General features: G+C 42.8%; 46 protein-coding genes, 1 tRNA gene and 6 pseudogenes (1 of these 53 running past the window's edge). 19 read left to right on the forward strand and 34 right to left on the reverse strand.

What is annotated here, in order from left to right; genetic code table 11:
• Positions 1 to 3,629 (reverse strand): annotated as a pseudogene (locus tag DXA15_RS01415) (translocation/assembly module TamB domain-containing protein) (it extends 974 nt beyond the left edge of the window).
• A 130-nt stretch (positions 3,630 to 3,759) separates the two neighbouring features.
• Positions 3,760 to 4,062: pseudogene (gene rhuM / locus DXA15_RS25765) on the reverse strand (RhuM family protein); the annotation flags it as partial.
• Positions 4,063 to 4,335: 273 nt separating this feature from the next.
• On the opposite strand from rhuM, the gene DXA15_RS01425 reads away from it, so the two are divergent.
• From DXA15_RS01425 to DXA15_RS01450, 7 genes are all read left to right on the forward strand, one after another.
• Positions 4,336 to 4,764 (forward strand): endonuclease domain-containing protein, encoded by a 429-nt coding sequence (locus tag DXA15_RS01425; RefSeq protein ID WP_233566657.1) that lies wholly within the window; start codon positions 4,336 to 4,338, stop codon positions 4,762 to 4,764.
• 17 nt (positions 4,765 to 4,781) lie between these two features.
• Positions 4,782 to 5,033: a DUF4373 domain-containing protein gene (locus tag DXA15_RS25770; RefSeq protein ID WP_233566659.1), complete on the forward strand. Its 252-nt coding sequence runs from the start codon at positions 4,782 to 4,784 to the stop codon at positions 5,031 to 5,033.
• A gap of 132 nt (positions 5,034 to 5,165) precedes the next feature.
• Positions 5,166 to 5,693: a hypothetical protein gene (locus DXA15_RS25775; RefSeq protein WP_233566661.1), complete on the forward strand. Its 528-nt coding sequence runs from the start codon at positions 5,166 to 5,168 to the stop codon at positions 5,691 to 5,693.
• Positions 5,690 to 6,388, forward strand: a complete 699-nt coding sequence (locus tag DXA15_RS01435) for a hypothetical protein (RefSeq protein ID WP_128132895.1) — start codon at positions 5,690 to 5,692, stop codon at positions 6,386 to 6,388. The genes DXA15_RS25775 and DXA15_RS01435 overlap by 4 nt, the downstream gene beginning before the upstream one ends.
• A gap of 205 nt (positions 6,389 to 6,593) precedes the next feature.
• The gene (locus DXA15_RS01440) at positions 6,594 to 7,874 is read left to right on the forward strand and encodes an ATP-binding protein (protein WP_128132896.1); all 1,281 of its coding nucleotides are present in this window, start codon (positions 6,594 to 6,596) and stop codon (positions 7,872 to 7,874) included.
• Positions 7,875 to 7,892: 18 nt separating this feature from the next.
• Positions 7,893 to 9,665, forward strand: a complete 1,773-nt coding sequence (locus DXA15_RS01445) for an AAA family ATPase (RefSeq protein ID WP_128132897.1) — start codon at positions 7,893 to 7,895, stop codon at positions 9,663 to 9,665.
• Between the two features lie 31 nt (positions 9,666 to 9,696).
• Positions 9,697 to 10,530: an HNH endonuclease gene (locus tag DXA15_RS01450; protein WP_128132898.1), complete on the forward strand. Its 834-nt coding sequence runs from the start codon at positions 9,697 to 9,699 to the stop codon at positions 10,528 to 10,530.
• Between the two features lie 807 nt (positions 10,531 to 11,337).
• Here the strand turns inward: DXA15_RS01450 and DXA15_RS01455 are convergent.
• Both DXA15_RS01455 and DXA15_RS01460 read right to left on the reverse strand, forming a co-directional pair.
• Positions 11,338 to 12,126: a nucleotidyl transferase AbiEii/AbiGii toxin family protein gene (locus DXA15_RS01455; RefSeq protein WP_005862063.1), complete on the reverse strand. Its 789-nt coding sequence runs from the start codon at positions 12,124 to 12,126 to the stop codon at positions 11,338 to 11,340.
• A complete protein-coding gene (locus DXA15_RS01460; protein ID WP_028728131.1) occupies positions 12,123 to 12,740 on the reverse strand; it encodes a hypothetical protein in 618 nt (205 codons plus the stop codon). Before DXA15_RS01460 ends, DXA15_RS01455 begins: the two co-directional genes overlap by 4 nt.
• A 372-nt stretch (positions 12,741 to 13,112) precedes the next feature.
• Between DXA15_RS01460 and DXA15_RS01465 the strand changes: the two genes are divergently transcribed.
• The 8 genes from DXA15_RS01465 to DXA15_RS01500 are packed head-to-tail and all read left to right on the forward strand — an operon-like array spanning position 13,113 to position 22,713.
• Positions 13,113 to 13,463, forward strand: coding sequence for a hypothetical protein (locus DXA15_RS01465; RefSeq protein ID WP_005862061.1), 351 nt, complete (start codon positions 13,113 to 13,115; stop codon positions 13,461 to 13,463).
• Positions 13,460 to 14,509: a DUF4917 family protein gene (locus DXA15_RS01470; protein WP_028728132.1), complete on the forward strand. Its 1,050-nt coding sequence runs from the start codon at positions 13,460 to 13,462 to the stop codon at positions 14,507 to 14,509. The genes DXA15_RS01465 and DXA15_RS01470 overlap by 4 nt, the downstream gene beginning before the upstream one ends.
• A gap of 27 nt (positions 14,510 to 14,536) precedes the next feature.
• Positions 14,537 to 15,847 carry a hypothetical protein gene (locus DXA15_RS01475; RefSeq protein WP_005862059.1) on the forward strand — a complete coding sequence of 437 codons (1,311 nt, stop codon included), beginning with the start codon at positions 14,537 to 14,539 and terminating at the stop codon, positions 15,845 to 15,847.
• The gene (locus DXA15_RS01480) at positions 15,817 to 16,482 is read left to right on the forward strand and encodes a hypothetical protein (RefSeq protein ID WP_005862058.1); all 666 of its coding nucleotides are present in this window, start codon (positions 15,817 to 15,819) and stop codon (positions 16,480 to 16,482) included. The genes DXA15_RS01475 and DXA15_RS01480 overlap by 31 nt, the downstream gene beginning before the upstream one ends.
• Positions 16,475 to 19,771, forward strand: coding sequence for a hypothetical protein (locus DXA15_RS01485; protein WP_025866445.1), 3,297 nt, complete (start codon positions 16,475 to 16,477; stop codon positions 19,769 to 19,771). The genes DXA15_RS01480 and DXA15_RS01485 overlap by 8 nt, the downstream gene beginning before the upstream one ends.
• On the forward strand, positions 19,768 to 20,754 hold the full coding sequence (locus tag DXA15_RS01490) for a hypothetical protein (protein WP_008778330.1): 987 nt from the start codon (positions 19,768 to 19,770) through the stop codon (positions 20,752 to 20,754). Before DXA15_RS01485 ends, DXA15_RS01490 begins: the two co-directional genes overlap by 4 nt.
• Before the next feature lie 19 nt (positions 20,755 to 20,773).
• Complete coding sequence (locus DXA15_RS01495; RefSeq protein ID WP_005868436.1) at positions 20,774 to 22,267, forward strand: LA2681 family HEPN domain-containing protein; 1,494 nt, start codon at positions 20,774 to 20,776, stop codon at positions 22,265 to 22,267.
• 8 nt (positions 22,268 to 22,275) lie between these two features.
• Positions 22,276 to 22,713 carry a hypothetical protein gene (locus DXA15_RS01500; protein ID WP_223382230.1) on the forward strand — a complete coding sequence of 146 codons (438 nt, stop codon included), beginning with the start codon at positions 22,276 to 22,278 and terminating at the stop codon, positions 22,711 to 22,713.
• Between the two features lie 185 nt (positions 22,714 to 22,898).
• Here the strand turns inward: DXA15_RS01500 and DXA15_RS01505 are convergent, their stop codons facing one another.
• The 18 genes and pseudogenes from DXA15_RS01505 to DXA15_RS01585 all read right to left on the reverse strand — a co-directional run bounded on the left by DXA15_RS01505 (position 22,899) and on the right by DXA15_RS01585 (position 37,291).
• A complete protein-coding gene (locus DXA15_RS01505) occupies positions 22,899 to 23,834 on the reverse strand; it encodes a DUF5712 family protein (protein ID WP_005868432.1) in 936 nt (311 codons plus the stop codon).
• Between the two features lie 6 nt (positions 23,835 to 23,840).
• Positions 23,841 to 24,425: a BfmA/BtgA family mobilization protein gene (locus DXA15_RS01510; RefSeq protein WP_028728133.1), complete on the reverse strand. Its 585-nt coding sequence runs from the start codon at positions 24,423 to 24,425 to the stop codon at positions 23,841 to 23,843.
• Positions 24,426 to 24,680: 255 nt separating this feature from the next.
• Positions 24,681 to 25,031 (reverse strand): helix-turn-helix domain-containing protein, encoded by a 351-nt coding sequence (locus DXA15_RS01515; protein WP_005868427.1) that lies wholly within the window; start codon positions 25,029 to 25,031, stop codon positions 24,681 to 24,683.
• 128 nt (positions 25,032 to 25,159) lie between these two features.
• Positions 25,160 to 25,543 carry an RteC domain-containing protein gene (locus tag DXA15_RS01520; protein WP_008778329.1) on the reverse strand — a complete coding sequence of 128 codons (384 nt, stop codon included), beginning with the start codon at positions 25,541 to 25,543 and terminating at the stop codon, positions 25,160 to 25,162.
• On the reverse strand, positions 25,533 to 25,772 hold the full coding sequence (locus tag DXA15_RS01525; RefSeq protein WP_002560578.1) for a hypothetical protein: 240 nt from the start codon (positions 25,770 to 25,772) through the stop codon (positions 25,533 to 25,535). The genes DXA15_RS01520 and DXA15_RS01525 overlap by 11 nt, the downstream gene beginning before the upstream one ends.
• Positions 25,773 to 25,890: 118 nt before the next feature.
• On the reverse strand, positions 25,891 to 26,646 hold the full coding sequence (locus DXA15_RS25780) for an ABC transporter ATP-binding protein (RefSeq protein WP_233566663.1): 756 nt from the start codon (positions 26,644 to 26,646) through the stop codon (positions 25,891 to 25,893).
• Positions 26,562 to 27,689 (reverse strand): ABC transporter ATP-binding protein, encoded by a 1,128-nt coding sequence (locus tag DXA15_RS25785; RefSeq protein ID WP_233566665.1) that lies wholly within the window; start codon positions 27,687 to 27,689, stop codon positions 26,562 to 26,564. Before DXA15_RS25785 ends, DXA15_RS25780 begins: the two co-directional genes overlap by 85 nt.
• Before the next feature lie 4 nt (positions 27,690 to 27,693).
• Entirely contained in the window at positions 27,694 to 29,526 is a 1,833-nt protein-coding gene (locus tag DXA15_RS01535) for an ABC transporter ATP-binding protein (protein ID WP_310591974.1), read from the reverse strand.
• Complete coding sequence (locus tag DXA15_RS01540; protein WP_005868419.1) at positions 29,468 to 30,031, reverse strand: isoprenylcysteine carboxylmethyltransferase family protein; 564 nt, start codon at positions 30,029 to 30,031, stop codon at positions 29,468 to 29,470. Before DXA15_RS01540 ends, DXA15_RS01535 begins: the two co-directional genes overlap by 59 nt.
• A 158-nt stretch (positions 30,032 to 30,189) precedes the next feature.
• A complete protein-coding gene (locus DXA15_RS01545; RefSeq protein ID WP_013611617.1) occupies positions 30,190 to 31,431 on the reverse strand; it encodes a hypothetical protein in 1,242 nt (413 codons plus the stop codon).
• 48 nt (positions 31,432 to 31,479) lie between these two features.
• A complete protein-coding gene (locus tag DXA15_RS01550) occupies positions 31,480 to 33,819 on the reverse strand; it encodes a TonB-dependent receptor (protein WP_005868415.1) in 2,340 nt (779 codons plus the stop codon).
• Positions 33,820 to 33,848: 29 nt separating this feature from the next.
• Complete coding sequence (locus tag DXA15_RS01555) at positions 33,849 to 34,124, reverse strand: hypothetical protein (protein ID WP_005868413.1); 276 nt, start codon at positions 34,122 to 34,124, stop codon at positions 33,849 to 33,851.
• A 48-nt stretch (positions 34,125 to 34,172) separates the two neighbouring features.
• The gene (locus DXA15_RS01560; protein WP_005868411.1) at positions 34,173 to 34,412 is read right to left on the reverse strand and encodes a DUF1858 domain-containing protein; all 240 of its coding nucleotides are present in this window, start codon (positions 34,410 to 34,412) and stop codon (positions 34,173 to 34,175) included.
• A complete protein-coding gene (locus DXA15_RS01565) occupies positions 34,409 to 35,062 on the reverse strand; it encodes a class I SAM-dependent methyltransferase (protein WP_005868409.1) in 654 nt (217 codons plus the stop codon). Before DXA15_RS01565 ends, DXA15_RS01560 begins: the two co-directional genes overlap by 4 nt.
• A 190-nt stretch (positions 35,063 to 35,252) precedes the next feature.
• Positions 35,253 to 36,067 (reverse strand): annotated as a pseudogene (zupT, locus tag DXA15_RS01570) (zinc transporter ZupT).
• 143 nt (positions 36,068 to 36,210) lie between these two features.
• Complete coding sequence (locus tag DXA15_RS01575) at positions 36,211 to 36,414, reverse strand: hypothetical protein (RefSeq protein WP_005868403.1); 204 nt, start codon at positions 36,412 to 36,414, stop codon at positions 36,211 to 36,213.
• Positions 36,411 to 36,668 carry a hypothetical protein gene (locus DXA15_RS01580; protein WP_005868401.1) on the reverse strand — a complete coding sequence of 86 codons (258 nt, stop codon included), beginning with the start codon at positions 36,666 to 36,668 and terminating at the stop codon, positions 36,411 to 36,413. Before DXA15_RS01580 ends, DXA15_RS01575 begins: the two co-directional genes overlap by 4 nt.
• The gene (locus tag DXA15_RS01585) at positions 36,665 to 37,291 is read right to left on the reverse strand and encodes a TetR/AcrR family transcriptional regulator (RefSeq protein WP_002560569.1); all 627 of its coding nucleotides are present in this window, start codon (positions 37,289 to 37,291) and stop codon (positions 36,665 to 36,667) included. The genes DXA15_RS01580 and DXA15_RS01585 overlap by 4 nt, the downstream gene beginning before the upstream one ends.
• A 577-nt stretch (positions 37,292 to 37,868) precedes the next feature.
• Here DXA15_RS01585 and DXA15_RS01590 point away from each other — a divergent pair.
• The 3 genes from DXA15_RS01590 to DXA15_RS01600 all read left to right on the forward strand — a co-directional run bounded on the left by DXA15_RS01590 (position 37,869) and on the right by DXA15_RS01600 (position 38,837).
• On the forward strand, positions 37,869 to 38,183 hold the full coding sequence (locus DXA15_RS01590; RefSeq protein ID WP_005868400.1) for a helix-turn-helix domain-containing protein: 315 nt from the start codon (positions 37,869 to 37,871) through the stop codon (positions 38,181 to 38,183).
• Positions 38,170 to 38,463 carry a DUF3876 domain-containing protein gene (locus tag DXA15_RS01595; RefSeq protein ID WP_005868398.1) on the forward strand — a complete coding sequence of 98 codons (294 nt, stop codon included), beginning with the start codon at positions 38,170 to 38,172 and terminating at the stop codon, positions 38,461 to 38,463. The genes DXA15_RS01590 and DXA15_RS01595 overlap by 14 nt, the downstream gene beginning before the upstream one ends.
• A gap of 80 nt (positions 38,464 to 38,543) precedes the next feature.
• The gene (locus DXA15_RS01600; protein WP_005868396.1) at positions 38,544 to 38,837 is read left to right on the forward strand and encodes a helix-turn-helix domain-containing protein; all 294 of its coding nucleotides are present in this window, start codon (positions 38,544 to 38,546) and stop codon (positions 38,835 to 38,837) included.
• Between the two features lie 285 nt (positions 38,838 to 39,122).
• Here DXA15_RS01600 and DXA15_RS01605 read toward each other — a convergent pair whose 3' ends face one another.
• From DXA15_RS01605 to DXA15_RS01615, 3 genes are all read right to left on the reverse strand, one after another.
• Positions 39,123 to 40,343, reverse strand: a complete 1,221-nt coding sequence (locus DXA15_RS01605; protein WP_005868395.1) for a site-specific integrase — start codon at positions 40,341 to 40,343, stop codon at positions 39,123 to 39,125.
• Positions 40,344 to 40,585: 242 nt separating this feature from the next.
• Positions 40,586 to 40,657, reverse strand: a tRNA-Lys gene (locus DXA15_RS01610).
• Between the two features lie 109 nt (positions 40,658 to 40,766).
• Positions 40,767 to 41,903: an AI-2E family transporter gene (locus DXA15_RS01615; protein ID WP_009859873.1), complete on the reverse strand. Its 1,137-nt coding sequence runs from the start codon at positions 41,901 to 41,903 to the stop codon at positions 40,767 to 40,769.
• Positions 41,904 to 41,960: 57 nt separating this feature from the next.
• Between DXA15_RS01615 and dacB the strand changes: the two are divergent.
• Positions 41,961 to 43,435, forward strand: a pseudogene (gene dacB, locus DXA15_RS27850) (D-alanyl-D-alanine carboxypeptidase/D-alanyl-D-alanine-endopeptidase).
• Here the strand turns inward: dacB and DXA15_RS01625 are convergent.
• The 9 genes and pseudogenes from DXA15_RS01625 to queF form a co-directional block, all read right to left on the reverse strand.
• Positions 43,432 to 44,197: pseudogene (locus tag DXA15_RS01625) on the reverse strand (LytR/AlgR family response regulator transcription factor). The pseudogenes dacB and DXA15_RS01625 sit on opposite strands and share 4 nt — an antisense overlap.
• Positions 44,198 to 44,206: 9 nt before the next feature.
• A complete protein-coding gene (locus DXA15_RS01630; RefSeq protein WP_128132899.1) occupies positions 44,207 to 45,304 on the reverse strand; it encodes a sensor histidine kinase in 1,098 nt (365 codons plus the stop codon).
• A 56-nt stretch (positions 45,305 to 45,360) separates the two neighbouring features.
• The gene (locus DXA15_RS01635) at positions 45,361 to 46,581 is read right to left on the reverse strand and encodes an ABC transporter permease (RefSeq protein WP_128132900.1); all 1,221 of its coding nucleotides are present in this window, start codon (positions 46,579 to 46,581) and stop codon (positions 45,361 to 45,363) included.
• 2 nt (positions 46,582 to 46,583) lie between these two features.
• A pseudogene (locus DXA15_RS01640) lies at positions 46,584 to 47,323 on the reverse strand (ABC transporter ATP-binding protein).
• A gap of 144 nt (positions 47,324 to 47,467) precedes the next feature.
• On the reverse strand, positions 47,468 to 48,679 hold the full coding sequence (locus DXA15_RS01645; protein ID WP_128132901.1) for an efflux RND transporter periplasmic adaptor subunit: 1,212 nt from the start codon (positions 48,677 to 48,679) through the stop codon (positions 47,468 to 47,470).
• Positions 48,680 to 48,714: 35 nt separating this feature from the next.
• The gene (locus tag DXA15_RS01650) at positions 48,715 to 50,070 is read right to left on the reverse strand and encodes a TolC family protein (protein WP_128132902.1); all 1,356 of its coding nucleotides are present in this window, start codon (positions 50,068 to 50,070) and stop codon (positions 48,715 to 48,717) included.
• A 289-nt stretch (positions 50,071 to 50,359) separates the two neighbouring features.
• Positions 50,360 to 50,995, reverse strand: a complete 636-nt coding sequence (locus DXA15_RS01655) for a hypothetical protein (RefSeq protein ID WP_128132903.1) — start codon at positions 50,993 to 50,995, stop codon at positions 50,360 to 50,362.
• 28 nt (positions 50,996 to 51,023) lie between these two features.
• On the reverse strand, positions 51,024 to 51,809 hold the full coding sequence (locus DXA15_RS01660) for a DUF1080 domain-containing protein (RefSeq protein WP_128132904.1): 786 nt from the start codon (positions 51,807 to 51,809) through the stop codon (positions 51,024 to 51,026).
• 91 nt (positions 51,810 to 51,900) lie between these two features.
• The gene (queF, locus tag DXA15_RS01665) at positions 51,901 to 52,365 is read right to left on the reverse strand and encodes a preQ(1) synthase (RefSeq protein ID WP_128132905.1); all 465 of its coding nucleotides are present in this window, start codon (positions 52,363 to 52,365) and stop codon (positions 51,901 to 51,903) included.
• Positions 52,366 to 52,441: the final 76 nt, after the last annotated feature.

A 52,441-nucleotide genomic window follows, 5' to 3' on the forward strand; every position in this document is an offset into this window, starting at 1 on the left:
GCAGCATATCCAGGCCGCCCAAAGGCAGCGGGGCTTCTTGCCGGCGTCGGTTCACCAGCGTGTCTTCGAACGAAGTGAAAGTCACCAGGTCGGACAGACGGTCCTGTACCGTCAGCGGCGAGTCTTTCATGACATAGGTCACATTGGTTCCTCCCAGCAGTTGCAGGCTGCCGCGCATCATTAAGGCATCCAGCGGACCTTTGACCGTCGACGCCAGGTTGACGAGCAGTTTGCCGTACACCATGCTTTCCTTGTTACGCTTCACGTCGAGCAACTGCATGTTGTCGGCATTCAGCTTCAGGTCGGCCATCATCCGCGAAGGATTATTGAAGTCGATCGTGCCGTCTATCACGAACGGGTTCTTTCCGGCTGCGTGGATATGGTATTTGTCGAATAGGATCTTATTTTCTTTCACCACGATTTTCTTGTCGTCCACCCGGAAACTGGTTCCCACGGCAGTGACGAACATTGAAGTCGAATCCATTTCGATATATCCGTTCATTTCGGGAGCTTTGCTGCTGCCCTTTATCGTCATGTTCCCTTCTAGCACGCCGCTGAGCGCCGCCATATTATCCGGGATAAACGGGTTCACCATATCCAGCGGCAGATGCGTTACGTCGAGTGTCCCGTCCAGATGGTCGTTTTCTCCCATCTTGTAAAGGGCGGTTGCCGACATAACTTCGTTTTGGTCGCGGAAGAAGTGCATGTCGACCTGGTGTGTATTGTCTGCCAGCGGGAGATAAACGGTGCTGAACATCAGTTCGCCTACCCGTCCGCCTTCATAGATCAGATTGTCAATATTCGCATCGACAACGACCAGAAACGAACTGTCCGACGGAGCATACTGCATGTCGGCGCTCAGGATACCCTTCATCGAAGGTATCTCCGCAAAAGCCTTTGAGATCACATCGAGGTTGATCTGGCTCAATTCCAGATGCAGTTCCTCCATCTTATCCTTTTCGGGCAGCGAATGTATCCACAGGGAGGCGTTTTCTTCGCCCGACAGGCGGAGGTCGGCGGCAATATCTTTTTCGTTCTTATAAAGGATATAATTGTCCGGGTTCAGCTTGAAAGGACGGAATGCCAGAATCGGATTGTCCGGGAACAGATGGAGGTTGAAACCTTCTTCCACCTTGTCGGCACGCAGTCCGAGCAGGATACCGGTTTTCCCCAGGCCGTCCGTGTATAGGAGTTCGGCATCGGCAAACGTATTCCTGACCTTCCCCTTGACTCCGGCTGTGAACGGAGCCTGCTGGCGGAATTTCGTCTTGATGACATCGGCCTGATACAACAGTCCGAGCGAGTCCTGCCGGATCGCAAAGCTGACTGTGTCTATCCGCGTCGTGTCCTGCATCAGGTTGTAAATGCCGGCATCCAGCCGGAAACCTTCTTCGGGAGAGGTGAACGCCTCCAGGTTCAGGTTGTTGAACGAGACGTTCGCCTGCTGCAATATATTATAAATCGGATTATCTTTCCCTGCCGATATGGCAGATGCATATCCGGCAGCAACGGTTTAAAGGCGGGAATATTGATCATCGAATCTTTCTCGAGCTGTTTGTTCAACCCTTCGGAAATCTTGTTGAACTTATCGGTCATGGTCTCCAGGTCGGAGTTGCCGGTCAGCACGATCCCGAGGTCGCCGGCATGGAAGGAGACGCGGGTGGTGTCCTTGGAGCTTTGGGCGTGCAGGGTCAGTGTCTTCGGTTTATAAATACCCGTGGTGGTGGTCAGTTCCCAGTTTCCGAGGGTGACGTCGACCAGGTTGTTCTTTCCCATATCGGTTTCCGCTTCCGCGAAAAGCTGAAAGGAGGTTGCCAGCGAGTCGTTCATCAGATGCATGCCATAGAGGTCGAAGTTTTCGACATCGGCTATCAGCATGGCTTTGATCTCTTTCTTTTGCAAGGTCGCATTCAGCGTCATATCCATCTTTGCCAGCGGATATTTGCTCAGCAGGTCGAACTTTACGAAGTTCTTTTCCAGCGAACCGGCCAGGGTGACGTCCGATACGTTGTAATTGCCGTATCGTATATCCGTCAGTTTTCCGTCCAGCTTTGCCCAGGAAGAGGTTTTGAAGGGATCGAACCCTTGGCCTTCCGCCTGTATGGAAGCGCTCATATAATAGAGCGAATCGAGCGGCATAAAATGCACCGGCTCCAGGCTATCCACTTTCAGGTCGGCTTTATAAGCCTCTTTGGCCGGGTTGAAACGGCCTGTCAGCAGGACTTTCCCTTTGTCTTCTTTCAACAGGAGATCGGCTTGATACTCATTATTCTTCAGAGCCGCCTCGCCGGTCAGGGTGATGCCTGCCGGAATATTATACCGGTGGCGTTCGGCGAGGGGAAGCATCGTCAGCAGGAAATCGAGATTGCCGGTTTTAGCTTTCAGGTCCAGTTTTCCAGAACGGCGCATACTGTCGGTCAGTACTTTCATCGTTCCGGAAACGTCCATCCGGAAAGTCCCCGGCAACTCAGCTTTCAACTGGCGGAGCAGCATGGACGATAAGTTTCCCTCTACTCCGGCAGTCAGTGAAACCGGTTTCTGCGGATAGGCTTTCTGAAAATCTTCGGGCAGTGCACCGGCAAATGTCATCACATCTTCTTTTCCCAAAGAGGCAGTTAATAACACCCGCATATCACCTCGGGGTTTTCATCGAACGAACTCCAGGGAACCATCGCCAGCAGGCGTGCTTCCGAAGCAGCTGTTTTCAGTAATAATTGCGGTACACTAATAGTCGTGCTGTCGCTGTGAAGGCTTCCGGTCAGCGAAGTGATCGCCAGTCCGGAACGGTCGTTGGCAGAGAGTTCGCGTATCCGTGCCTTTATGTCCCTCCCTCCGTAGAACAGCGAATCCAGGGTGATATTGACATTACTCAGGGCGATATGCGAAGGGTCGAAACCTATCACCGGCTCCTGGTCGTTGCCGTCGTATCCCAGTGTCGAACCGGTCAGCGTGAACAGGTCTGCTCCATATTGTGAGGTGCCCAGGTCTACGACGCCGTCTTTCAGGTTCGCCTTATCTATATAGGTAGTCAGGCGCAACGAGTCGGCAGGCATCTGCATGGCAAACGCCACCCGGTCGAGATTGATCTTTTCCAGTTTCAATATCCAGTTGACTGGGGTGGAGGTGGTGTCGGCTTTCGTTGTCGTATCGTTCAGTAGCAGGGTGATAGCGGTATCGGACAGGTCGATTGTATTGAGCGTCACCTGTTCTTTCGAGAGATTGATGCGGTCGGCCTTGGCATATAAGCGTCCTAGCACACCTTTTATCTCCATGCCTTCGATAAAAGTCCCGGTATTCACTTTCACCCCTTCCAGATTGATGGCGTCTACCAGCACTTCTTTTTTCAGCAGAGGCAAGGCACGTACATTGACGGAAAGGCTTTTCAGCGTCAGGAGCGTATCGGTAGGAGCCGTCAGGACTTCTACGCCCCGCACAGTCAGGTTCAGCGGGAAGGAGAGGCGTATCCGCTCGATCCCGATCTGCATCCCGGTCGCTTTTCCGGCATAGTAGGCGGCCTGTTTCACTGCAAAATTCTGTACAGGCGGTATATATAAAAGCACAGAGACGAGTAATATCAATACCACCGGTATCAACAACACAATCCCTATCCGTTTTATCCAAATCCTCATCTTTTTATCAGCGTTTTCTTTTTTATTATCATAACGGCTAAATACCCTGTTTTGTTTGAAAATTCTTTAACAAATATAGAAATAAAATTTCGTAATAAAAACGGGGTAATGTGATAATATGCCAATTAGTTACACCTGGACTCCGTTTTGTGAAAAGCATTAAGACATTTTCATCAATATAATTATCGATAAGTACAATTGATTTGCGGGCCGATCTTATCAGGTCGGCAGCAAATTTATAAGCATCGAACAATTGACCGTCGAAGAAAATTCCCTCGACAGGGGGAAGCGATGTTTTGTTGGCCCAAATACGAAATCGTATTCCAGATTGAGATTTTACCCGATATCCAATTGATAAAATCATCTCCAGATTGTAAAACTCCATTTTATAAGTTTTGCCATCTCTTGCAGTTGTCGCAAAATTTGCGACAACTGGTAAATCTTTAAGTTCTTCTTTTTTATTTGTCCCGTATCTGTTTTTCTGTGGAAAATATTCAGATAAATTCGAACAAATAACTATCGTTGTTTTCGTCGAGGATGCCGTTTTGATGGAGGACGTCGTAAACGTTTTCGAATGATTTTGTGCCGAAACCTCTGAAGCATCTTTTTCAATCTGACACCTTATTTCTGAAAGCCAGTCTCGAATTTTACATTATCTTCCCTTCCCTGTTTCACCCCATCCGAGTCCGTTTTCAATTTCTCCCGGATGAAATTTGATTTTCTTCCGAAAGGAATTGTATTTTCTCCCGGAAGGGCGTTTTCCTATAAAAAAACAACAGTTTTCACCGAAATGGGGAAATATACAATAAGTATTTTGGCGACGGCCTATTTTTCGCCGCTTAGCGCGTTGATCCTGAAGCATACGGGCGAGGAGGTGGTGGCGGAATACCGTTTCCATCCCGGGCGGGACTGGCGGTTCGACTTCGCCATCCCTTCCCGCCGTGTGGCTGTCGAGGTGGAGGGCGGCGCCTTCAACGGTGGCCGCCATATCCGCCCCGAAGGCTACCTGCGTGATATGGAGAAATATAATGAGGCGGCAGTCTCAGGCTGGTGCGTGATACGCGTGCTGCCTGGAGAACTGCTGATGCTGAAAACGTTACGGCTGGTTATCCGTGCGGTACAAAATCATAATTGAAAAAGTTTATAACAATCATGGCTAGACCTATTAAAAAAGGACTGGATTATTTTCCGGTCGATACCGATATATTTGAAAATATACAAGTACGTAAACTGAAAAGCCGCTACAAGTCGTTTGGTTTCCTGGCTTACTTTACGCTCCTGTGCGACATTTACAAAAAAGAGGGGTATTTCCTGCAATTGTCGGATGATTATGTGTATGACCTTGCTGATCGTTTGGGAGATACGGAAGAAAAGATTCAGGAAATAATTGCTTATTGTTTGTAGCTTGGTTTGTTCAATCAACAAAAATATGACTGTTATCATGTATTAACGTCTAAAAGTATTCAGGAAAGATACATTTTAGTTGTAAAACGATGCAAAAATCCCATTTCCGAAGAGTTTAATTGCATTAACATCGTGGAAAATGCTGTTAATGTATCAGAAACGGGGGTTTCTGTTACAGAAATGCGACAAAGAAAAGAAAAGAAAAGTAAAGTAAACTTACAACAACAGCAACAACACGCGTGCGAGGAGCCGAAAGAAGAACCGCAGAATTTGGATGAAGAGCGTGAGCAATGGAAAGATGCTTTGCTGGCAGACGAAGACTGGCAGGCCACCATCGTGCGTTATTCCGGAAAAGGCACAGCCGTCCTGCAATATGTGCGGGGAGCCATGGCCGTATTCGATGATTTCCTGCGCTTGAAATTCAGCCTGGATACGATCCGGACGAAAAAAGATTACAGCCAGAGTTTCATCGGCTGGTGGCGATACCACAATTTCAATCTGAAAACGGAAGAGCTTTCCGGCGGCGCGCAGCAGCATATTCCCAAAGTGATCTATTCATCCGGTCGGCCGGAACGTTCTTCGAAAGTAGAGGAATTGATGGAAACAGGGAAACGTGCGACGGAAATAGCCATGAAAATCTATAATTCGCAAGCCGTATGAGTTTGGAAATCAGACTGCAACATGCCATTGCCGACCGCCGCCTGATGACGTACCGGCCGGAGGAAATTCTTCCGGCGGTAAATCAAATATTATTCCAGACCTATGTCTTGCTGGGTTTTTCGCCTCCTAATGACCGTGATCTGGGTATTTTGATTGCTAAACTGGCAGCCGACCTTCAGGAGTCATATCCGAGCCTGACCTTGCAGGAGGTCGCCCTTTGTTTTGAATTGGGGGCCAAAGGTGAATACGGAGATTTCATGGGATTGAACCTGCGCACGATTACCCGCTGGCTGAAATGCTATCAAACCAGCGATTTGCGATACCGGGCTGTTGTGGAGCGTGAGCAAGCGAAATCGCTGTCCGCCCTTCCGCCCGTCTCCGAGGCTTACAAGGAGGAGCGCGAACGGGTATTTCTGCGCCGGGTGTTTGAGCAATACCGGGCAGGCTGTCCGATCGAGCGGCTTTATCCGGCGCGGGTGTATCTCTCCCTGCAAGCGCGGGGAATTATCCGCGACAGTCCGGAGGCGAAACGGACTGCCATGCGGCAAGCGGCCGGTTACCGGCCTGCCGGAAATATGGTCATAAACGAAGAGATGCGGCTGGCGATGGTTAAGCAGCAGGCGATGGGGATTTTGTTGAAAAGATTTTTTGATAAAGCGATAGAGGCGGGTCGGGAGTTATTGAAAGCGGGGTGATTTTGGTTTTAAAATGATTGACATTGATTTGGACTATAATAGGTTCACGTTCTCCCTTGTCTTTGATTATTCAATGTGGCCAAATTGGGTAGTATAAAGTCGCCAAATTGGGTAGTGAAAATGCGCCGATTTAAGCAATTTCGGATCGCCATATTTGGTAATCCTGATAAATTGAGTTATCTTTGCATCATAAATTCAATTATTTATGGCTAATAAATATCGTCCACGTATTATAGATATAGAACTCTCCACACGATTAAAAAGTATAGGTGCAATTGTTTTGGAGGGCGCAAAATGGTGTGGTAAGTCCACAACTGCGGAGCACCATAGCAATAGTGCTGTTTTTATGGATGATCCTCGCAGGCGTTCACAATACATGATATTCGCAGAAGATAATCCTGATATAATACTTAATGGAGAAACACCTCGTTTGATTGATGAATGGCAACTTGCACCTATAATATGGGATGCTATACGTTATACAGTGGATCATAGAAATGGAATGGGGCAGTTTATATTGACAGGTTCAGCCAAACCTGCAAATAGAGAAAAAATAAGTCATTCAGGAACCGGGCGTTTTGCTTGGTTACGGATGCGTCCGATGGCATTATTTGAATCTGGAGATTCTACTGGGGATATTAGTTTGTCAAAATTATTCAGTAATCCCAGAATGTCTATTGGATGTGAGGCAAAATCTGATTTACAAAGAATCGCGTTTTTAATTTGCCGTGGTGGTTGGCCGGTAGTTTCAGAATTATCTGAAGATGTCGCATTGAACCCTGCTAAAGATTATTATGATGCCGTAGTGAATGTGGATATTCGCCAAGTGGATGGGGTGGATCGAAGTGTTGAAAGAGCAAAACGACTTATGCGTTCATATGCAAGATTTCAAGGTACACAAACATCCATCAGGCAAATTGTTGAAGACATGAACGGTGGCGATCCCAATGTTGTGGAAGATAAAACGGTTAGGAACTATCTTGATGCATTACGTTCAATGTTTGTAGTAGAGGATATGCCTGCATGGAATCCAAATTTGAAATCTAAAACAGCTATACGTACTGCGGATACCAGATATTTTGTTGATCCATCAATAGCAACAGCCGCAATGGGAATAGGTCCTGGAGATTTAATGAACGATCTCAAAGCATTCGGTTTATTATTTGAAACATTATGTGTTCGTGATTTAAGGGTTTATGCCCAATCATTGGCGGGTGATGTATATCATTACCGGGACAAGAATGGACTGGAATGTGATGCTGTTGTTCATTTACCAAATGGAGATTATGCATTGATTGAAATAAAATTAGGAGGAGAGAAACTCATAGAAGATGGCGCAAATAGTTTGTTGCGACTAGCGTCTAAAATAGATGTTAATCGTATGAAGCATCCTTCTTTTCTCATGGTACTTACGGCCACTGGAACATTCGCATATAGAAGAAAAGATAACGTGTTGGTTGTACCTATTTCTACTCTTGGAGCATAATACATGATAACTTAGAGTATGGAACTGTTGTATTTATATGTTCATAATGACAATAAAAGCATAAAAGGATGTGAATATAATTTTTCGCCAAATTATAAGTTCACATATAATGCCACTACTAAAACCTTTCATATGGAGTGGCACAAGAATAATGTACCTAATAAATGGTTTGGCGATAATATCCTAAATATTACCGCAATTATAGGTAAAAATGCATCTGGGAAAACCAATTTATTGGAATGTATTATAAAATCTTTATGTGGACAAGGCGGAGGATGGATTATATGCTTGTATGAAGGACAGCTTTATAGCAATGTCCCCACATTATATTCGGAGATAAAATTTTTATTTGAAGTTAAACGATTTAACCGATGGGGAAGTCCTCTTAATGGGGAATTCGAAGAACGAATCAACAATACGGAAGTAATATTTTATTCAACGTCGATAGATAGGGCTCTATCGAATAAAAATTCTTATTACTCAAAATTTAAAGATATTTCAAATGCTTTTTTATTAAGAAAACATATATACGAAATAGGTAATACGCCAGATTTTGCCCATATTTCAGATATTGATGTGATGCAAACGGGTGATGTTTTTCGATTGTTATTGTTTTTGATATATACTCGCGATGGCTCTCAAAATATAATATCGTCATTTAAACTGCCAACTTATATTGAACTAACATTTCATGCATACAATCATTCAAATTTAGATCATCCTACATACAAGGAACTTTCGAAAGGATTGACGGATAGCTTTCAAGACCAAATAAAACTTAAAATCATACAGAGGATATTTGCGTTAGCATCAATACCAGACGCATGGAATAATACAACATCATTTGAAGAAGTTATTTCAGTTTTGAATACACGTGCTGAATATGGCTACAATATCTATGATTTATTATTAGATTTATTTCACAGAAAAGCCATTCGCTACAAACAACCTTTACAACGTGCGTCAATGGGAGGAGATGCTCCTTTAACTTTTGGAGTATATATTGACTTCATAGACTATGGATTCGTGAATGCTTTATATAACTATTACTATGCAATTCCAAAAGTATTGCCATATGCATCAAATAGGGCATTTGATAAGAATACATCCAATACTTGGGTAACTATAAAATATGGTGTTTCTTCAGGAGAACGTATTCTTTATACGTTATTAGCACGCATACTTGGTTCTATTTTTGAAAAACAAGGAGAAATCCATTATGTTCATGAACGGCGAATTGTAAACTCTCATTACTTTGATGGCAAAACTATTATATTATTACTGGATGAGCCGGACTTGCAATTACATCCAGAATGGCAACAAAAATTTTTGAATATACTTTTGTCATCTTTTGCTAAGTTCTTTCCAAAAGTAATGTTTCAGATAATTATCACATCACACTCTCCGATTTTAATATCAGATATTCCTAGAAGCAATATACTTTTCATTGAAAAAAGAGATGGGTATAGCCGTGTATGTACTCCAATAAGGCATAAAGAAACATTCGCTGCAAATATTCATACCCTCTACAACGATAGCTTTTTTCTCGAAGGTGTTCCTATTGGTGATTTTGCTAAATGCAAAATACAGGAAATCTATAATCGTCTTAATAATGCTGAGATATCCCCTGAAATACTTAAAGAAATATATAGAATTGGAGAGCCAATAATAAGAGGATTATTGCTGAAAGTATATGATTCTAAGCGTCAGAATCTTGCTCCAAACGTTAGGAAACAATACTTAATTGAGGAATTGAAAAAAATTGAAGATTCTGAAAAGGAAAACATATGATTCGAATATCTCACGAAAATATCGACAATATTTGTCGGGCGTATGTAGAATATGTCCTGACCATGGTGCGCAAGATAAAAATAACATATTCATTAAATATTTATTTGAAGAAGAAGGTAATCTTGAAAAGTATGTTTCTTGCTCGCCATATGATTTTAAAAATCTTATATTTGAATTTGAGAGCAGATTCCCAAACATAAATTTAACATCAAAAGAATGGAAAACTTTTTACACCTATATGATAGGGCAATATGAAAAGATTCGATATCAATATTTACCGACTGTCTTACAAGAATTAAATTGGGGCGTCTGCCCTTATTGTAATAGACATTATATTTTTGCAATTGACAGCAACAGAAAAGTCAGTGCCCAATTCGACCATTTTTATAGCAAAGTTTCTTATCCATATTTAGCTCTTTCATTCTATAATCTGATACCTTGTTGTCCAGATTGTAATAAGGCAAAAGGCGAAAAATCTATTAAAATCAATCCTTATGCAGAAGGATTTGATAATAATGGGCAAATTGAAATTGATTCATTATTAAATTGTATGCTTGGTAAGCGGAACTGGAATGTTGTGTTTAATGCAGATGATCGATGTCAAACAAATATTGAAGCATTTGCATTAGATGAATTATATCGTCACCATAAGGATGTGGCTTATGAAATAGTTTGCAAGGCAAGAGCAAATGAAGCTGGATATTTAAAAAAAATAATTCAAGTATATAGTGAAATGGGGCTTGATGCTGATACTATCCATAGAATACTATGGGGTTATTATATAGGTGAAGACGGATTATCAAAAAGACCGTTGTCAAAATTGACATCTGATATATTGAAACAGTTGGGAATACATAATTTATAGATATCTAAATAATTTATCTATCTTGGATATAAGTATTTGCCGATTCTGTGATAGTTCATTGTGTATTCTCTTCCAAAGTATGACTATGCAAAATGCTATGAATCTGTGATAAAAATGCAAATTTGTGGGGCTTTTCAGAGTTTGATTTTAGTCCCACGATTTATCCACCGAGAATATGCTTTAAAGTACCCCTTTTACTATTTGGGAGAAAAAAAGAAATCCCTGATAATCAGATATTATCAGGGATTTGCTTGATTTTCTTTTGTTTCCTGGTGATCCGCCTGGGATTCTCCTTACAGAGTTACCACGCTGATATTTAAAACTTTATATTTTTAGCTTCAAGCATATCCCATGATTTAACCCACTAATTTGCTACGTGCTTTTGCGATAGTTTGCTCATGGAGAATACTGAAAGCAAAGATAAGTACTTTCTTTAAATCTACAAAATTAGGGGTAATATGCATTTGTTTCCACCAGAAAGTGAACGCTTTACGTATCACCATTGACAATCACCGACTTATCTTTTCTTTCATCGGAAAATCCACACGATTTAGCACACGATTATTTCTCATCGTTTTGCCCGTGATTTAACACGATTGTTACTGCAAAGTTAAGAAAGAATATTAAATTAATCCATTGTTTGACCGAAAAGTTGAAATAATTAGTCTTTTTACTTCTCTTGTGCAGCAAAAATAGGGCATAACAGAAATAGAAGGTAATTTTTATGGCGGTAAAATTTACGGCTGTTTAATTTGCCTTTCCATTGTTCCGAAACGGTCATTTCCGAAATGTGCATTTCGCATCGAATTATTCTGTAAGCGAATTAACGAAATCCCCAAACCTCAAAATCTTCTCACTATTCGCTTTATTGAAAAGCAAGTGCTCAAAATCCTTTTGCTTCTTCTTCAAATCGACTGTTTTCAGCAATTCGCCTGCTGCCTGTTTGAACTCCTGCAAATTATGTACTCCGCAACGCTTTGAAAGAAAATCGTAATCGGGTTTTGACTGCGAAAGCAAAAACATCAGGTCGTAAAAATCACGTCCTTTGGCGCGGGCTAACATGGCGGCAATTTTCATACTGCACAATACACCATCAGAAGGAACGGGAAACGGGAAAAAGAATCCGTACCCTTTGATATTTGTGATAACAGGGGGATAAGCAATTCCTTGGTATTGGCTTTCGACCTTTATCAAAAAGCGTTCTTCCTTATGTCCGCTCAATCCCAAATCGAATAACAGTTCAGGAAAATGAATATTACGCCGGAAGGCTGTTAGCTTTGGATTTTTTTTATCTTTTGCCTCCACGCGTAATCCTGAACGTTCCAGAAACTGAATTACGCCGTTTGTCATTTCAATAAACTCGTCTTTCGACAGGTTTTTGCAGTCAAAATCCAAATCTTCAGAAAACCGGTCTATCCCTTTTACTAAACGCAGGTTTGTCCCACCGATAAAAGCCATCTTTTGGATGTTTGGCGTAGAAGAAAGGTAATCCAGAATCATCAACTGTAAATACTCTTTTAGTATGTGCTTATCGAACCCCGAATTTCCACGGATTTGAACCGGAAAATAATTTCTTATCTGTTCAATCTGTATCATAAATCGTAAGTTTTAAGAAGTAACTTTACACGATGATCAAGTGCCTTGCTTTGAAACATGTCGCAGTAGTCCATCAGTAAATCCTTGTTTAAATCATCGTGCAGGTAATCTTCATCCAAGCGCAATTCTTCCAATTCCTGCTCACTATCATAGAACGGATAAAGATACAGCAAATCAAGTAATGCCTTCTCGGGTGTGGCAAACTGTATGGTACGATTGTCTGCCATTGGCTTCAACTCGTACCCGAACATCAGGTTTTCTTTGACGTTCTTATAAGAGTATTCGCCGAAGTCATTGACGAAAGATGCTGTTTTTAGGGTTGTCACACTGGTAATCTGTACCACCGCTTCCGGTATCATCCCATAGAACGACAATGCTGTATGCAAGCTGATATAGGACGGACGGTAAATCCTGTTGGCAAAATAAAGGAAATAATCCGGTTTGCTCTTATATTCAGAGAAAGCAAAGTATCCCTGCCGTAACCGGATAAGATATCCTTTCTTCACCCAGCGAGTAAGGCTATTACGGTCAAAATCCGATTGCCATGCATATACCTGATAGATATTGAAGCATGCCAAATCGAATAGCTGATTCTTAAATTCCAAAAATGTCATTTCTTGATTTTGTTTCTATTATGCTGCAAATATAATGCATTTTAGAAACAAAACAAAATATCAGGATTAGTTAGGGGTATTCTTGTTCTGTCGATAAGACGAAAATAAGCTGTTTTTGTTTTGTCGATAAAACAAAAAAGACTTTGCCCTGCTATTTTGCAACTGCTGAAGTAGTGGTAACAGAGATGTCATAAGCAACTTTATTCGAATAAAAACAGCTTGTTTATTGTGAATGGTGAAGCAAAACAACTAATTCCTAGTATTAATACCATAGATTTCATTCTTAAAATGAAAAAGTTAGTGACAATGTTAAAAGATTTGCTAACTTTGCCATTAACGAAAGTTTGAAGTAGAAATCTTAAAGAAAATATCATGATAAAGATTAAGTTAGCAGATAGCATTATTAAAAGTCACCTTGTGGACAGCAAGGGCAATTCTTATTGTTCAATTCCTATTAGTGTAGATAAGAAGTTAAATGTTGAAGGGTTATTTGACAAGCTTGTTGCCATAGACCCAAAACTTAAAAGTTATGACCAATCTACCAGTCCTTACTATACTATATTTGTGAATGTCCCCATAGATATGGAATTAGAAGCAAAGGAAGCTAATTCCCAAGTTGGAGAAAATACATATGAAATCATGTGGGGCTTACCTCAGGATATTATTTTGAGTAAATTGCCTTGTTTTGTTCCCAAACATCATTGGAAAAAAGTTGAAGTATGAAAGTTGAAGAACTTCAAACCTATCAAGAGGTTGTTCAATCCCTACGCAAAAAAGGAAGGGCTAAGCATTTGCTGTTGGGAAATGGATTCAGTATGGCTTATGATGCCAAAATATTCTCATATAATGCGCTTAGTGCATTTATAGAAAACTCGGAAGATGAATTATTGAAACAGCTATTCAACAGCATAAATACAAAGAACTTTGAGATAATCATGCAGCAATTAGACCTTTTCGCTAATGTTACTCAAGTTTTCAATGCAGACAAAGAACTGATTGATAAAATCAAGCATACAAGTGAAACCCTGAAAAATAGCTTGATTGATGCTGTTAAAGCAATGCACCCTGAACATGTGTTTAAGATACCTGAAGAAAAAAATGCCGCTTGCTGTACTTTTTTAGAAGATTACTTAGTTAATGACGGATATGTTTTTTCGTCGAATTATGACTTGCTTCTTTATTGGGTATTAATGCGCAACACTTGTAAAAATGCAGGAGATGGCTTTGGAAGAGAAGTCGAAAACCCATTAGGAGATGAGTATGTTCCGGATTATGAACCGGAATATTCTGAACTTCGTTGGGGTAAAAATAAGGATAGCCAATCCGTATTTTATTTGCATGGTGCGCTTCCTCTATTTGATACAGGAATAGATATAATCAAAGAAGAATATAACGGTGACTACTTATTAGATAACATTAAAGCAAGAATGGAAAAGAAAGAATATCCCATTTTTGTGACAGCAGGCAATGCAAATGAAAAACTTACGCACATTATGCATAACAAATACCTGTCGTTTTGCTTTGATAAGTTTTCTTCGATAAAAGGCTCATTAATAACATTTGGTTTCAACTTTGGCGACAATGATACACATATCATAGAAGCCATAAACATCGCGGCTAATCAAGGGAAGAAGGCACAAGACAAATTATGGAGTGTGTATATCGGTGTATACTCAGATGCCGATTTGATGCATATTGAGAAAATAAAAACTAAATTTAAATGTAAGGTTAATCTTTATAATGCTAAAACAACCAATGTTTGGCAATAAGGTTAACTTTTTTGTATTGTTAAAGTTATGTCCTTATTCAATCTATACAATGAAATAGAAAAAGAATATGAAAATCTTATTCCTCTTAAGCAGGAAGGATTGGTGCTGTTTCATCTGTATCAGAAACAAAAGGACGGAGACATTGGGAAAGAGTTTTCAGAAGAAGAAATCATCAAATCGTTGAGGGAGATCCGATATGATTTGAAAACCAATCAGAAAATACAGTTTAATAATATAGTCAAGTATTTTCAAAAGTATTTTTTATGGCGCGATGAAAAGAATCGGCTATACCGTCTCAAACCTTTTACCAAAAAGTGGTGCAAACTGATTGAAAATATTCTTGAAGAGACATTCAATCCCACTCAGCTACAAAAAGAGTTTTTATACCTTTCTAACACCTTTAGCGAACAATCCTTCACAGAGTGGTACTCTACTACATTCGAAAGCTATAGCCAAAGAGTAGATACACAAATTAATACCCTATATATCCAAATTGACCGATTAGTCATTGATTTCAGACGACAGATATCAAATGAGCATGCTTACGATTTGAATGCTTTAAAATCAATAGTTAACACATTGGAAGATATTCGTTCCAAAACAGAAGAGTTGAATAATGCCTTTAGTGGAGCGCACGATATTCAAAACAAGCTATTGAAGAGTAATATCATTACAGAAGATATTCTTCTGAACAGACAACGGGCAAATGTGCTATCCTTCTTTCAGGAAGTTCGAGGTAATCTGAAAATCATCAGCAAGCGTATAGACAGCGTTAAACCTCGACTAAATGAATATATCAGAAATATCAATAGGCACGATTTCTACATTCGGTTCAAACGCTTCTTTAATCAACTACTTGAAAAAAGCACTTTGGAAAAAGGCAAAATCCGTTTCCCTGATGGCATACCAAGTATCCCGATACGTTATACTCAGCAACCAAGGTTTATTATCGTTAAAGAAAATTTTGATGGAGCTTCCCTTAGTCGGTTCAAAACAGCGAAATCAAAAATTCCCGTAACCAACGCCACTGAAACAGAGAATCGCTTTTTATTGGAAAAAGAAAGGATTGAAATTCAAAAAAGGATTAACCTTTATATGCTTGATTTGGAAAATCGACTAAAAGCATATCAAGAAGTTGATTTTTCTGCTTTCTTTTATGAAGTGCTCAAAAAAGAAAATGGGAATATCCGTATTTGTGTGAAGTTAGCTCACAAAACCATGTCTAAATATTACCGTGACATTAATTCATTCGGGATATCTATTTCAACTGAAATAGTTGGCATCCCCGAATATCCAATGATAAAAATATGGAAGACGATTATTTACAAGAAAATGTAGGCTATGCATTTTTAACGACACAAGAAGCAATATCAATATTTGCAGATGTCGATTATGCTTTGAAAAGTGGAAAACATATTCAAAAATGTCCTTCACAGGGTAAGCAGTTTGCTTTTGTCGGAAAATATTACGACAAACTAAAATCTTATTATGACAATTTGTTTGATATCCATTTGAATCGTGAGGGCGAAGGTGATTTAGAATACTTTTTCATTGATTTCTTCAAAGATGGAAACGGATACTACCAACGGGGTAATATTCCTGTAGAAAATCGTGAATATCTTGCGGAATCGCATCTAATCATAGCCTTTCTATTAATTCGCATGTATGTTCTTGAACCAAGAGCAGAAAGCCGTATACTAATCCAAGATTTTAAAGTACAAGTATTGTCGGAGTATGAAGAATATAAACCGCACTTATTACGGCTATTTGCAAAATCGGAAGATACAGAAGAAACGGATTATGAGCTAAAATCTATTGAAGATGAGATGGACAAAGCGCTTAAAAAATTCAACGATTTATGTTGGATTATGATAGACAAAAGCACGGAAACTTTTGAAATCATGCCGTCTCTCAATCGTTTACTGAATATGTTTGAAAACTACATCATCAATACACCGATTAGCAATGAGTAATAAAAAATTTCCTCGTATATATAGCCTTTCAACAGTAGGCATTCGTAATCATTATAATTCAGATTATCGTTTTCATCCGTTTCGGACAGATTTTGCAGGTGACAGCGGTGTCGGAAAATCTATTATTGCAGATGTGTTACAACTGATATTAGTCGGAGAAAGGGAATTTAAATCTGCCACAGATTCAAGTTCAGAGCGGGAAGCAAGAAAGTTAATCATTGAACGATATGGATATGTATTTCTAAACATTGCAATAGATACGGACAAATTTATTGTCATCGGGATGTACATATCAACTACTTCCATTGACCCTTTTATTATTCAAGCAAATATAGGATTAGACGTATTTGAGCCTCTTTCTTCACCTCTTATATCAAAAGATTTTATGTTGGGTGACGAGATTATAGATATAACTAATCTTCCTGAAAGGATGAAAGAAAATAAACAGGCTTATGCTGCAAAACTGTCTTTGAATAAATATCATGAATTACTTGAACAAAACAAAATCCTTCCCATTGACCTGAAGACAGAAGGAAACTTAAAGAATTTTGCACAAATCATTCGCGCATTTTCTCGTGGTAAAGGATTTAAAAACAATTCGAAATGGTTGAAAGAGTTTTTCCTTAATGACGATAGGGAAAATATCATCAAAGTTCGTTTTGACGAACAACTTGCAGATATAGCACAAGAATTAAGAGACCACAAAGAAAATAAAGACACATTAGAAAAAGTGCGAATCAAATACGAAAAGTTCAAACGTCTTTTCGATTTAAAACAAGCACGGGATGCAGCACAGGAAGACTATTTGAAAACAAAAACCATATTTCATTATCAAAACAAGAATACGGCAGAAGAAAAATGTATTCAGCTTCAGTATGACATAAAAAGTATCAATCATAAAGTAGCCAATTCCTTTTTGCGTTTATTTTCAGCAGAAGCTGAGGAGCAACGGAAAAACGTAAATCTTTTAGCAGATAAATTATCCATCATTGAAAATGCTCAAGAAAATATAACAGCGTATCTGACTAAAGAGTCCGTTGCATTTCAGAAATACCCCAAACTCGACGAACAGTACATTCAAGTGCAAAAAGTAGAAAAATTACTTGATGCTTATAAAACATGCGAAAAATTACGAGATAGGCACTCAAAACAATTGAGTGAGAAGGCTGAAAAGGAACACTTGAAAAATTTGGGTGATGAATTGATGAAGCAAAAGTTATATGAAGAATGGACAAAATCTCCTTGGGCGAGAGGAGCAGTTGATGGCTCTGCTTTTTACAAGAAGAGAACAGAAGAAATCAACACCGAAATAAAGAGACTTACTACTTTAAAGGACTTTTCAGATGTCACCAATACTAAATCTTTAGCATATTGGACAATACAGAACAAACCATCATTATCACATGAGGAAGAAAGTGTCTTGTTCAACTTAGATATGATACTTATTGAGAAACCTGCAAGTATTGAAAAGAATACACAATATATACCAAATCCGGAAACTTTTTTTGGCAACTTGGAAATCGGGGAAAAAGAAAGCAATCCGAATGGTTTTTGGGTTGATTGGGGCAGCATTAGGAGATTTGTACCTTACATACCCGAACGATTTTTCACAACGAAGAATAGTGACGAAATTACGGGATACTTCAACGAAAAATACAAAGATGCAGCAGAAATCATCAATTCATTAAGAGAAGAGAAAGAAACTATAGAGGCTATGCAAAAAGTGGCGTCTAAACATGGCGAGAATGCAGTTAACGCTTTTGTTCGTAGAGATGAAATATCAGCATATATCATTGATGAAAATTTAGATATTACTGCCACACAATTAGATGAATTGTTGAAAGTCCATTTTAATGGAGAAGACATTAAGCAAACCAAATCGGAACTTGATGCTGCCAAAATCCTGAAAATAAAGGGAGAAACGGAGCAAGAGCAAGTAAAAAAAGATATACAACAAGCCTGCCAAATAGAATTCTCAAAGAATTTCTCTTTTCTTGAAGTTCAAACCGCTATCAGACAACTTCAAGAAAAAGCAAACAGACTGCTTATATATAAACAAAATAGAGCAACTCGATTTCGACAATTATTTTCAACTTATATACAAATCCCTGAGGATTTAGATACGACAAGCATATTAAATCTTCGCTCAGAACTAAATGATAATCTAAAGAAAAAACACAGTTGCAAAGAAGAAATAAAAGTTCTGAAAACTAAGATTCAAGAAGAAGACAGCCTTTATCATCAGGCAAAGTTAGATTATCAAGCACAGTCAGACCAACAGATAAACTTAAAAATTAATATTGTAGCCAAACCCGAAGAAAAAGAACAATTATTCTATTCAGCAAGGAATGCTTATAAGCAAGCATATGATGATATTGTTATCGAGTTTTTAAGCGAAAAAATGTATCAACGATTCATGGGGTCTGAAGATTATTTGGCATTAACAAGGGAAGTTGTTAATGAGATTCCCGCAAAACAATTGACGTCAAATGAGACAGATGCTTTACAGCAAATGTTAGACTTTCTCAAACAGTTAAATGACACACATATCCATATCGGAAATCGGAAACTGAATTTGCTCAAGGAAATTTTTCAGGATGTTAGAGATGCTGTCAGCGATTATGTTGCAAAAATGTATGAGATTGGAGCCTATTTTAAAGGCTCGGATAAAGAAATATCACAAGGATTTAAGTTAAGTCTTACTTGTCCGTTTTCTTTAATTTATCCAATCGATTGGATTGATATGTTTTTGGAAAAGCTTAATGATTCGATAAAACAAGAAAGCATTCATCAAGATTTATTTGCAGCATTAAGAGAAAAAATTGATATTCCTGACATGATGGCTACAGCTTTTGAAAAATGTGGTGGATTCAAGAATGCGAAAATAGAAGACTTATTAAATCCCAAGAACTATTTTGATATAAAATTCGAAATGGAGTCGGATGATGGAGAAAAGAATGTCGGGAGCGCAGGTCAGACCTATGCCGTTACTGCCATGTTATGCGTTGCCCGTCTTTCCTTAGTTGAGAAAAAAGAAAAGGGGAGACAACACAGTGGATTACGTTTTATGCCTATTGACGAGGCTGAAGGAATTGGTAGTAATTTCGATTTACTTGAACGAATTGCCGAAGCCAAAGATTATCAGCTAATATCAATGTCAATCAATCCCCTTGATGATTTCAGGGACGGTGAACAATATTTATACATCCTCAACGGCAGTAAAAAGCGGAAAGAACGAGTGAGTACTTTTGCTATATTTAGTAATGCCGATGAAATTCAGAAGATATGATAAATAAACAATTAACATGGCCTGAGTTTAAAGCGCTGTATCAATTATACCACGAACGCAAAACCAATTTGAAAGTACAGGAACGCCCATACTTCAAATATCTAAAACGAGAAGGGTATATTAAGAAGAAAATCGGTTCAACTAAAACCATAGAGCCATACAGTAAATTCGACGATGAATATGAGCGGGAAAATATAGAAGGTCTATTTCACAAGTATTATTCCTTTCTGTCGGAAAATCAGATTTTGACGCCCCACACTCCATTTTCGGAATTTGAAATCAAGAGCCTAATGAACATCAAGCAATGTGAGAATGTCTTGGTCGATAGTGGGCAAACACTATTATCCGAAATGCGAAGTAAAATAGAGGCAGGAAAAGACGGACGAAAAGGAATTTCAAAATCGTTCTTCAAATCGGCCAAACATATTGAAAAGGGTTCTGCATTGGAAGATGCTGTGTTAAAAATAATAGGGATAGATAAGTTTCCCCAGAACGAAGGTCAGTGGATTTATCGTGTTCCATGCAAAAATCCAACATGTATAATCCTATGTGAAAATCGTTATTTTCTTACCCTTGACATTGCCCCAAAAAGGAATGTTGAATTATGGCACGTTGGCGGCAATAATACCTTGCCGATTGAAAATTTACCGAAAATTGAATATCCGATATATTACCTGTGTGATTGGGACTTGATGGGATTACAAATTTATGAGCGGATTTATCATCGGGTTGAAATGATTAAGGACAAAGCCTCTTCGTTACAACTTCTAAATCCCAACGGTAAACCCGAACGAATCAAAGATACAGAAGATTATCACCGTAGCGAATGGGATAAAACTACAGAATTATCATCATTAACCGCTAACCTATATTCTTCTGAACAACTGGCAATACTACAAAACCTCATAAAAACTGATGAGTGGATTGAGGAAGAAGGGAACGATATAGGTCGAATAATCGACGAGATAGGAAAAGTAAAATAACATAAATCTACAAATAAACATGAATATAACCCCTACTAATATAAATACATATTCGCCTAATGAGATACTAAATAATTTTGCCAATATTTTTGAGAAATCCAGAAGTATAAATGACCTTGTATCTATAAAAAACGGTTTAAATCTATCTGTGGACGTGGATTTGCAGCGTTTCAATGATGAGCAAAAAAGTACATTTCATTATTTTTTGGCAAATGGTTGGAGTTATGTATTACAACTAAAATATCTAAACTCTTACGAAGTTCCCATTAGTTCCAAAGAGTTTGAAAAACAAGTATATCATTTACGTTGTGCTTTGCAACTCATTGGCAAAAGAGAAGATATTAATGTTTGTCAAATCCTAACTAATCTGGGATGTGCTTTTGACCATATCGGGCGTTTCTCAGAAGCGCAGGACTATTTCAATAAAGCACTTTTGATAAATCCCAATTTTGGCATGGCTTTGGGGAATAAGGGTTTTGGATTATACCGATATGCAAGGGAAGTTTTTGACGGGGTACATCAATTTATATTTTTGCAATATGCCCGAAAGCATTTACTGGAAGCATGTGATAAAAAAGATGTTTACGAAGAAGCCCGTTCAGGGTTTAATAGTTTGGCGGAACACATTGCCACAAGGTATCCATTAAAAGACTTGAATGATTTCAAGCAATATGACGATTTCTTTCATGGATTATCAACGGATGAAATTGACTATAGACAGTGGTGCATTGATAATGTATTATTTCTAAATCCACTAAATGATGTTATAGCCCAAAATGTTGTTGCACACGATATTCTGCATACTCCAACAATGGTCTTGAAAAGAGAAGAAAAACCAATATGCCAATCGATGTATAATCAAATGAAGCAGGAATTTGTTTCAGCAAGGTTTCTGTTCTATGAAGGCGTAAATACTGACAAACCTCATTATTCAGACAGAGATGTTGTCCTTTATACTGCTTTTGATTGTCCGGTCTATGCCATTTCCATTGAAAAAATAAAAATATCCTTTCGCGTTTGCTATTCTATTTTTGATAAGATAGCCTATCTTATGAATATATATTTAAACTTGGGAATTGATAAAAATCGAGTTTCTTTTAGAAATATATGGCATAAAAGAGGAAATAGGAATAATCCGATAAATGAGGAAATGTTTACCTCTCAAAATTTGGCTTTGCAGGGCTTATTTTGGTTGAGCAAGGATTTGGACGAAGGAGTAGATTCACCAATAGAACCGGAAGCGAAGGAAATAGCGATAATGAGAAATTTTATGGAGCATAAATCATTTAAAATTGTTGAAGGGAAAAATATTTGTTGGAACGAATCACCGGAAACATATGAAATTGAAAGGCTTGATTTTTATGATAAAGCATTTAAAATTCTGAAACTTACGAGGTCTGCATTAATCTATCTTTCATCTCTTATTTACGAAGAAGAAAGCTCCCGAAAGCCTTTAGAGGGTTTAACCAAAACAATAGATATGCCGATAATAAACGATAATTCTAAGATATAATGAATAATATGGATAATCTTGATGGAGATAAAATAATCGAAGAAGCGGAGAAGTCTTTGGAACGCCTTTCACGTAAAATAGAACAATTGGAATACGATTCCAAAAGATATGTGTTAAAATATTTCGATAGGTTGCATGATAAGTTGTTCATGTTCAATACAATTTTTATTACAGGATATTTTGCTTTATGTCAGATAAATAAAGAATTTAATAGTCTGATATTGTTGTTGCCATTTTGTTCTCTTTCAATGCTGATTTATATTGAGCATTTTATGAAAGAAATCGCTCGCAAGCAGTCATACGGTATGTTTGAAGTAAATTTATCTGAGCATTTAAATAAAGCAGAAAAGAAATATGGTCAGGTCACCATATTGTCGTTACTTATTATAATTGTTTCAGCCATAGAACTGTTGTACACAATATATATTTGCATCTTTAGATTTTAGTATCAAAAATAAACTGTATTAATAAAAGCGGCTATGCCGCCGTTAAACTGGCAAAAGTTATTCTCGGACAATCGGTTATTCTCGCGGGGCTTCCGCCCTCCAAAACGGGCAGGGAAGCCATGAGCGGGAAATAACCGAAGTTGGACGGGAAATAACTTTTGGCACAATATAAATCTAATATTTTATCAGCTTAATCTTGGTCTCCGTTTCTTCTTTTTCTTGGGTTTCAGCGGTTGTTGCTCATCCATTGGATTGACATCCGCAGCCGATGGAAGTATGGAAAATAAAGAAGATAAACCGCTTTCATCTGTTTGCGTATTGGTTGGAATATTTGAAAACGTTTTTACATTTTTATTTATTTGTGTTTTTATATTTTCATCTGTTTGAACATAGACAATTTTTTTCTTTTCACCAGCAAAATCTTGTTCGGGGGCTTTCAGTTCCCGTTCCTGCATCCATAGTTTATCCGTGACAGTGCCGTTCTTCATAGTGTTGCAGTATTCAAAAGTTTCGGGTAGTTGCCGATTATAACCGAATAGATTATCAAAACCTTTCTCCACGTTCTCAAATAAGGCGATACGGTCAAAACCGCCTGTAATAACGCCTTTTTGGGTGTTTCGATGATTGGTAAGCGGGCTTATCTTGACTTTGTTCGATTGGTCTTTACGGCTCACAATCAAATGGCAGTGTATATTCAGACGGTTGTCGGAACAGTTTCGGTCGAAATGGATTTTGCCGTAAAATTTGATGTTTTCGGCTGATAATCCTTTATTGAAATTCTTGGCATATTCGGGAATGAACACTTCGCGGATATACCGCTTCATGGCTTCGGCTTGTTCCTGTTCCGTGCTTCCCATCGCTTGCAGTTCCTTTTCGGACGGGCTGACGTGAACGGCGTAAAACTTGGCATCAGTCTTTAAGAGTTGCCCGATATTCCCGTCAATGTCTTTAATCACATGGGATTTATAGACATTATCATCCGTAAGGTTGAAAAAGCCTTCGGTATAGATTCCCTGCTCCATCCGTTGCAAATCTTCATGCTCGCAATAGTTGGCTAACTGTCGGCTGCTGCCTGCATTGTTATACACTCCGTTGGACGGTGGCGGGAAATCGATGTTCATTGTTTGCTATTCGTTTATCAGGTTCGTTATCTCGGCTTTCAGGCTCTCTTTGCGCTTGCCGTCCATCACTCCGCAAGCTGCCAACTCCGCATAAAGGCTAATCAACTTCAAAAGTTTTGCATTGTCTTTTTTCTGCGTCTCTTTTAACGCGCCGATATGTTTACCCTGACTGTTTATCACGTCGGCATGTTCGCCGAATTTGTCACTGATTCTTTGCAGCACGGCATTGTGTTTCTCTTGGTTCTTCTCCAACTGCGAAAGAACAAGTGTTTCCAATGCTTTCACAATACTATCGAAGCGGACGGCTATCGAATTGGTCGCCCGTATCATCGGGTTAAGTTCCTTTTCCTCGTAGTTACGGATAAAACGTATAATAGCATCCTGCCGTTTGTTGATTTTGGCAAGTTCGGCTTTGACCGATTCGGGGGCATCGGCGGGATTGATATTTGCCTTGTCGATATACCGAAAAGCCAGTTTCACTACTTCCGCCTTTTTCAGCGAATAGTGTTTACATATCTTTTCTACTAAGCCGCCCGTTTCCTTGTCTATGGAAACGGTGGTGAATATGGTTTTCCTGCTGTTATTTTGCATGAGTAATTACAATTTTATAGAAATTCGCTCTATTAATCACCTGATAATAAGCAATAAACTAAAATTGATTATTACAGGTGTCATTACAGCGGTTTCACTTAAACCGCTAAAGCCGAAGGCTTTGCCCCGCAGGGCAAGAAGGAAGAACAGGACTTGTCCAGTTCCCTCTTGCTTCATTTAGCGAAACGAGCCGAGCCACAAGGTGAGGCCGTTTCTGCTAAATGGGGAGCGATAGCTTTTCATCAGGCGGTAATATTACCCACCTTGGTTTGCCTCAGTTTGCTTATCGAGTTGGTTTTCCTTTTTGAACCGTTCGTATGTTTTACAGTCGGCATTTTCTTGAATAAATACCCGAATATCAGCAGCACGATAATAGGTTTTATGACTTATCATAAAGTAAGGAAGTTTGCCACTTGCCCGATAGCGTTGCAGGGTTCGGAAAGATACTTTCAGCAGGAAAGCTAAATCCTGATTATCCAATATCTTGTCGCTAGGATCTAATATCTTGTCGGTATTGATAAGGGATTTTAGGTCTTGTCCGATTTCGGAGAGCTTTTTTGATAGCCGTTCCATCCACTTGTCGAAGTTTTCGTTGTCTATATACATTTTGCTTCATTTTTAAGTTTAACATTATTGGTTTCAATCGATTGATGAAGCAAAGTTCGGCAAATGGATGAAAATAGTTAGGGGTGTACCACTGGTACACCCCTATAAATAGTTGTTAAATAGTTGATTTATAGATAGCCTTTCTTTTTGCTTTCTTCATTAATGGCTTTACGAAGCGTATCTAAAAATTCGGTTATTTTTGATGGTTTACGACTAACGACACTTTCATGCTTCTTATGCACATCGCCCAATTTAATATTGAAAAGGTATTCAAAGGCTCTTCCGATTTCTGTAAGTGGTGCTTCTGTACCACTGCGCGTTACCACTCTTTTAGATAGGAACAATCCACTAACTATCTCCATAATCTCAATAAGATAGGTTTCGTCTGTAAGGTAGAGCGGCGAGAGTGGAAGTTTATTCTTCCGGTTTTGGAATTGAACCGGATATTTAATTTGCATATTGAGTATGCGGATTTCCGTATTTACAAGTCCTATCGCTTCATCAATAAGCAATGACAAGGCGTTTTTCCCCCTGCTCAAATTGTACTCGATACGACTTGAGCCTGTTTAGTCCAAAAGAGAAGTAACGTAATAATACAGCGTAGTCCTGTTCCTTTATAGCAATACTTACTAAGTGATTGGCAAGTTCTTGCAATGCGGCCGTAAAATCATTTACGGCAAACTCTTTCTGTGAGTGTTCCGATAATAGTCGGAAAAATCTCAAATCTGATAAGTCTTTCATAATTAATACATTTACATATTGATAAATTGCGTTGCTTTGCTGAGGATTGCGTTGATACAATTCTCCCGTAGCCAGCGGTTTGAATGAGTTTTTTCATACCGGTTATATTTTGTTGTATTTATAATTTACGGTTATTTTTTCCACCAATCGTCCACCTCTTTGCTCGGTTGTAGGTTTCCCACATACGAGCGTATTCTCCTTTAAGAGCAAGTAGCTGCTCATGTGTTCCCTGCTCGGCTATCACACCCTTATCTACATACAGAATTCGGTCGGCATTGGTGATTGTAGACAATCGGTGAGCGATGACCAATACCGTCTTTCCTTTGATGAGATGAGAGAATGCTGCCAGAATCTTACCTTCGTTTTCGGGGTCGGCAAAGGCGGTGGCTTCGTCCAGCAAGATAATAGGGGAGTCTTTTAATATGGCGCGAGCCAAGGCTATGCGTTGTGCTTCACCACCAGAGAGGTAGATGCCTCCTTCGCCTACCAATGTCTGATAACCATTGGGCAAGGATTCTATAAACTCATGGCATTGAGCGGCACAGGCAGCCCGTGCCACTTCCTCAAAGGTTGCAGTCTTGTTACCCATACGGATATTCTCCTCGATGGTATCGAAGAAGAGCATATTATCCTGAAAGACAAAAGCGACGTTGTCCATCAACACCGAAGTGGGAATCTCTTTGACTGGCACTCCTCCTATTAAGATTTCTCCGCTTTGAACGTCCCAAAAGCGGGCGGCAAGCATAGCAACGGTACTTTTACCGGCTCCCGAAGGACCGACTAATGCAGTTATCGTACCGGGATGGGAGATGAAAGATATCGCTTTGAGTATCGGCGTGGTGTCGTAGGCAAAAGAGACGTTGCGAAATTCCACTGAAGCGTCTTTGGGGTGTCGGGGAATGTCAGGCTCTTCGATTTCGTCCATATGAGAATGTCATCAATCTTCTGTACACCCATGTTGTTCTGATTCAGAAAGCTGCCTATCCACAAGAGTTTAAGCACGGGAAAGAAAACAGCCACGCCGAAAAACAGGAACATGAGTAGCACCGGCACGAAAGTGGCATACGAGGCACTCCCCACAAACAGCCACACTGCCACGGGAATGATGAAGAGCAGTGCCGAAGAGAGTATGGTAAGGAAACCTACATATGTGGGTTGGTATTGTACGTTTACCTCGTTGGCAAATTTGCGGTACTCCTTGATGTCGTCATTGAGTTTGCGATAGGCATTAGTCGATTCGGTGAAGGTCTTCACCACCTGAATACCGCGAATATATTCCACAATACTAGCATTCATTCTGCCTAAGGTCTCCACATACCGTTTGGAAACCTCCCGGATTTTTTTGCCGGTGTACATTCTTCCCATCACATAGAATGCCATCGCCAGCACAGCCAATACTACGATAGCCAACCGCCAGTCTACGGCAAACATATAGCTGACGAGAATCAGCGGAAAAAGTAGGGCAGTTACGATGTCAGGGATATGGTGGGCAATAAACAGTTCGATGCGCTCCACGTCGTCGCTCATTATTTTCTTCAGTTCTCCCGAAGCCCGGCGGGAAAAGAACCCCAAGGGCAAACGAACCATTTTTTGTACTAGCTGCATTCGTATTTCATACAGAATGTTGAAAGCGGCAATGTGCGAGAGCATGAGGGAAGCAAACGTGAGCACTCCGAAAGCGAAGAAAGCTCCCAAGGCGATATAGCTCCACAGCCAGATGTATGCCTTGTCAATTAATGAGGGATCAAGCGCATGCTCTGCCAACTCGATGAGAATATTGTACACCGCTATGATCGGCACAAACTGCACGATGGCGGTGATAACTGCCAACAACATCGCCCCGATGAGCAGCCGACGTTTAGTGCCGGCTATTTCTATCAACCGTGCCAGCCCGGTCTTGCGTTTATTTGTATCCATAGCCTTACTGTTTATTCGATTGTTTGAACTTCCATCCTTTTACCCGTTGTTGTTCCTCCCAAAGATTGCGATACAGTCCTTCCTCTGCCAAAAGAGCTTGATGCTTGCCTTGCTGCACCACCCGTCCTTGGTCTATCACTACAATATTATTGGCACCTATCACCGTGCCCAAGCGATGAGCGATGATGACTACAGTCTTTTCTTTCACCAAGTCGTTGATAGCATCTTGGATGTGAACCTCGTTTTCGGGATCGAGCGAAGCGGTTGCCTCGTCAAGCAACACGATGGGCGCATCTTTCAAAATGGCACGGGCAATAGAGATACGCTGTTTCTCTCCACCGGATAGTGTGCTACCTCCTTCACCCACCATCGTTTCGTAGCCATCAGGCATAGCGGTGATGAAGTTGTGGCATTGCGCCTTGCGTGCGGCAACTTCTATCTCTTCGCGGGTAGCTGTCTCACGTCCCACGCGGATGTTGTTATAAATGGTATCGTTGAAGAGATACACATCCTGAAAGACGATGGAAACTTGTTGCATCAGTGTATGCACGGTGTAGTCTTTGATGTTTCGTCCGCCAAATAGGATTTCCCCCTCGCTTACATCCCAGAAACGGGCAATGAGTCGTGTCAATGTCGTTTTGCCCGAACCCGATGGTCCCACAAAAGCGGTCAGTTCCTTTTCGGGAATGGTAAGCGATACATCCCGAAGTACGGGAATATCGGCATTATAGCTGAAGCTGACGTGACGGAACTCTATCTCTGAGTTGACAACATCTTCTATTATACCCTCCGGAAGTACGGGCGTTTTGCAAAGAGCATCAATGCGTTCGGCTCCCAGCTTCATGTAGTTGATGAGGGCGATAAAGGTCAAGGCGTTGATGAGTGGGGCATAGATAGCCGATCCTGCCAGCAGGAACATGATGTAAACGGGCATGGAGACTTTGGCATTTAACAACATCGAGAAGCCAAGTAGCATAATAAGAACCAGGCCGCCATTGAGCAGAGTGGAAGCCAGCGTGATGCTGGGTGCGGGAGCCGCTTCCAAACGGATGCTCTCCCGCTTTAGATCACGGAAAGCTCGTTCCAAGCGTTCAAACTTATTGCCGCTCAGGTTGAAAGCCTTAATCAGGCGGATACCTTGTATATACTCGATCATGCGCGAAGCGGCATTGGTCTTTATTTTTTGATGCCTCTTGCCCAAGGTTGCCACAAAGTGATTGGTGAGCCACATCATGGGGTATGCCAATGGAATGACAGCTGCTGCCGCCAAAGCTAATTGCCAGTTGAAGAATGAGAGCGAAACCAAAGCGACGATGGGCATCGCCAGCCCGCCAAAGAACTGACCGATAAGGTGAGTAGTGAGCATCTCCACGTTGTTATAGTCGCTGACAATGTATGCCCCGATGTCGCCGGGATCACGACTATTGAAGAAACTCATCGGCAGTTGGCGCAGGTGATTGACCACTTCCAAACGACCATCGCAACAAATGTCGTAGCCGTCTTTATAGGCTACAAGGTATGCCTTTTTGCTAATGAGCCAAAGGCAAACGAGAGAAATTAGGAGCATTAGGCACGCCCAACCTATGTTCACGAGGTTGAGCGGTGTGCCGGGATTTTGCAGAGGTTTGAATACCTCCCACACCACGAGCAGCATTGCCCCATACGGTGCGCCACGAAAAAAGTACTCCGCAACCGTCCAGCCTATCAGCGGACGCAAGCGACGGGGCTGCCCCATCGTGGCGGAATTGAGTATTTGAGAGAGATTGTTCATAAGGTTGCTATTTGAGTAAGAAGTATCTGGGAGTTCTCGCTTTGTACCGCGCATAGTCTTCCCCATAAGTGGTCATGCAGTATCGCTCTTCACCCAAGATAACGCCATGCGTGACGAGGATCAAAGGAATTGTGGCAGGCAGCAACCACAACGATGCCGAGGCAATGCAAACCGCCAATGCTCCCACTTCATAGAAGAAGTACATCGGATTGCGCGACAGGCGGTAAACGCCTCGTACGACAGTTTCTCCTTTAGGCGTAGAGGCATAAGCATGAAAGGCTGCCATAAATCCGACAAGTGCAAAGGCAAACAAGACGCACCCCACCGTGAATAGCGGTGTACCTATGCGGAGAGGGACAAAGAGCGACACCAAAAGCAATGTTCCCTGAAACACAAAGCTTAAAGTGGCGTACCGCTTGTCCTTAGAGGTATACCAAGATGTATCTACGGCACGTTTGCCACCTTCTCGGTAAAGAATCATATACAAAAGTTGTATCAGCACCAATGCAAACGAAGGTATCCATGCATTGAGCCAACCGAAGTGAAATTGAATGAAATCGTTTATTGGCATACGAAATTTTATTTATTGTGTGTGATATTGAAACCCTTGAATAGCCATTTCTGAATGGAGAAACAAGATTAATAAATGTTTGGGCTAAAAAATGAGAGCAAAGGAAAGGCCGATAATTCAACTCTCACCTTTGCCTCTTCTGAGTGATTGATTATTACTTAGTTTTCAAACCAATGGAAATATGCAGGAGCTCCATCTACCTTTACTACGGCATCCGAGCTTGTTTCGCCGGTTGCAGGATTATGCGTATAAAAGCCCACATCATTTCTGCCATTAATAGCAAACACGATAAGATTCTTGTATTTCTCCACTGCTCCTCCAAAGCTTGACGTCATCGGTATCGGAAGTTTTTTTACCGTTTTATTGTAAATATCCATCTCTACACTGATGAGCGATTTATCCGTGAACCAGTTGGGAGATGTTGGGTTTGCCCAATAAGAAGGAATATCCATCGTGGCATACATTTTTCCGTTGCCGGCGTATTGTGATTGAAGCAGCCAAACGGTTTTGCCCGATTCGCCTTCGATTGTTTGATCGTTCAACACCCAATTATAGGTAGGGTCAAATTCGGTTTCGCCTTTCTTGATGCGCAAGATACCGGTCTTGTACTTAGGATTCATGCCGTATGCGCCCGTGCACATCAGATACATATCGCCTTTTTCATCGATAAAGGTTTGTTGCCCATAGGTATAAGCCCCGATACCGATACCACTCGCCTTTTCATAGATGACACGCTCCACCTTGTCCGTTTGAGTGTTGATTACCGCGAGTTCTATCTGAGGTTCGGTAGCCGGTTGGAATGTCATGTCTGTCTGATTCAGTGTTACATACAAACGTCCATTATGCACAAACGGAGATCCAAACATCGGTACGGCCAATCCCGGTGCAGCGTAAGAGGACAGATCAATCTCACCAGTTAGTTCCATCGTTTGAGGGTTGAATATAAATAACTTGCCGATAAGTGATATCAGATAGGCTTTTGTTGCATTAACAAAAGAGATGTGTCTTGGAACAGAATTAAGGGGAATAGGCATGGTTGCCGTTTTGGTGAGTTTAGTTCCCGAACGCCCCCATTTTGTTACTACATTTTCATCACCTTGTGCTCCGAACGCAGGAAAAGTGTACACATCATTACCGTTGCACACTGGCATCATTCCGTAACCGACTTGCACGGCATTTTTGTTTGTCAGTTTCTTGGGAGACACTCCATCTGCTAACTGCATCCAACCTGACCCGGTCTGTCCACCGGGATTCATAAGCATGGTGTAAACAAGTATATCGCCAACTTTTACTTCCGGATCGGTCGTGATTGGTTTCGTTTCCGGGTCTTTGCTACAAGCTGAAAACAGCATAGTGATACTCATTAGGAGGAGTAATACTCCGTTGATTCTCTTTTTCATTTTACTTTTTATTTTATTGTTGAATAATATATTGAATTGTGATTAGCTTTATTTCAGCACGTACCTGATACGTGCGGTAAAGGCTCTGCCGGGAAGCGGGTAATTAAACTCGCTGAACAGGCGGGCATTCGTAAGGTTGGATGCTTTTGCCGAGAAGGTAAGCCCACCGTTCATGATGGAGTATTCTAATCCCAAGTCGAGCTTGAAAGAGCGCGGAATGCGTTTCTCTTGATATTGACTTACTTCGAAATCGAAGAAATACTCTTCTACGAATGAAGCATCGGTAAATAGTCTTACATTCTGACCTTTCCCTCCGAAGAGATTCTCTTTGTGAAACTCTACCCCCGCATTTGCTAAGAAATAGGGAATATTAGGCATACGCAATCCCTTCGACGGATTGAGAACGTTACTCGTTGGTTCGTACTTACGTGTATCGCGAAGGTCTTGAAACGTGGCATTTACATATCCGTAAAGCCAGCGTGTAACATCTGCTTTGACTTCTGCCTCTACACCGAAGGTACGCATCTCACCGAAATTAGTGTATCTGCCCTGCACGAAGTTGCGCGTATAGCGTATCATATCTTGCAGGTAAGAGAAGAATCCGTTTACCTCCACCTGCAACAATCCGGAACCAATCTTTTTATCGTACATCAATCCGATGTTAGCGTTAGTTCCTCTTTCGGGTTTCAAGTCGCCCGAAGGAGCAATAAGGAAGCCGTCGCCAATGAGTTCGGCATCTGTCGGTAGTCGTACATCATAGCTTACGGAGGCTTTCCCCAACAACTCTTTGGTGAAGCGGTAGCGCAAGGCTTCACTTACACCCCAATCGTGCTGCTGCATATCCACTTCTTTGGGTACGGAATTCCAAACATCTCCTATTTTCGTATTCATGGAATAGTAATAATACTTACCCGTCAGCGAGTTGAGGAATTTGTCATTGGGGGATTTATAGTCGTAACCCAAGCCTAATACCCAGCTCGTCATGTGTGAGTCGAAGTTTATCTGTCGCCCCACCGCTTTATCCAACAACGGATCGGAGGGCTTCCCCAATGCCCATTTGAATAATGAGTTGAGGTTGATGGAGTGCCGGTCATTGATGATGTAATTGAGATTGGTCTTATTTCCCACGGTATGCTTACGCATTTTCATGTCAGAGGGTAAAACTCCTATTTCTCCTCCGTAAGCCGAAACAGGCGGATAAGGATTCATATCCCAGTCGTAGCGAAGCCTAGCTGTATCCACAAAGTTGTATTGAGAATAGGCATAGCCCGTGCCGCTACTGAAGTCAAGTCCATTGAGTAGGAAATTGTCTTTCTGTAAATCAATGGCGAAGTTGTAAGCTCCGGCACTACTTTCGGCAGAGCGTATGTTCTCTACCACGCCTTGTATCTGCTTGCTGTTTCGGATAAATTCAAGTTCAAACTCCATCTGATCGAACCACCATTTACGGGCTTTCATCGATATCCCTCCCCCCGATTGGTTGAATTTGTCATGGTCGCGTTTTATGAACTTACCTTTGTTCTGAGGCAATTCCATACGATAGTCATTATCAGAATGGGTGTATAACAACGCTGCCCCCAACTCTATTCCTTGTTTGACCAGATTCCGCTTGAAGACGCTACTTGCTTTATGTGTATTGAAGCTACCGAACGAATACGAAGCATCCAAGTAACGAGGTGGATACTCTTTAATCACGATATTTACAGCACCCCCCACGGCAGATCCACCGAACTTGGCTGGAACCACACCTTTATATATTTCAATGCGGTCAATCATGTCGATGGGTATATCGTTGATGTCGATGAAATCGGAATTATCGTTCATCGGTACTTCGTCTATAAAGAATCCAATACGCTTGCCTTCCAAGCCGCGAACAGAGATACGCGAGGCACTGCCTACTGCTCCCTGCGAACGAATGGTTACGCCTACGGTCTTAGTCAGAATATCTTCTACGCTATTTACTGTACCTTGTAACTGGCTCATACTGTAAACCGTTACCGGCATGGCTTGCTCCCGAATCTTGCGGGCTTCACTTTTGCCCATCACCACCACTTCGTCCAGCGATTTGACTTCGGCTTTCAGGCGGATAATAGTTTTCTTTACATTCTCTTTACTTACGGTTACTTTTTGGACTGCTGTTTGATAGCCCATAAACTTCACGGTGAATGTATAAGTACCGAAAGGAATGTCTGAAAAAGAGAACTCGCCATATTTGTTGGTTACATCGCCCTTTTTCAGTTCCTCAATAAAGAGGGTTGCTCCGGGCAGTGGATCTTCGTCAGTGTTGTCGATGACCACGCCCGCAATCCGCCCCCCACCTGTTTGGGCGGATACACTGATGCTCATGAGCATCAGTATCAATAGAGAAAATAGTACTTTCTGTTTCATTGTTTATTTATATGATTGTTGGTTTCTCCTTAAATGCTGGGATCGGGAGCTTCCGGCGTGGAAACGACTATAGGAGTTGTACCTGAAGAGTTTCCTTCGGTTACTTTTTGTGTAAGTACCTCAACATCCTTAAACTCTATTCTGGCGATCGCCTCTTTGGGGTTGAGTGTCGTTTTGTCAGCAATGAGTTTGGGCACTTCACGTTCTTTCAACATACCCGTAGAACGTAGCACGGGATACCATTTGGCAGCTTCCTTCGGCTTGGAAAGATTTTTGCGGGCTGCTTTGTTATAAAGTATAAGCATAAATCGATATTGTTTTGTGCCCTTTCGGGCAGTTATTAGTAGTAATTTTCAATATTTGAACTGTATATCTTCTCGTTCCATTTCTCCTTTGAGGTATGTGAGAAGAGTCTCCATATCGTCTCCTACTGTAAAGGCAATGCTCTCAATAGTAGTGCAATGCCCCAACGTACAAGTTGATACAGGATTGATTAAAGAAACATAACGACTGTCTCGTTTCACCAGTCGATGAATCAACTGCGGATAGGTAGTCAGAACCCGATGTATCGGGGTATATTTATTGATGCTCATCTGTCTATTGGTTTCATCATCGGTTGTTTTGTCGCTTGCACGCATATTCGTTGCGATTGGCTCTCCGGCGAGATGTCGTAGGTCACATTTATAAATCCCGCTTGTTCCAGCATTCTTTGTATTTCTATGGGTGAGTAAATGCGCAGGTCGATATTCCTCACCCACTTTTCATTGCCTTCCTCGCTGCATGCCTCGTTGCAGATGTAGAACCTTCCTTCGGGTTTCAATACACGCAATACTTCCTTGAAGTTTTCCACTATATCATTCCAAAAGTAGATAGTTTCGAAAGCGGTTACAATATCGAAGCGGTTATCGTCAAAAGGAATGTTTGAAACATTCGCCTCTACTATAGATGCTCGTCCCTGACTGATAGCCGCCTTGTTCTTGCGACTCGCAATGTCCACGCACGTGGGTGAATAATCCATGCCGCAAACTAATCCATGAGTTCGTTTGATGAAATTAGCTACGTTTTGCCCACCGCCACAACCGATATCGAGCACCGTTTCGCCACCGGAAAGTTTTACGAAGTTGTCAATGCACCAAAGAGAAATCCGGTTATGCCCTTGGTTCATCATTTTCACAATGCACCTGCCCATAAAGCTATTCTTGGGTTTGCGGAAGTTTTGAAAGATGTTTTTTATTATGCTCATAATTATTCTTTGTTTTTAAGTCTTTTCTTACTAATATGATATGTCTATTATTTGCTGTGCGCGATACCTAAAAAATATACGCCCGTGAGTATGCTCTTTGTGAGCATCGTGCTCATGACAGTGGTAAGTGTGAGATGTATGCATATCTTTTTCTGTTTTTTATTTATTGTTTCTATATTACTTCTTCTTGCTAACCCAGCATCAGCAGGCTTAGTGCCATGACCGCCATGCCTACCACCAAACCGTAGATGGCATGGTGGTGCTTACCGTATTCTTCAGCTGCGGGTAACAGCTCATCGAGCGAGATAAATACCATGATGCCAGCAATCATGCCGAAGATGATGCCGAACACATTGTCGTCGAGGAACGGAGCCAGCACGAGATAGCCTATGACGGCTCCCACCGGCTCTGCCAATCCAGACAAAAACGAGAACCAAAAGGCTTTCTTGCGGTTGCCTGTAGCGTAAAAAACAGGAACGGATACCGAAATACCCTCCGGTATGTTGTGTATGGCAATGGCGATGGCAATGGGTATGGCAATGTTCACATCCTTTAGGGCAGCAAGAAACGTAACCATACCTCCGGGAAATTGTGGATAGCCAGCACCAAGGCTGTTACCATGCCAACACGTAGCAATTTGGGCTTCACGTCTAATTGTATTTTCGCTTTTTCACTCATTTCTTCCACCCGGTGCATTTCATGCGGATTCTCGTAGCGAGGAATTAGCTTGTCGATGAGCAATATCAACACGATACCCCCGAAGAAAGAGAGCGTGGCATAAAACGTTCCTTCTGATTTGCCGTGCATCTCCACAAGTGTTTGCACAGAAGAGGTAAACAGTTCGACAAACGATACATAAATCATGACTCCCGCCGAAAAGCCCAGCGATAGAGAAAGAAACGACGTGTTGGTGCGTTTGGCGAAAAAAGCAATGGCACTGCCTATGCCGGTGGATATACCGGCAAACAGTGTCAGAAGAAATGGAACAAATACTTGTTGTGACATGGCTATGACAGATTGGGAGTTAGTACTTCAAAAGAGAACGAAAATCTATTTTGTTCAAAACAAAGCGAGTCGCTCTTTGCAGGCGACTCGCTTGATACGATGAATTATTATTATTAAAAATGGGATGTTTCATACATCTGTTACTAAGTTAAGTCTGGAAAATCAGTCTCTGGACGTTCAATATCGATGCATTCTTTTTTAATTCTAATAGTCTCTTTGTTCAAAGCCTCTCTGGGCAGAGCGGATTTTCTGCTTTGTGTTACCCACGATTCCTCGCAGAGGAAAAGTCCGTTTACTCCTTGCACAAGCGTTATTTCGCCGTTACAGATGATGTTGGTGATACTCATATATTGATTGTTTTTAGTTGTTCTACCGAAGTGGTGCGGTATTTAGCCTCCTGCACCAAGCGAAATCCTGCTTGACAAGACCTGCCGCATCTGCCCATGCAAGCAACGGGTGTCGGGTCGAACAGAAGATGGCTAAAGTGCTTCTTTTCCGAATCGAATACGAAAGAAATCCGATTGTCCACAATTGTACAACCGCTTCCACAAGGGTTGCATTGTAGGCAGGAGGATGTGTGGATGTTTCTATTTGTTTTCATCTTTCTATTTTTACATTCATGAGCCTTTTCCAGCCTCCTGTGCTAAAGCGGATATACTCACCAATAAAACATTCAATTTCTTCACTGGAAAGCTCTTCATGTTGCACCACCTCTTTCATCATATTAACCCACCATGAGCAGGTGAAGTGCATAAAGAATAGAGAAATATCGGTATGCAGATCAGGGTAGAGCTTTTTCATACCTTCCATATATTCTATACCCATTACTGTACTTCTTTTAATCCATTGTTCCCAATAATCATTGAAACGAGAGTCTTGGATAGATGAAAAAAGTAACTTAAATTCTTCACGATACCGTCTTACGATGTTCATTACCTCCTTCATGGATGAGCGATGATATTCTTCGGAGGTAAAGACATCCAAAGAAAAGGCCTCCGGGCGATTATGATCTTCCAGCATACTGTTCATCGCCTCCAAAAGCGGATGCAACACGTCAGCCAACAAATCGTCCTTACAAGGATAATAATTGTAGATGTTGCTCAGACCGATACCCGACAATTTGGATATTTCACGCATAGACACAGCCTTAAAGCCCTTCTTGAAAAAGGCTCTCCTTGCTGTTTCCAACAATAATTTATGTGTATATTCTTTTGTTGTTTGCATAGGTCAGAACGTAGTTCCTGTTATTAGAATACAAAGTACGTTGTATTTCAAAAATAAAACAATCCATACAAATGGGTATTTTCTATAAAACAATCCCTATTTGTAGGGATACAAAAAAGGGTATGTAACTATCAGCAGAGCCACTTCACGCCAAACCATAGTCATAAGTACGTGTATTGCCTCTACTGTATCCTCTTGTTATTCTTATTCTGACCTCTTTCCATGGCTATTGTTAATACGCAGGTTATAAATCATGTGTAAAAACTACTTTAATCTTTTCATGATTCCCATTTTAGTAATGATTAATCGAATATGCTAAAAATGTATCATATAAAACTTCTCTTTTCTGTCATTCTACCTTTTATCTATTTAGCTTGTCGCCATTAATTAACTCGGATTCATTTTGATAGTTGTGCCGCAAGAGTATTATGACTAATAAATTATTCATGTGTCATTTTGCCATAAACAGTCTTTTTATACCACTCTCGGACAGTTTAGAAAACGGCTCTTGATTCTTCTTTCATTTGCCGATGAAAATAGAATCAACACGTTTTATTAACCATTAAAAATTAAATGTATGGAAGTAGTAACCATCGAAAAAAGAACATTTTCGTATGTCTGCGAGAGCTTCACGGAGTTTGCCAAACGGATAGAGAGTTTGTGCAGCAGTCATACTCAAAAAGTAGAAAACTGGCTGGATAGTCAGGAAGTGTGCCTGTTGTTAGGCTTGAGCAAGCGAACGCTGCAATATTACCGAAGTAGTGGGCGACTGGCTTATTCTCAAATAGGGAGCAAGATTTATTATAAGTCTTCCGATATTGAAAGAATTATTGCGGACAGTGAAACACAAAATCAGTCACCCAAACAAATCAAGCCTTATGAAAAGAACTAAAGAATATTATCCGTCCTTCAACTTGTTTTCCATTGTCGGCACATGGGAAAGTGTTAATCTGAATCCTACGGTTATCATCTATCGGAACGACAAAGAGTATCTTCTTTCTATTATATATGTATCGGAAACCACCAAACAGGCTTCACCCTCTACTTATGAAATACAGAAAGACGGTAGCCAGTATTTTATTGCTCCTGCTCCTAAACGGATTTACATAGATTATGATCCAGCGAAAGATGTGCTAAACCTTTCGTCATTGGGTGACTATCTGCGTAACTAATCAATCGACCAGTTAATCTCTAACTGATTCGCTATCTAGCCATCTTAAAATCAATATTTCAATAAAACAATCTTTCAATCATGGAATTAATAAATAAAGATACACCACAAGTCAAAGAATTTATTTCTTCGCTCGACTCAATGCTAAGCGGTATTGAATCAATTGTCAAGCACTATAAGCCCCACCTGAACGGAGAACGTTTTCTTTCCAATCATGAGGTTTCTAAAAAACTGAATGTCAGCCTGCGAACCCTGCAAGAATGGCGAGATACAGGCTTAATCCCCTTTATCCAGATAAAAGGTAAAATCATCTATCGGCAAAGTGATATTGATAAACTGCTCCAAAAGCATTATTTTGAAAGTTGGAAAGAATAATCTGCCACTCACAAAAACATTGTTTTTCGGAATTTAATTTGAATCATTGACTTTTCCAGTGAAGTATTTAGTCTGTGCAAGTCTTTAGATAAAAATACGCTCGAAATGCAATGAGAGGAAGATTTTTATCTAAACCGAAGGCTTGGACTTGAACAGGCTAAATACGGAAATTACCTTTGTCAATGCTTCATATTGGGTTCTGGAAAACTTACTTTAAAAGAAAAGGGTTGAGAAAATGAAGTTCATTATTCCCAATCCTTTTTTCTATATTGGCTACTGCCTTATTTATATAGCCAATTCCGACAAGCAGCTATTCACTTTCTGCATATCCTTTAGAATATTCTGATCCAGTACCCGTGCGTAGTGTTTCGTCACGCTGGTATCTGCATGACCTAACATCTTGGCTACATTTTCCATACTTACGCCATTTGCAAGGCACACGGAAGTGGCATAGCTATGTCTGGCCGTATGAGTGCTAAGATTTTTATGAATTCCGCACACATCGGCAATTTCTTTCAAATAACTGTTCATGCGTTGATTACACAATACAGGTAAAAGTTTTCCGGTACACTCTGCCACATCCTTATATTTATCAAGTATAGAAGCTGCTACAGGCAGCACAGGAATGTTGCACATGATTTTTGTCTTTTGGCGGTTCTTTCTTATCCAAAGCTCCCCTTTGTTGTCTTTTACCAAGTGTTCGGGTGATAAATCTTTCACATCGCTGAACGCCAATCCAGTAAAAATGCAAAAGATAAAAACGTCACGTACCTGTTCTACTCGCTTAATCGTGAATTCTTTTGCAAGAATAATTTTAATCTCGTCCATCGTCAGGAACTCAGGATCGGTTTCTTCCAGTTTGAAGCGATAGTAAGCAAACGGATCTTTCTTTATCCAGTCGTTTTCCAAAGCAATACGGATAATCTTCTTCAAGTTCTTCAATCGGGTGATAGCTGAATTCTGCGCACAACCTTTTTCAATTTTCAAAAAAGCATCGAACTTAGAAATGAAGTTGGCTTCCAAGTTGTTTAGGGCAATATCAGATAATTGATATTCTTTCTTTATGAATTCCTCTAAATATCGGGTAGTGGTTTCATACCGTTGAACGGTCTTACTAACGAAGTCCTTACCGATTAGCTTACGGCTTTGTTCGTTATGCTCTCTGAATACTTGCAATAGCGTTTTACTATCTTCATCCACCCCATAATATAGCTTTCTCATAAGATCGACTGTAATAGTCTTACCTGTGGATTCCAGTTCTCTATAAATTTGGTGTATGCGAGAGCGTGTGATTTCCAAGTAGTGGTTCAGTTCCACCGACATACGATCTTTTCCTTTGGAGTTTTCTTTTGCCTGATTCCATAGATTTACAGGACAGCTTCTTTTTACTAAAACATCTACCATACAGCCGTTTACAGTAATTCTCATGCACACGGGTGCTTCTCCATTCTTTAATAATCTGGCTTTCTTGATAAAGAATAGCACATTGAAGGTTTTTCTAGCCATTTTTACATCGTTTTTAGAGTTACAAAACTATGTATTCTCTTCCAAAGTACGACCATGCAAAATGCTATGAATCAGTGAGAAAGAAGCTAAATCGTGGGACTTTTTTCAGCCTGATTTATGTACCACGATTTGCACACCAACAATATGCTTGAAACGGCTATTTTCTGCTATCTGCCAGAAAAAAGAAATCCCTGATAATGTCTGATTATCAGGGATTTGCTTGATTTTTCTTTTGTTTTCAGTGATCCGCCTGGGTTCGAACCCAGGACCCCATCCTTAAAAGGGATGTGCTCTACCTGCTGAGCTAGCGAATCATCCTGTGCATACTCTGTATTGCGGTGTGCTTTACTTCTGTATTGCGGGTGCAAAGGTAGGGTTTATTTTTGAATTTGCAATAGTTGGAGGAAGTTTTTTTGAAAAAAGTTACTTTTCTTTCTTTTTCTCCGGTTGAATATCAGCAGGGGGAGGAGCGATAATGTCCTCTTCCAGCAAGATAAAACGTTTATAATAAGACAGACAGAGCGTCGTGAGCGGTAATGCGATGATTAAGCCGATAAAACCTAACAAAGTTCCCCAGATGGAGAGCGAAAGAAGGATGATGGCCGGATTCAGTCCCATTGCTTTTCCCATGATGCGCGGCGTAAGGTATAAATCCTGGATACATTGTACGATTCCGAGTATTAATAATCCCGAACCGAAGATAATCCAGAAATTCTGTCCGGTCTCCGCCGACTTTAGCAGGCTGAGGATGACCATCGGGATAAGACCGATCGCTTGCAGGTACGGAATCAGGTTCAGCACACCGATAAATAACCCGAGCGTCACGGCCAGCGGGAAACCGACGATTTTGAAACCTATCGAAAGTAAAACTCCGACACATAGCGCAATCAATGACTGTCCGCGGAAATAACGGTTCATGCTCTGCTCTACATCGTCGGCCAGCCCTTTGGCGAAAGGACGGATGCGTGCCGGAATCAGGTTTATCCAGCCGTTGGCTATCTTTTCGTAGTCGAGCAGGATGAAAATGAAATACAACAGAATCACGAATATAATCGTTATACTGAAAAGGATGGAGAATGTGTTCGACAGGATGTTCCAGACCTTCGGGGCGAGCTGCTTGATTGCATTCTGTATGTTCTCCCGGCTGAGGAGTTCCATCAGCTGGTTTATGTCTACATTGTTTTCAAGATATTCAATCCATGAAGCTGGTATAAGCGGAACATGGCCTTCTCCCGGATTATGTGTGCGCATCAGGTTCAGGGTCCGCTCGGCTTCCTGGGCGACAGACGGAACGACCAGTGCGGCGGCAATCCCGATAATCAGCGATGCGGAGATGATGACTGCGACGATGGCCAGGATGCGGCTTTTCAGCTTCAGCTTATACTGGAAGAACTTGACGAAGGGTTGCATCATATAGGCGAGCAGCCAGGCAATCAGGAAGGGGAGCAAGGCATTACGCAATACGGTAATCAGGTAAAGCAATACGCCGATGATGACGATGCTGAATACGATACGTGTCACCCGGTCGAACGTAAAAGGTCTTTCAAACAATGAGTTCATATTATAATTTTTATCTTTGCTGAACAAAGATAGAATAAAGTAGAATAGTATAATAAGATGATAAAGAAAATATTATGTGCCGCCCTGTTGCTCGGCTGTTTTTTACAGCCACAGGCACAAACTCCGCAGCCTGTCAAACAGTTACTGAATGCTCCTTATATGAAAGGGGCTACTTTCTCCATCGTGGTGAAGGACCTTCAGGATGGGAAAACCGTCTATAATTATGATGGGGACCGGGAGGTTTCGCCTGCTTCCGTGTTGAAAACCGTCGCTACGGCTACGGCTTTGGAGATTTTGGGGGACGATTACCGTTTTCCGACTTCGCTGGAGTATGACGGTTCCATAAAAGAGGGTGTGCTGAACGGCAACCTGTATATCAAAGGTAGTGGCGACCCGTCGCTGGGTTCGGCTCATTTCGCTCCGGACAGGAATGCGTATACGCCTGCGAAAAACAAATTCGTACCGGAATGGATTGCCGCTTTGAAGAAGGCCGGTATCCGGAAGATTGCCGGGGCGGTGGTGTCGGACGAGCGAATCTTTGATACGGAAGGTGCTTCCATCAAATGGCTGCGGGAAGATATGGGTAATTATTATGCGCCAGGCAGCTACGGGGTTTCCGTGTTCGATAATATGTATAAGTTGTATTTGAAGTCGGGGGCTGCGGGCAGCCGTCCGGTGGTGACCGGCACTGAACCGGAACTGCCGGGTGTCTGTTTCACCAATTACCTGAAAGCGGCGCCTGTCTCGTCGGACAGTGCTATATTATCGGTGCTCCGCTTGCCGGCGAACGCTATTTGTACGGTGTCGTTCCTGCCAATCGCGAACGTTATGTGTTGAAGGGGGATATTCCTGATCCGGCATTGTTCCTGGCGGAGTATCTGACCGCATGCCTGGAACGCGAGGGTATTGCGGTGGGGAAGGAGCCGACCTGTTACCGGATTGAATCGGAAGCGGGGCGATGGAAGACGGTGGAGAGGAAAACGATTGTCACCACCTATTCTCCTACGTTGAAGGAGATTGCGGGTGTGACGAATCATGTGAGCCATAATTTGTTTGCCGACGCGTTGGTCAAGACAGTCGGTCTGCAATATATTCTGCGGAAGAACGAGGTTATTTCTTCTTTCGGCCGGGGTGTCCGAGTGGTCGCCGCCCATTGGGACAGGAAGGGGCTGGATGTTTTCCCTTTGCGGATGCACGATGGTAGCGGACTGGCTCCTGCGGATAAGGTTTCTGCGGAGTTTATAGCCGATTTGCTGGTTTATATGGCGACGAAGTCCGATTATGCCGAAGCCTTTATCGAATCCTTGCCGCAAGCCGGTATCGAAGGTTCGGTGCGGAATTTCCTGAAAGGTTCCGGTTTGCAGGGGAAGGCTCGTCTGAAAAGTGGCGGAATCACCGGTGTGCGAAGTTATGCCGGCTATATAACAAAAGACGGCAAGCGGTATGCCGTTGCCGTTTTCTCCAATAACTATGCCTGTAGCATGAGCGAGATGACGAAAGGGTTGGAAAAGTTGCTACTGCAACTTTTCTAAGGCAGCAGTGCCCTCTGTGCCAGAAACTCCATGAACTTCTGTTTGTAGTTGTCGGAGATGGGGATGTATTCTTTGCCGAACACAATCCGGTTGCGTTCGATTACTTTGATCTTTTCCGGCTGGACGATAAAGGAGCGGTGCACGCGGATGAAGCGGTTTGCCGGCAGCATGTCTTCCAGGCTTTTCATACTCATCAGCGAAAGGATGGGATGGGCTTCGCCTTCAACGAATATCTTGACATAATCTTTCAGACCTTCGATATAGAGTATTTTACGGAGTTCGACCTGTACCAGTTTATATTCCGTCTTGATGAAAATGCTTTCGACGGAAGGGGAAACTGCCTGGGGAGGGGCGGTTTGCGTAAGGGCGTTCGCGAACCGCCCTTACTTGAGCCCTCGCGCAGCAGTTCGTACCATTGCAACGCCTTATTGGCCGATTTCAGGAAGTCGGCGTAGCTAATCGGTTTCAGCAGATAATCGAGTGCGTTGACCTTATAGCTGTCGAGCGCATACTGGCTGAAAGCGGTCGTAAAGATGATGCGCGTATCGGTCTTCAGGATGCGGGAAACTCCATTCCGTTGAGCTCCGGCATCTGGATATCGAGGAAAAGCAGGTCGACCGGCTCTTTGCTGAGGGCGGGAAGCGCGTTGACGGCACTATTGTATTTTCCCGCCAGTTCCAGGAAAGGCGTCTTGTTTACATAACTTTCCAGCAGGCTGATAGCCAGTGGTTCGTCGTCGATGATTGCACATTTCAGAATCATAGCCTAATTTCATTTTTTACTTTTCGGTTCTTCGCCGCTTATTTGCAGTTCCAACATGCTGTAGTAGTTGTCATCATCTACACCGTATGAGAAGATATGTCGGTTCGGATAGATTAGTTCCAGACGTTTCCGCAGGTTCTTGATTCCGATTCCCGAGCCGCTCTTGTCCTGTTCCGCATCTTTCGGAAAATAGCTGTTTTTCAGGTAGCAGACAACCATGTCGCCTTTCTGGTGGATATCCAGGTCGATGAACGATGGCTTGCTGTTGCTGACTCCGTGTTTGAAGGCATTCTCGATAAGCGAGATAAACAGCAGGGGAGCAATCAACGCATCGGGTTTGGTGGCAGCTATTTCCGTTTTCAGTTCCACATGTTCCGGCAGGCGGATACGCATCAGTTCCACATAATTGCGGATGAAATCCAACTCTTTTTCCAGTAACACCTGCGGCTGGCTGCTGTCGTAGAGTACGTAACGCAGCAGGCGGCTCAGGTCGTGGACGGCTTCCTGTGCCCGTTCGGGGCTGAAAGCAATCAGGCTGTAAATGTTGTTGAGCGTATTGAAGAGGAAATGCGGGTTCAACTGGCTTTTCAGGTTCTGTAATTCGGCTTCGGCACGGCTCTTCTCCAGTTCGCGCCGCATGGATTCTATCTGGTACCAGCCGCTGGTCATCTTGATGGCAACACTCAGGCCGGCCACCAACGCATAAAGCATGGCGTTGACCAGGAAGAAGCCGATAATATCCTGCAACTCCCTTTCCAGGCGATGGGGACGGTGTATCTCGGGGGGAGGCAACAATTGCATTAGCAGATGTACCAATAACATTGCACCGACTATCAGAAGCAGGTTGCTGAAAAAGAATTTCCATCCGTGACGGGAAAACAGGAAACGGTTTATCAGCAGGAAATAATTCACATAGAAAACCATCATAAATGAAAGTGGGACAATGACGGAACGCAAATAATTCATGACAGTCATTTCTTGCGACTCCCTGCCTGTAAAGAAAAAAGGCAGTCCGAACAGGATTCCCCAGGCGGCAATATGGATAATGCCGCCCATTCCCCGGAAAGGGGGAGAGATGTGTGTCTGTGTTGTCTTTTCTGTTTCCATCTGCTACAAAGATAATTAATTATTGGTTGCTGCAAAACTGGATGCTCATCCGTTTTTTATTCGTAACGAATCGCCTCGATCGGGTCGAGTTGGGCCGCTTTCTTGGCCGGATACCATCCGAAGAAGACCCCGGTAACGGTACAGACGGCGAACGAAAGCACTACGCTCCACGGTTGTATGTAAATCGGGAAGTGTGCCACCGCGTTCACCACCAGGGCCGCGCCTACACCGAGCACCACGCCGATTAATCCGCCGGTCACACTGATCAGGATGGATTCAATCAGAAACTGTGCCAGGATGTCGATGCCCTTGGCGCCGATGCTCATACGCAGACCGATTTCGCGGGTACGCTCCGTGACGCTGACGTACATGATATTCATAATCCCGATGCCTCCAACGAGTAGCGAAATACCGGCCACAGCCGCCAACAGCACGGTCATCATGTCCGTAGTGCTTGTCAACATCGTGCTCAACTCCTGTTGACTACGGATGGTAAAATTATCATCGTCACTTTCCTTCAACTTATGGTTGCGGCGCAGTATTTCAGTTATCTCGTCAATGGCCTGGTCGGTATATTCCTCTTTGAGGGCCGAACAGGTGATGCCTTGCAGATGGGTGATGGCCAGGACCTTTTTCTGAATAGTTGTGTATGGAGCTAAGATTAGGTCGTCCTGGTCCATTCCCATGCTGTTGTATCCTTTGCTCTCCAGCACACCAACGATGCGGAAGGGCAGTTTTTGAAAACGAATGACTTTTCCCACGGGATTTTCGCCACCCGTGAAAAGGTTGTCGACGACCGTCTTGCCGACTACGCAGACTTTGGCGGCAGTCTGGATGTCCTGTTCGGTGAACATGTCACCGTCGCCCACCTTGTAACGGCGGATTTCCAGATAGTCCGGGCTGATACCGTAGACGGTGGTCGGGGCGTTGTTGGCGCCGTAGATGGCTTGTCCGCTGCTGTTGACCGACGGTGAAACGGCAGAGATGTAGCGGGTCTCGTCGACGATATTCTGGTAGTCTTCCAGCTTCAGCGTCTCCATGGCGGAGGCATCCTGACGGACACCGCCGCGGACGTCTGCGCCGGGATGTATCATAATCATATTGGAACCCATCTCGCTGATCTGGGCCTGAATGCTCCGTTTGGAACCTTGTCCGATGGCCAGCATCGTAATTACGGAGGCTACGCCGATGATGATGCCGAGCATCGTCAGGAATCCGCGCAACTTGTTGTTGGCAAGGGCACGGAGGGCTATTTTTATGAGGTTTGTTCCGTTCATAATCAATCGTCATTTTTCGGCAATTTGGCTAATGCCTCTGCCGCATTTTGTATGTTGTTGTTCACTGTATCTGCAGTGACATGCCCGTCGCGCAGGGTGATGTTACGGCTGCTGTATTGGGCAATCTCCGGATTGTGTGTTACGAAGATGATGGTACGTCCTTCGGCATGGAGTTTCTGGAAAAGTACCAGTATCTCGAACGAGGTACGTGTGTCCAGGTTTCCCGTCGCTTCGTCGGCGAGGATAACTGCCGGGTCGTTCACCAGGGCACGGGCGATGGCGACGCGCTGCATCTGTCCGCCGGACATCTGGTTACTCTTGTGCATCAGGCGGTCGCCCAGCCTACGGCCACCAGTGCCTCTACGGCTTTCTCGTGGCGGGCGGCGGCGCTGAAAGAGGGATTGTACATCAGGGGGAGTTCCACGTTTTCAACGGCTGTCGTTTTGGGCAGCAGGTTGTAGCTCTGAAATACGAATCCGATTTTGCGGTTGCGCAGCGTGGCACGGGCGTTTTTCCCCATGGTGCGGACTGAGACGCCGTCGAGATAGTATTCGCCGCTGGTCGGTGTGTCGAGGCATCCCAACGTGTTCAGCAGCGTACTTTTTCCCGAGCCGGAGGTCCCCATGATGGTCACGAATTCGCCTTCATGTATCGTGAAGCTGACACCCCGCAGGGCGTGGACGATTTCGTCGCCGACATGGAAGTCACGCTTGATATTATCTAATTTAATAATCTCTTTCATTGTTCGTTCTGTTGTTTAATTCTGACACCTCCCCTGCTCCCTCTCAAGAGGGGAAGAGTTACTATTTGTTGTTAGAAAACAGGTAGTGTCGGGAGTTTCCTTTCCCCTCTTGGGAGGGGCAGGGGTGTGTTACAGTTTACAATATCACTTCTTCTTATTCCCTCCCGGAGGTCCCGGCATGAACGGGCTCTTTTCGGCAGTTTCAGCCATTGGGACGGGAGCGTCGGAAGCCAGGTCTACGGCTATTTCTTCGCCTTCGGTCAGTCCTTCGGTCACTTCAATCATATTGCCGCTGGTAGAACCGACGGTGATGGCTTTCGGAGTCAGCTGTTGTCCTTGTTTTACCCAGATGATGCGTTTGCCGGCGGGAGCTTCCTGCGCACTGTTTTCGGCGGTGTAGCCGGTGCCCAGCAATAACTCTTCTTCAGGGACGAAACGCAATGATTTGGTCGGCACTGTCAACACGTTTTCGCGTTCAAGCGTATAGATGGTGACGTTGGCTGTCAGACGCGGTTTCAGCTTCAGGTCGGGGTTGTCGGCCGAAATGACCACCTCGTATGTGACGACCGTCGAAGTGGATGAGGTGCTACTACTGCTGCTTTCGCTGTCTCCCAGGCGGATTTGCATTACCTGGCCTTCGAACACGTCGTTCGGATAAGCGTCGACGGTGAAGCTGACGCGCTGTCCGTTTTCTACGTTGCCTATATCGGCTTCATCGACATCGGCGATTACCTGCATCTTCGTCAGGTCGGCGGCGATGGTGAACAGGGTCGGGGTTTCGAAGCCGGCGGCAACGGTCTGTCCTTCTTCAACGGCGCGGTTGATAACGACACCGTCTATCGGGCTGGTGATGGTCGCGTATTCCAGGTTGCGGTTTACCTTCACCATCGAGGCCTGGTTCTGTTCGTAAGCAGCTTTGGCCTTTTCGTAGTTGTAGGTGGCCGTTTCGTAATCGGCGTCGCTGATTAGCTTCTTGTCGAAAAGGACTTTGCTACGGGCATAGTTCTTTTGCTGGTATTCGTATTCGGTCTTGCTGCTAGCCAGCTGGGCCTGGGCGGAAGCGAGTTCGGCTTTCAGGTTGACCTTATCCATTTCTGCGATTAGCTGGCCGGCTTTCACTACGTCGTTGTAGTCGGCATATAACTTGTCGATGATGCCGGATACTTGTGTACCGACTTCGACTTCGGTCACCGGTTCGACTGTTCCGGTTGCCGTTACTGTGTTTGAGATGGAGCTGCGGCCTACTTTGGCTGTCTCGAGCCGGATGCCGCCTTTCGACGTTTTACCTGTGAAGAACCAGATTCCTCCGGCTACGACCAGCACGCCTGCTATACCGATAATAAGTTTCTTGTTCATATCTTTATCTGTTTTATTTTTTCTTTACTGGAAATTTAGAGCAGGTCGATTTCTTCTCCCTGGTAGAATCGCAGCAGACCTGCATTCAGGATTGCTGTGTATTTGGCCTGGAGCGTTTCCTGTTGTGCGCTCAGCAGGTTGTTCTTTTCCGTGAGCAGTTCCACGGTGTTCTTCATGCCCAGGTTGAACTGTTCGCTGACAAGGGCGTAGCTGGCCTGTGTGCTTTTCAGTTTCTGGGTGGCGGCTACGTATTGCTGCTGTGCGCTGTTGGCACTGAGCCAGAGGCTTTCGATGGTTTTGTAAAGCGTTTTCTGGTTGTCCATCAGGTCCAGTTCGCTGGTCTGACGTTGCAGTTTGGCTTTATTGACAGCACTTTTGGTCTGCCGCTTGTCGAAGATGGGGATGCTCAGGGTCAGCCCTATCGAGTTGTTCCAGTTCTGTTTCACCTGTTCGCTGAAACTGAAGTCGTTGGCGTTGGCATTGGTCGTACCGATGCCGGCGCTGAGGCTCAGGCTCGGAATGTATCCGGCACGGGTAATCTTGATATTCATGTCGGCGGCTTCTATATTCAGCTTTCCCGATTCGATCTCGGGGCGCAGGTTGAGGGCGGTCTGATAGACGTCATCCTTGGTAGGGAGCGGAATCAGCACGCTGCTGTCGTCGAGTTGCGGCAGGAAAAGATCCATTTCGAAGTCGCCGTCGAGTTCCAGAAGTTGCTTGAGTTGCAGCTTGTAGTTTTGCAGGGTTGTTTGCGAAGTGACCAGCTGGTAGTTGTCGTTGCTGACCTGTGCTTCCAGTTGGGCGAGGTCGCTGGAGGCGATGCTTCCGGCGTTGAACAGTTCCTGTCCGCGTTCGAACTCTTTCTGGCTTACTTCCAGTGTCGATTCATTCACCTTCACGGCTTCGGCGGAATAAAGTATCTGCACGTAAAGCTGGGTGATGTTTTCCTCGATGGAGTTTTCGCTCTCGTCGACGGTGAGTTCGGCTATGCGGCTGTTCAGTTGCTGTTGTTTGAGCGTGTTCACCCGTTTGCTACCGTTGTACACGGTCCAGCTTGCGTCGATGCCGTAGCTTCCGTTGTACGAGGTTTTGCTTTCGCTGGTGGTGATGTTGTCGCCGCTGATGATAGTGCCGCTCGCACTGTTCGGACGGTTCACAATACGCTGGCTGATATTACCGCTCAGGGAGGGGAGGAAATCCGCTTTTGCCGTCTTTACATCTTCCTGGGTACTTTCGACGTTGATGCGGTTTCGACGAATAGTGATATTATGCTCCAGTGCATAATCTATACAATTACGAAGCGTCCATTGCTTCGGCATGTCGTCCTCTGCTTTCATCCCGGCGGGCAGGAGAAGCAGGCAAGAGAGGATTATTAGAGATACTTGTTTCATAATGCTTTCGTTTTGCGACCTAAACATTCTTTTTACCTTGTTACGGAAGCAAAACTACTTTACATTAAAAAACTATACAATCAGAATAGAAATAGGGCAGTGGTTCATAGACGAATACGGGAATTTCACCGATAAACAGGAAAGGGCTGTTGTTAATAACAATGGTATATAAAGTTTGTAGATAGTACACAGATGACGCAGATTGAGCAGATGACCACAGTTTATATTATTTAAAATATATTATCTGCGGCTATCTGCTCAATCTGCGTGCTATCGTGTGACTGAAATCTCAGATTTCGTATCGCTCGAGAGAAACGGTTGTTTTGCCACCGGATTTCCGGATGAATATCTTTTTGTCATATTCATCGTCATCCGAGTAGATATGTGTGCCGTTGTATTTCCAGGAAACGATTTTCCCCCAGTACTTTCCTCCGATAACGCCCTTGTCTGTGTATTTATAGGTGATTTCCATTTTATCGGTATCGCCGTTTACATAGATAGGGAACGTATAAGTACTTTGTCTTTCATCTCCGTAAGCGCTCACCGTGCAGTAATGGAGCTGTTCTTCCGAATCATAAAGTATCCAGTTGTGATTGCCGTTGTAGCGGATGGTGTTGCTTTCGACATCGCGGATGTTGTCGTAAGTACGTTCGAGCGGATTGTCCAGCTCTTCGCTCCACGAGACAGGGAAGGTTTTCAGGTCGCTCGGGTTGATGAGGTCGTTTCCCTTTTCATCTATATAATAGAATCGTAAAGTGTTTCCTCTTGAAAAGAAGTTTCCCTCCGGTATATTGTTATACCATACTTCTTCGTTGTCTTCTTCCTCATCTCCGTCTTTGCCGTTTAATAAATAGTTGTTGCAGCCGGAAAGGACGGTCGCACAAAGGAACAGCAGCCATATACCGAATAGGTTATTTGTTTTCATCGTATATAAACACTTTACTTATTGATTCTTATAACTCTCTCAACCAGATATTCCGGAAGCTGATCGGTTCGCTCGGGTCGCCGTGGCTTTGCAGGATAATCGGGCCGGCTCCGTGGGGTACGACTTTCGGGAAGCCGATATATTCGGTTGTTCCGAGGATGGTCGTGTTGTTCTGCAAAACGATGCCGTTCTGGATAACGGTGATGCTGGGGGGAACGCGATAGGTTCCGTCTTCTTTGAAAATCGGGGCGGTGTAGATGATGTCGTATACATTCCATTCGCCCGGTTTACGCATGGCGTTTGCCAATGGCGGTGTCTGTTTGTAGATACTGCCGGTCTGGCCGTTCACGTATGTTTCGTTGTTGTAGCAGTCGAGTATCTGAACTTCGTAGAGGCCTTGCATGAAGATACCGCTGTTGCCCCGTCCCTGGCTGGTTCCGGTGATATTCTCAGGAACGCACCATTCGATATGTAGCTGGTAGTTGTTGAATTTCTGTTTGGTCTGGATATCACCGGTCTTTTTATTGACTGTAAATACGCCGTCGTGAACGGTCCATTGGGCCGGTTGGCCGTTGGTGCTTTCCCAAGCGGAGAGGTCTTTGCCGTCAAACAGGACGATGGCATCCGACGGAGCGGAATTTGTTTTGATATCTCCCGGAGTTACAATCTTGGGTTGAGGCGTCCAGTACTCCGACATGCCCGGAGTCATCTTTTCCGGTTGCGGATACTCTTTTTGCTGTGCGCTCAGATTTACGCAGGCGGTGCAGGCCATAACAGCCAGTGTAGCCTTGATAGTGAAATTTCTATTCCTCATGGTCTAAATAATTATGTAGGTTTACAATTAAGTGATTGCAAATCTACATAATTATTTGCCACGTTGTAGCATCTGCTATCGGAAAATACTTTTATGCGTTATGGCTGAAGAGGCGTTGTTCGGCCAGTTGCTCGTATTTGGTACCCGGCCGGCCGTAGTTGCAGTACGGATAGATGCTGATGCCGCCGCGAGGGGTAAAGATACCCGTCACTTCGATATATTTCGGGTCCATCAGCTTGATAAGGTCTTTCATGATGATGTTGACACAGTCTTCATGGAAGGCTCCGTGGCTGCGGAAGCTGAAGAGGTATAATTTCAGGCTCTTGCTTTCCACCATCTTCACATCGGGTATGTAGTCGATATGGATAGTCGCAAAATCGGGCTGTCCGGTGATGGGGCAGAGGCTGGTGAATTCGGGGCAGTTGAAACGTACCCAGTAGTCATTGCCTTGATGCTTGTTGGTAAATGCTTCCAGCACCTCCGGGGCATAATCTTGTTTATATTCGGTAGAACCGCCCAGAAGGTGCAGTTCGTTTTCATTCTTTCTTGTATCCATAATATAATTGTATTGTGTTCAGTTATTGTCAAAAGTGAATGAATGTAGCGTCGTTGGTAGGTGCGGTTCGCGAACC

It is taken from the genome of Parabacteroides sp. AM58-2XD, assembly GCF_003463685.1.
GTDB classification, from domain to species: domain Bacteria; phylum Bacteroidota; class Bacteroidia; order Bacteroidales; family Tannerellaceae; genus Parabacteroides; species Parabacteroides segnis.

Bases quoted from the DNA above. Each gene is read 5' to 3' on its own strand.
- DXA15_RS01425 (WP_233566657.1), top strand. From the start codon at position 4,336: ATGAAATTTGATTTTCTTCCGAAAGGAATTGTATTTTCTCCCGGAAGG.
- DXA15_RS25770 (WP_233566659.1), top strand. From the start codon at position 4,782: ATGGCTAGACCTATTAAAAAAGGACTGGATTATTTTCCGGTCGATACC.
- DXA15_RS01435 (WP_128132895.1), top strand. From the start codon at position 5,690: ATGAGTTTGGAAATCAGACTGCAACATGCCATTGCCGACCGCCGCCTG.
- DXA15_RS01440 (WP_128132896.1), top strand. From the start codon at position 6,594: ATGGCTAATAAATATCGTCCACGTATTATAGATATAGAACTCTCCACA.
- DXA15_RS01445 (WP_128132897.1), top strand. From the start codon at position 7,893: ATGGAACTGTTGTATTTATATGTTCATAATGACAATAAAAGCATAAAA.
- DXA15_RS01455 (WP_005862063.1), bottom strand. From the start codon at position 12,126: ATGATACAGATTGAACAGATAAGAAATTATTTTCCGGTTCAAATCCGT.
- DXA15_RS01460 (WP_028728131.1), bottom strand. From the start codon at position 12,740: ATGACATTTTTGGAATTTAAGAATCAGCTATTCGATTTGGCATGCTTC.
- DXA15_RS01465 (WP_005862061.1), top strand. From the start codon at position 13,113: ATGATAAAGATTAAGTTAGCAGATAGCATTATTAAAAGTCACCTTGTG.
- DXA15_RS01470 (WP_028728132.1), top strand. From the start codon at position 13,460: ATGAAAGTTGAAGAACTTCAAACCTATCAAGAGGTTGTTCAATCCCTA.
- DXA15_RS01475 (WP_005862059.1), top strand. From the start codon at position 14,537: ATGTCCTTATTCAATCTATACAATGAAATAGAAAAAGAATATGAAAAT.
- DXA15_RS01480 (WP_005862058.1), top strand. From the start codon at position 15,817: ATGGAAGACGATTATTTACAAGAAAATGTAGGCTATGCATTTTTAACG.
- DXA15_RS01485 (WP_025866445.1), top strand. From the start codon at position 16,475: ATGAGTAATAAAAAATTTCCTCGTATATATAGCCTTTCAACAGTAGGC.
- DXA15_RS01490 (WP_008778330.1), top strand. From the start codon at position 19,768: ATGATAAATAAACAATTAACATGGCCTGAGTTTAAAGCGCTGTATCAA.
- DXA15_RS01495 (WP_005868436.1), top strand. From the start codon at position 20,774: ATGAATATAACCCCTACTAATATAAATACATATTCGCCTAATGAGATA.
- DXA15_RS01500 (WP_223382230.1), top strand. From the start codon at position 22,276: ATGGATAATCTTGATGGAGATAAAATAATCGAAGAAGCGGAGAAGTCT.
- DXA15_RS01505 (WP_005868432.1), bottom strand. From the start codon at position 23,834: ATGAACATCGATTTCCCGCCACCGTCCAACGGAGTGTATAACAATGCA.
- DXA15_RS01510 (WP_028728133.1), bottom strand. From the start codon at position 24,425: ATGCAAAATAACAGCAGGAAAACCATATTCACCACCGTTTCCATAGAC.
- DXA15_RS01515 (WP_005868427.1), bottom strand. From the start codon at position 25,031: ATGTATATAGACAACGAAAACTTCGACAAGTGGATGGAACGGCTATCA.
- DXA15_RS01525 (WP_002560578.1), bottom strand. From the start codon at position 25,772: ATGAAAGACTTATCAGATTTGAGATTTTTCCGACTATTATCGGAACAC.
- DXA15_RS25785 (WP_233566665.1), bottom strand. From the start codon at position 27,689: ATGGATACAAATAAACGCAAGACCGGGCTGGCACGGTTGATAGAAATA.
- DXA15_RS01535 (WP_310591974.1), bottom strand. From the start codon at position 29,526: ATGGGGAAGACTATGCGCGGTACAAAGCGAGAACTCCCAGATACTTCT.
- DXA15_RS01540 (WP_005868419.1), bottom strand. From the start codon at position 30,031: ATGCCAATAAACGATTTCATTCAATTTCACTTCGGTTGGCTCAATGCA.
- DXA15_RS01545 (WP_013611617.1), bottom strand. From the start codon at position 31,431: ATGAAAAAGAGAATCAACGGAGTATTACTCCTCCTAATGAGTATCACT.
- DXA15_RS01550 (WP_005868415.1), bottom strand. From the start codon at position 33,819: ATGAAACAGAAAGTACTATTTTCTCTATTGATACTGATGCTCATGAGC.
- DXA15_RS01555 (WP_005868413.1), bottom strand. From the start codon at position 34,124: ATGCTTATACTTTATAACAAAGCAGCCCGCAAAAATCTTTCCAAGCCG.
- DXA15_RS01560 (WP_005868411.1), bottom strand. From the start codon at position 34,412: ATGAGCATCAATAAATATACCCCGATACATCGGGTTCTGACTACCTAT.
- DXA15_RS01565 (WP_005868409.1), bottom strand. From the start codon at position 35,062: ATGAGCATAATAAAAAACATCTTTCAAAACTTCCGCAAACCCAAGAAT.
- DXA15_RS01575 (WP_005868403.1), bottom strand. From the start codon at position 36,414: ATGAGTATCACCAACATCATCTGTAACGGCGAAATAACGCTTGTGCAA.
- DXA15_RS01580 (WP_005868401.1), bottom strand. From the start codon at position 36,668: ATGAAAACAAATAGAAACATCCACACATCCTCCTGCCTACAATGCAAC.
- DXA15_RS01585 (WP_002560569.1), bottom strand. From the start codon at position 37,291: ATGCAAACAACAAAAGAATATACACATAAATTATTGTTGGAAACAGCA.
- DXA15_RS01590 (WP_005868400.1), top strand. From the start codon at position 37,869: ATGGAAGTAGTAACCATCGAAAAAAGAACATTTTCGTATGTCTGCGAG.
- DXA15_RS01595 (WP_005868398.1), top strand. From the start codon at position 38,170: ATGAAAAGAACTAAAGAATATTATCCGTCCTTCAACTTGTTTTCCATT.
- DXA15_RS01600 (WP_005868396.1), top strand. From the start codon at position 38,544: ATGGAATTAATAAATAAAGATACACCACAAGTCAAAGAATTTATTTCT.
- DXA15_RS01605 (WP_005868395.1), bottom strand. From the start codon at position 40,343: ATGGCTAGAAAAACCTTCAATGTGCTATTCTTTATCAAGAAAGCCAGA.
- DXA15_RS01615 (WP_009859873.1), bottom strand. From the start codon at position 41,903: ATGAACTCATTGTTTGAAAGACCTTTTACGTTCGACCGGGTGACACGT.
- DXA15_RS01630 (WP_128132899.1), bottom strand. From the start codon at position 45,304: ATGGAAACAGAAAAGACAACACAGACACACATCTCTCCCCCTTTCCGG.
- DXA15_RS01635 (WP_128132900.1), bottom strand. From the start codon at position 46,581: ATGAACGGAACAAACCTCATAAAAATAGCCCTCCGTGCCCTTGCCAAC.
- DXA15_RS01645 (WP_128132901.1), bottom strand. From the start codon at position 48,679: ATGAACAAGAAACTTATTATCGGTATAGCAGGCGTGCTGGTCGTAGCC.
- DXA15_RS01650 (WP_128132902.1), bottom strand. From the start codon at position 50,070: ATGAAACAAGTATCTCTAATAATCCTCTCTTGCCTGCTTCTCCTGCCC.
- DXA15_RS01655 (WP_128132903.1), bottom strand. From the start codon at position 50,995: ATGAAAACAAATAACCTATTCGGTATATGGCTGCTGTTCCTTTGTGCG.
- DXA15_RS01660 (WP_128132904.1), bottom strand. From the start codon at position 51,809: ATGAGGAATAGAAATTTCACTATCAAGGCTACACTGGCTGTTATGGCC.
- queF (WP_128132905.1), bottom strand. From the start codon at position 52,365: ATGGATACAAGAAAGAATGAAAACGAACTGCACCTTCTGGGCGGTTCT.